Origin of the sequence: Nibrella viscosa, from assembly GCF_039541875.1 — a bacterium.
In the GTDB taxonomy this organism is placed as follows: Bacteria; Bacteroidota; Bacteroidia; order Cytophagales; family Spirosomataceae; genus Nibrella; species Nibrella viscosa.
Map to the genome: position 1 here is coordinate 115,344 of NZ_BAABHB010000015.1, position 57,671 is coordinate 173,014.

The 57,671-nt window shown below is 54.7% G+C and carries 39 protein-coding genes and 1 tRNA gene (2 of these 40 cut by a window edge); 22 read left to right on the forward strand and 18 right to left on the reverse strand.

Features of this window, described 5'->3' with window-relative positions; genetic code table 11:
• A protein-coding gene (locus ABD931_RS25255; protein WP_345270806.1) for a mandelate racemase/muconate lactonizing enzyme family protein crosses the window boundary here: on the reverse strand, positions 1-1,187 show its 5' portion. The gene continues 283 nt to the left of window position 1, outside the view; 1,187 of the gene's 1,470 nt are visible here — the first part of the coding sequence; it begins with the start codon at positions 1,185-1,187; its stop codon lies beyond the left edge, outside the window.
• 164 nt (positions 1,188-1,351) lie between these two features.
• On the opposite strand from ABD931_RS25255, the gene ABD931_RS25260 reads away from it, so the two are divergent.
• The 4 genes from ABD931_RS25260 to ABD931_RS25275 all read left to right on the forward strand — a co-directional run bounded on the left by ABD931_RS25260 (position 1,352) and on the right by ABD931_RS25275 (position 4,994).
• Positions 1,352-2,284 carry an RraA family protein gene (locus tag ABD931_RS25260; protein ID WP_345270807.1) on the forward strand — a complete coding sequence of 311 codons (933 nt, stop codon included), beginning with the start codon at positions 1,352-1,354 and terminating at the stop codon, positions 2,282-2,284.
• Between the two features lie 112 nt (positions 2,285-2,396).
• On the forward strand, positions 2,397-3,323 hold the full coding sequence (locus ABD931_RS25265; protein ID WP_345270808.1) for an RraA family protein: 927 nt from the start codon (positions 2,397-2,399) through the stop codon (positions 3,321-3,323).
• Positions 3,324-3,328: 5 nt separating this feature from the next.
• Positions 3,329-3,787 (forward strand): regulatory protein RecX, encoded by a 459-nt coding sequence (locus ABD931_RS25270; RefSeq protein ID WP_345270845.1) that lies wholly within the window; start codon positions 3,329-3,331, stop codon positions 3,785-3,787.
• 13 nt (positions 3,788-3,800) lie between these two features.
• Positions 3,801-4,994 (forward strand): Gfo/Idh/MocA family protein, encoded by a 1,194-nt coding sequence (locus ABD931_RS25275; RefSeq protein ID WP_345270809.1) that lies wholly within the window; start codon positions 3,801-3,803, stop codon positions 4,992-4,994.
• 38 nt (positions 4,995-5,032) lie between these two features.
• On the opposite strand, the gene ABD931_RS25280 is transcribed toward ABD931_RS25275, so the two are convergent.
• Positions 5,033-7,000, reverse strand: coding sequence for a M1 family metallopeptidase (locus ABD931_RS25280; protein ID WP_345270810.1), 1,968 nt, complete (start codon positions 6,998-7,000; stop codon positions 5,033-5,035).
• A gap of 91 nt (positions 7,001-7,091) precedes the next feature.
• The gene (locus ABD931_RS25285) at positions 7,092-10,052 is read right to left on the reverse strand and encodes an FAD-binding and (Fe-S)-binding domain-containing protein (RefSeq protein ID WP_345270811.1); all 2,961 of its coding nucleotides are present in this window, start codon (positions 10,050-10,052) and stop codon (positions 7,092-7,094) included.
• Positions 10,053-10,705: 653 nt separating this feature from the next.
• Between ABD931_RS25285 and ABD931_RS25290 the strand changes: the two genes are divergently transcribed.
• The 8 genes from ABD931_RS25290 (at position 10,706) to ABD931_RS25325 (ending at position 27,762) form a co-directional block, all read left to right on the forward strand.
• Entirely contained in the window at positions 10,706-13,678 is a 2,973-nt protein-coding gene (locus ABD931_RS25290) for a SusC/RagA family TonB-linked outer membrane protein (protein ID WP_345270812.1), read from the forward strand.
• Positions 13,679-13,783: 105 nt separating this feature from the next.
• Positions 13,784-15,256 carry a RagB/SusD family nutrient uptake outer membrane protein gene (locus ABD931_RS25295; protein WP_345270813.1) on the forward strand — a complete coding sequence of 491 codons (1,473 nt, stop codon included), beginning with the start codon at positions 13,784-13,786 and terminating at the stop codon, positions 15,254-15,256.
• A gap of 227 nt (positions 15,257-15,483) precedes the next feature.
• Positions 15,484-18,927: a VCBS repeat-containing protein gene (locus tag ABD931_RS25300; protein ID WP_345270814.1), complete on the forward strand. Its 3,444-nt coding sequence runs from the start codon at positions 15,484-15,486 to the stop codon at positions 18,925-18,927.
• A 6-nt stretch (positions 18,928-18,933) separates the two neighbouring features.
• Entirely contained in the window at positions 18,934-22,344 is a 3,411-nt protein-coding gene (locus tag ABD931_RS25305) for a VCBS repeat-containing protein (protein ID WP_345270846.1), read from the forward strand.
• A gap of 98 nt (positions 22,345-22,442) precedes the next feature.
• A complete protein-coding gene (locus ABD931_RS25310; RefSeq protein WP_345270847.1) occupies positions 22,443-23,801 on the forward strand; it encodes a vanadium-dependent haloperoxidase in 1,359 nt (452 codons plus the stop codon).
• A gap of 73 nt (positions 23,802-23,874) precedes the next feature.
• Positions 23,875-24,525, forward strand: a complete 651-nt coding sequence (locus ABD931_RS25315) for an ABC transporter ATP-binding protein (RefSeq protein WP_345270815.1) — start codon at positions 23,875-23,877, stop codon at positions 24,523-24,525.
• A gap of 3 nt (positions 24,526-24,528) precedes the next feature.
• A complete protein-coding gene (locus ABD931_RS25320) occupies positions 24,529-25,626 on the forward strand; it encodes a hypothetical protein (protein ID WP_345270816.1) in 1,098 nt (365 codons plus the stop codon).
• Between the two features lie 96 nt (positions 25,627-25,722).
• Complete coding sequence (locus ABD931_RS25325; protein ID WP_345270817.1) at positions 25,723-27,762, forward strand: kojibiose hydrolase; 2,040 nt, start codon at positions 25,723-25,725, stop codon at positions 27,760-27,762.
• An 82-nt stretch (positions 27,763-27,844) separates the two neighbouring features.
• On the opposite strand, the gene ABD931_RS25330 is transcribed toward ABD931_RS25325, so the two are convergent.
• The 4 genes from ABD931_RS25330 to ABD931_RS25345 all read right to left on the reverse strand — a co-directional run bounded on the left by ABD931_RS25330 (position 27,845) and on the right by ABD931_RS25345 (position 30,446).
• Positions 27,845-28,513 (reverse strand): TetR/AcrR family transcriptional regulator, encoded by a 669-nt coding sequence (locus ABD931_RS25330; protein ID WP_345270818.1) that lies wholly within the window; start codon positions 28,511-28,513, stop codon positions 27,845-27,847.
• Positions 28,514-28,921: 408 nt separating this feature from the next.
• Positions 28,922-28,992 (reverse strand) — tRNA-Gln (locus ABD931_RS25335).
• 139 nt (positions 28,993-29,131) lie between these two features.
• Positions 29,132-30,007 carry an ACP S-malonyltransferase gene (gene fabD / locus ABD931_RS25340; protein WP_345270819.1) on the reverse strand — a complete coding sequence of 292 codons (876 nt, stop codon included), beginning with the start codon at positions 30,005-30,007 and terminating at the stop codon, positions 29,132-29,134.
• A gap of 49 nt (positions 30,008-30,056) precedes the next feature.
• The gene (locus ABD931_RS25345; protein ID WP_345270820.1) at positions 30,057-30,446 is read right to left on the reverse strand and encodes a thiol-disulfide oxidoreductase DCC family protein; all 390 of its coding nucleotides are present in this window, start codon (positions 30,444-30,446) and stop codon (positions 30,057-30,059) included.
• Between the two features lie 301 nt (positions 30,447-30,747).
• Here ABD931_RS25345 and ABD931_RS25350 point away from each other — a divergent pair, with 301 nt between their 5' ends.
• The 3 genes from ABD931_RS25350 (at position 30,748) to ABD931_RS25360 (ending at position 34,374) form a co-directional block, all read left to right on the forward strand.
• On the forward strand, positions 30,748-31,443 hold the full coding sequence (locus ABD931_RS25350) for a succinate dehydrogenase cytochrome b subunit (RefSeq protein ID WP_345270821.1): 696 nt from the start codon (positions 30,748-30,750) through the stop codon (positions 31,441-31,443).
• A 94-nt stretch (positions 31,444-31,537) separates the two neighbouring features.
• Positions 31,538-33,475, forward strand: a complete 1,938-nt coding sequence (locus ABD931_RS25355; RefSeq protein ID WP_345270822.1) for a fumarate reductase/succinate dehydrogenase flavoprotein subunit — start codon at positions 31,538-31,540, stop codon at positions 33,473-33,475.
• Positions 33,476-33,621: 146 nt separating this feature from the next.
• Positions 33,622-34,374, forward strand: coding sequence for a succinate dehydrogenase/fumarate reductase iron-sulfur subunit (locus ABD931_RS25360; RefSeq protein ID WP_345270823.1), 753 nt, complete (start codon positions 33,622-33,624; stop codon positions 34,372-34,374).
• A gap of 93 nt (positions 34,375-34,467) precedes the next feature.
• On the opposite strand, the gene ABD931_RS25365 is transcribed toward ABD931_RS25360, so the two are convergent.
• From ABD931_RS25365 to ABD931_RS25380, 4 genes are all read right to left on the reverse strand, one after another.
• On the reverse strand, positions 34,468-35,718 hold the full coding sequence (locus ABD931_RS25365; protein ID WP_345270824.1) for an ABC transporter permease: 1,251 nt from the start codon (positions 35,716-35,718) through the stop codon (positions 34,468-34,470).
• Between the two features lie 10 nt (positions 35,719-35,728).
• Positions 35,729-36,151, reverse strand: coding sequence for a GNAT family N-acetyltransferase (locus ABD931_RS25370; protein WP_345270825.1), 423 nt, complete (start codon positions 36,149-36,151; stop codon positions 35,729-35,731).
• A 3-nt stretch (positions 36,152-36,154) separates the two neighbouring features.
• Positions 36,155-37,078, reverse strand: coding sequence for a hydroxymethylbilane synthase (gene hemC, locus ABD931_RS25375; RefSeq protein WP_345270826.1), 924 nt, complete (start codon positions 37,076-37,078; stop codon positions 36,155-36,157).
• A 109-nt stretch (positions 37,079-37,187) separates the two neighbouring features.
• Entirely contained in the window at positions 37,188-37,985 is a 798-nt protein-coding gene (locus ABD931_RS25380) for a polysaccharide deacetylase family protein (RefSeq protein ID WP_345270827.1), read from the reverse strand.
• A gap of 171 nt (positions 37,986-38,156) precedes the next feature.
• Here ABD931_RS25380 and ABD931_RS25385 point away from each other — a divergent pair, with 171 nt between their 5' ends.
• Entirely contained in the window at positions 38,157-38,549 is a 393-nt protein-coding gene (locus ABD931_RS25385) for an Hsp20/alpha crystallin family protein (RefSeq protein ID WP_345270828.1), read from the forward strand.
• Positions 38,550-38,758: 209 nt separating this feature from the next.
• Here ABD931_RS25385 and ABD931_RS25390 read toward each other — a convergent pair whose 3' ends face one another.
• Entirely contained in the window at positions 38,759-39,481 is a 723-nt protein-coding gene (locus tag ABD931_RS25390; RefSeq protein WP_345270829.1) for a glycosyltransferase family 2 protein, read from the reverse strand.
• A gap of 382 nt (positions 39,482-39,863) precedes the next feature.
• Between ABD931_RS25390 and ABD931_RS25395 the strand changes: the two genes are divergently transcribed.
• On the forward strand, positions 39,864-40,853 hold the full coding sequence (locus tag ABD931_RS25395; RefSeq protein WP_345270830.1) for a ribonucleoside-diphosphate reductase small subunit: 990 nt from the start codon (positions 39,864-39,866) through the stop codon (positions 40,851-40,853).
• A 135-nt stretch (positions 40,854-40,988) separates the two neighbouring features.
• Here ABD931_RS25395 and ABD931_RS25400 read toward each other — a convergent pair whose 3' ends face one another.
• From ABD931_RS25400 to secA, 6 genes are all read right to left on the reverse strand, one after another.
• Positions 40,989-41,927 carry a 3-oxoacyl-ACP synthase III family protein gene (locus ABD931_RS25400; RefSeq protein ID WP_345270831.1) on the reverse strand — a complete coding sequence of 313 codons (939 nt, stop codon included), beginning with the start codon at positions 41,925-41,927 and terminating at the stop codon, positions 40,989-40,991.
• Between the two features lie 159 nt (positions 41,928-42,086).
• A complete protein-coding gene (locus ABD931_RS25405) occupies positions 42,087-44,399 on the reverse strand; it encodes a M20/M25/M40 family metallo-hydrolase (protein ID WP_345270832.1) in 2,313 nt (770 codons plus the stop codon).
• Between the two features lie 39 nt (positions 44,400-44,438).
• Positions 44,439-45,554, reverse strand: a complete 1,116-nt coding sequence (locus tag ABD931_RS25410) for a glycosyltransferase (protein WP_345270833.1) — start codon at positions 45,552-45,554, stop codon at positions 44,439-44,441.
• Positions 45,551-46,204 (reverse strand): deoxyribose-phosphate aldolase, encoded by a 654-nt coding sequence (deoC, locus tag ABD931_RS25415; protein WP_345270834.1) that lies wholly within the window; start codon positions 46,202-46,204, stop codon positions 45,551-45,553. Before deoC ends, ABD931_RS25410 begins: the two co-directional genes overlap by 4 nt.
• An 84-nt stretch (positions 46,205-46,288) precedes the next feature.
• Entirely contained in the window at positions 46,289-47,359 is a 1,071-nt protein-coding gene (locus ABD931_RS25420) for a hypothetical protein (protein ID WP_345270835.1), read from the reverse strand.
• 64 nt (positions 47,360-47,423) lie between these two features.
• Entirely contained in the window at positions 47,424-50,807 is a 3,384-nt protein-coding gene (secA, locus tag ABD931_RS25425; protein WP_345270836.1) for a preprotein translocase subunit SecA, read from the reverse strand.
• A gap of 420 nt (positions 50,808-51,227) precedes the next feature.
• On the opposite strand from secA, the gene ABD931_RS25430 reads away from it, so the two are divergent.
• The 5 genes from ABD931_RS25430 to ABD931_RS25450 form a co-directional block, all read left to right on the forward strand.
• Positions 51,228-52,340: a redoxin domain-containing protein gene (locus tag ABD931_RS25430; protein WP_345270837.1), complete on the forward strand. Its 1,113-nt coding sequence runs from the start codon at positions 51,228-51,230 to the stop codon at positions 52,338-52,340.
• 57 nt (positions 52,341-52,397) lie between these two features.
• Positions 52,398-54,863, forward strand: coding sequence for a DUF5686 and carboxypeptidase-like regulatory domain-containing protein (locus tag ABD931_RS25435; RefSeq protein ID WP_345270838.1), 2,466 nt, complete (start codon positions 52,398-52,400; stop codon positions 54,861-54,863).
• 138 nt (positions 54,864-55,001) lie between these two features.
• The gene (locus ABD931_RS25440) at positions 55,002-56,930 is read left to right on the forward strand and encodes a helix-turn-helix domain-containing protein (protein WP_345270839.1); all 1,929 of its coding nucleotides are present in this window, start codon (positions 55,002-55,004) and stop codon (positions 56,928-56,930) included.
• Positions 56,931-57,093: 163 nt separating this feature from the next.
• Positions 57,094-57,423: a hypothetical protein gene (locus ABD931_RS25445; protein ID WP_345270840.1), complete on the forward strand. Its 330-nt coding sequence runs from the start codon at positions 57,094-57,096 to the stop codon at positions 57,421-57,423.
• Positions 57,424-57,482: 59 nt separating this feature from the next.
• A protein-coding gene (locus ABD931_RS25450) for a hypothetical protein (protein ID WP_345270841.1) crosses the window boundary here: on the forward strand, positions 57,483-57,671 show its 5' portion. It continues 123 nt past the right edge of the window; only the first 189 of its 312 coding nucleotides appear in the window; the start codon lies at positions 57,483-57,485; its stop codon lies beyond the right edge, outside the window.

Genomic DNA, 57,671 nt, shown 5'->3' on the forward strand with positions numbered 1-57,671 from the left:
GCAAAGTGCATCGCCATCGGAATTCCTTTTTCCTCGGCATAATCGCCGATTTTTTTAGTCTCCAGAATTCCCCCCGACGATGCCAGATCGGGGTGGATCATATCGATGGCTCTGGCATCAATCAGCTTGATAAATTCCTCTTTCAGGTAAATATCCTCACCGGTTAGCGTGGGGGTTGTAATGGCATCCGAGATTTGCTTCCACTGGTCGGTGTAGAACCAGGGTACCATGTCTTCCAGCCACGCCAGCCGGAACGGCTCCATTGCCTGACCGATCTGAATGGCCGTGTTAACGTCGAAGTGGCCGAAGTGGTCGGCGGCCAGGGGTGTTTCGTAACCGACGATCTCGCGTACTCTGCCGACGTGCTCCACCAACTGATCCAGGCCCTTCTTGGTTACCTGAATGCGGGTAAATGGGTGCTTGGTATTGGCATAATTACCGAATTTACCGGGCTCGCGGTCATTCCACTGCTGGCGAACGCTCCACTGTTTGGCCCCCACCAGGGCATCTTTCTGGTCGGCGAGCATTCCAATACCAAAGTCCATTTTCAGGAACGTATAGCCCTGGTCCCGGCGCTTGGCCATATTCTGAGCAAACTCCTCATACGTTTTTCCTTCGGGGGTATCGGCGTAGAGCCGCACAAAATCGCGGTACTTACCGCCGAGCATCTGGTAAACCGGAACGCCGTATGCTTTGCCGGCCAGATCCCACAGCGCCATTTCAACGCCACAGACACCACCGGCGGCCCGGCTGTGGTTACCAAACTGTTTGATCTCTTTAAAGACTTTCTCGACATTACAGGGATTTTTGCCCAGCAGCCGGCTCTTCAGCATCAGCGCATAGTTGGGGCTGGCCCCATCGCGTACTTCACCCCAGCCGACGAGTCCCTGGTTGGTATCGATGCGGATGATTGGGCTGCCGAAGGGCACACCCACCAGATGGGCAACCCGCAGGTCGGTAATTTTCAGGTCCGAAGGTTTGGAAGCTTTCTGTACTTTCTGGGTCAGAAACTCCATTTCCTGCTCTACCTTACCATCCAACAGCATACCCATCGACAAACCCCCTAAGGCCGAATTGCGCAGGAAGCTACGGCGATCGCCCGCCGGCAGATCCGTTGGTTGTTTGGGGGAGATACTCGGTTCCGGCCGGTCTTTGAGCAACTGAAACAGATGCTTAAACTTGTTCATAAGAAGAAAGGGTTTTTAGGGAAATAAGACTACACCAACAAAAAAGCGGAAAAATATCGAGATATAATTCTATTAATCGTGAAATTTATACTTTTACCTGCTTTACTCAAAATAGAAACAAGTCTGTTTAAAAACAGGTAAACATCCTTAAACCTTTAACTTTTATGAACAAGAAAGCACTACTGGTGCTGGCCTTGCTGGCTGGTGGATTCTGTGCGAATGCCCAGCGGGTGGGCTCTGCGCCTGAGTATGTTCAGGCACTAACGGCCAAATGGCAGGGCGAACGCTTCCCCGACGGCCGTCCTAAAGTACCCGATATTGTAATTGACCGGCTGAAAAACTGTACGCTGGAACAGGTCTGGGGTTATATGGAGCGGAGAGGATACCGCAACCAGGTGGAACGCGACTGGATTATCCTGAAGCCCGGCGAAACCATGACCGGCCGCGTGGTAACCGCCCAGTTTATGCCGACCCGACCCGACCTCGACAGCCTCGTACGGGCGCAGGGCAAAGCAGAAGGCCGGTCCCAGAAAGGAGGTATCAATATCTGGCCTATCGATATTCTGGCTAAGGGCGATGTGTATGTAGCCGACGGCTACGGCAAGATCAAAGATGGTACGCTGATCGGTTCCAGCCTGGGCAACGCCATTTATGGCAAAACCGGCAATGGGGTTATTTTTTACGGCTCCATTCGGGATATGCAGGAGCTCAAGGATACCAAAGGTTTCAACGCCTGGGTAAAAGGCCATCATCCCTCGTACATAAGGGACATGACGCCGACGTCCATCAACGCGCCCATTCGTATTGGTGAAGTGACCGTGTTGCCGGGCGATGTGGTCTTTGCCAATGAATATGGGGTCGCGTTTATTCCGGCTCACCTGGTGGAGGGGCTGGTGTCGGCTTCGGAGATGACCGCGCTGCGCGACGAGTTTGAACGGTATCTGCTCCAGCAGAGTAAGTACCCCTCCGGCGAGATCCACGGCGACTGGTCCGACAAAATCAAGAATGAATTCAGAGCCTGGGTGGCCAAATACCCCAAAAAGCTGGCGGTTTCCCAAAAAGAAATTGAAGCATATCTGGCCAAAGAAGGGCATTAATGAGGTAGTAGTCAATAGTGGTTAGTCGATTGTTGTTAGTGGCTGACGCCTGTTTTACCAACGACTAACCACTATTGACTATCGACTATTGACTAACGACTAACGTTTACCTATGAATAAAATCATATTGCTGTTTGTTTTCCTGTGCTTTTGTGGGGTTTCGTCACTGTTTGCCCAGACCATTTCTAAAGATGAACTGGTTTTTCTGACTTCGGAGTGGAAAGGCGAACGCTTCCCCGACGGACGCCCCAAAGTGCCCGACAACCTGCTGGAGCGGGCCAAAGCGATTGGGATCGCCGATGCCTGGACGGTACTGAAGAACGAAGGCTACCTGAACCAGTACGAAGGCAACTGGAAAATGGTATGGGACGATGTGCCGGTGGTTGGGCGGGCCGTAACGGCCATGTTTATGCCCAGCCGGCCAGATGTGGAGAAGAACATCAAGGAGCGGGGTATCAGCAAACAGGGCCGCAAAGGCAACACTAACTCCTGGCCCATCGATGTGCTGACCAAAGGCGATGTATATGTAGCCGACGGCTTTGGCAAGATCGGTGGGGGGACGCTAATTGGGGCTACGCTGGCGAATTCTATCTTCAGCAAATCGGGTAACGGCGTAGTTTTCAACGGCGCTGCCCGCGACCTGGCCGAAATTCAAACCATCAAAGGGTTCAACGCGTTTGTCCGGGATTTTCACCCGTCGTTTCTGGAAGAAATGGTGCTGATGGGTCTGAACACACCTATCCGCATCGGCAACGCCATGGTGCTGCCGGGCGATCTGGTGATGGCTCAGCGCGAGGGCGTTTTGTTTATCCCGGCTCACCTGGCTGAGCAGGTCATCGGCACCTGCGAGTTTGTAACCCGCAAAGACAAGTTTGGCTTCGAGATGGTCCGGTCCGGCCGCTACACCGCCGGCCAGATCGACAGCCAGTGGAATGACGAACTAAAAAACGAATTCCTCAAATGGCTTGCCCAGCACCCCGAACTCGGCAGCATGAACCGGGCGGAGGTGGACAAAGTGATGAGTAAGAGAACGTGGTGATAATGATGAATGATCGTTTGAAAGATGCGTTGCGGAAGGCGGCTTTGTTCTGCGCCTATCAGGAGCGGACACAGCAGGAGGTGCGCGAACGACTGGATGAGTGGGGTGTTTATGGTGATGACGCCGACGAGGTAATTGCCGAATTGATCACCCTGAACTATTTGAATGAGGAGCGGTTTGCCCGGACGTTTGCGGGAGGAAAGTTTCGGGTGAAGCAGTGGGGTAAACGAAAGATCCGGCAGCATTTGCAGCAGCGCGGCATTACCGGCTATAACCTGGAGCAGGCGATGACCGAGATTGGGGGAGACGACTACCGGGAAGCGCTGGTGGCCCTGCTCGACAAAAAACGCCGAAGCCTGCGCGACGATAATCCGCTGGTGATTAAGCAGAAATTAGCCCGCTATGCCATGAGCAAAGGCTACGAGCCCGACCTGATCTGGCAGGTACTGGGCGAGACAGAATAAATTATACACTCTCATGAAATCGCCTAAGCCCATTAGTCGGTCCGAGTTCCTCAGCCGGGTAGGAGCATTCGGCACGGTAGCCGCCATGGCTACACCTCTCTCTCAGGCCCAGGCCGCTACCGGTACTGCGCCCGTCGCCGTTGACAAAAAAATACGGGTAGCTGTCATCGGCTGCGGCAGCGTATCCAACATGTACCTGCCGCACCTGGCCAAATCGCCGTATGTGGAGCTGGTCAGTACCTGTGATATTATTCCCGAACGTGCCCGGCAGGCAGCCGGTAAGTACAACATTCCCCACCACTACCCGCACATCGATCAATTGCTGGCCGGTGCGCCGTTCGACCTGCTGGTCAACCTGACCAATATGCAGGAGCACGGCCGGCTCAACAAACAGGCGCTGCTGGCGGGCAAACACGTCTGGAGTGAAAAGCCCATGGCCAACACCTACCGCGAGGGCCGTGACCTGCTCAATCTGGCGCAGAAGAAACAACTCCGCATCTGGGGGGCTCCGGCGGTGGTCATGAGCCCGCAATTCAGGTTTATGGCCGAGGCCATCCGCGACGGTAAACTGGGTAAGGTCTCGGCCGCACATGCGCACTACGGTCACCTGGGACCGACCTGGTCGGCATTTTTCTACGAGAAAGGCGGAGGTAGCCTGCCCGATCTGGGGGTATACAATCTGGCTACGCTCACCGGACTGCTCGGCCCGGCCCGGTCGGTGATGGCTATGATCAGCATTGTAACGCCCACCCGCAAAACCGATAACAAAGGCGAGATTCCGGTGGCGGCTGAAGATAACGCCATGGTGTTGCTCGATCACGGCAACGGTACGCTGTCGCACGTACAGTGCGGGTTCAACTACTTCGACCCCTACGGCCACGAAGGTACCGGGCAGGAGAAGCCAACCATTACCGTCTGGGGCACCCACGGTAATCTGGCCCTGATCGGCTACGACTGGGCACCTTTCGGTGTCGATCTGGCTACGCACGCCGACGAGAAAGGCCGGCTCTACGTGACCGACCCGGCCGACTACCGCTGGGAGATGGGGGCCTCGGTCATTGCCGGGCACCTGGCGCAGGGCAAAGAGCCCCTCATACAGGCCGAACATGCGCTGCACGTACTGGAAATCATTGAAGCCGCCCGGACCTCCGGGCAGACGGGCAAACGGGTTACGCTGCAATCCACTTTCCGCTGGCCAGTGGTATAGGTATGCTCCTTCAGCCGGGCGGCTAAAATCTGAAACCGTTAATTCGCTTCACTTCGCCACACGTTGTTCTTCGGGTTTATATCGGGTAAAACTTTGTCCGGATCCACGATGACAGACCGTAGGGGAGAGGTAGTCTCCGCTTTGAAGGTCCAGGTGCCGCCCCGCTGCCAGACTTCGACCGGCAGGTTCACCCGTGACTTCTTGCCGTTGCTCTCCTGAATTTCTACCGTCAGGGGCATAGCCATTTTCTCCAGGTTTTCGATGGTGATCAGCGACCCTTTCTGCGGGCTTTGCTCCACGTACTTGACTTCCTTTACACCCTGATCGAGCTTCCAGGTTTCGTAAAAGTAGCCGCGCCAGAACCAGCCGAGATCTTCGCCGGCAGCATCTTCGATCGTCCGGAAGAAATCATAGGGTGTCGGGTGCTTAAAGGCCCAGCGTCTCATATACTCCCGAAAGGCAAAATCGAACCGCTGAGGCCCCAGAATCACCTCGCGCAGCAGTTTCAGGCCCATACCCGGCTTATAATACGCCAGAATACCCAGGTTACGTGGCTGCTGCACATCCGGTATAGACATGATCGGCTCAACGGGGCCGAACAACGCCGGCGCTACGTCGTGCATGGTCGCCCGCTCGTTATAGTACTCGCCGTTGTTGAAATTGGCGGTAGAAAGCATGTTAATGAACGTATTGAAGCCCTCGTCCATCCACGCAAATTTACGCTCGTTATTACCGACGATCATCGGGAACCAGTTATGGCCGAATTCGTGGTCCGTAACGCCCCATAGCGAACTTTTTTTGTCCCGGTGATCGCAAAAGATGATACCGGGGTATTCCATACCGCCCACAACGCCGGCCACGTTGGTAGCCACCGGATAGGTGTACTCGTAGAGGTATCTGGAGTAGAATTCCACAGCACCTTTTACGTACTCCGTTGAACGGCCCCACGAATCAGGCGTTGCACTCTCTATGGGGTATACCGACTGGGCCAGCGCCGTTTTGCCGCTGGGCAACTGTATACGGGCCGCATCCCACACAAACGCTTTTGAGGTAGCCCAGGCCACATCACGGGCGTTCTGGCAACGGAACCGCCAGGTAAGCCGTCCCGATTGTTTTGGCCGGGAGGTCATGTCGTTTACTTCATCTTTGGCGCGAATCATTACGGTCCTATCGCTCTGCCGGGCCTGTGCCAGTCGCCTGATCTGCTCGCCGGTTAGCACCTCATTCGGGTTCAGCAGCTCACCGGAGCCGACCACGATATGGTTCCAGGGCACCTCAATGGCGTATTCGTAATCGCCGTAGTTCAGGTAAAACTCGCCTGCGCCCAGGTATGGCAGCACGTTCCAGCCTTCTATATCATCAAACACGCACATGCGCGGGTACCACTGCGCTATTTCGTAGATGGTGCCGTTGCGGGTGCGCTGCTGACCCATGCGATCGGAGCCGTATTCCGGAATCCTGAAAGAGTAAGCGATACGGATCTTCAGGTTATCGCCCCCTTTTTTCAACGGCTCCGTCAGCCGTAGTTGCATGCGGGTATCGGTAACGGTGTATGAAGCGGCTACGGGTTTGTTTTTGCCGTGTTCGACCGTAACTGAGGCAATTGTTACGCCACCGGAGAAATTAGCGTTGCCAAACCGACCGCCGGAGATAGGGGTCGTTTTAGCCGCCCGCGAGGTGTCGGCAAAGGCATTCTGGTCAATCTGCAACCACAGGAACGGAAGATCTTCGGGTGAGTTGTTTGTATAGGTAATTTCAACGTCGCCCGTCAGCACGTTCTGTACATCGTCCAGGCTGGCGTTAATTTTATAGTCGGCCCGATTCTGCCAATAGTTGGGACCGGGTGATCCGCCACTGGTGCGGTAAACATTACCCGGCTGCATATTGAACAAGGGGTGAAAGAGTTCTTTCGGATCGTATTTGGAGGTGGATGCGCCGGACTGTGCCCAGGCTCCGATACTGAGGCAGAGACAAAAAAGCCCCACCCAGATACCTGCTTTTCTCATGAAGTGGTAGTTTGAAGTTTGTAGTTTGTAGTTTGAACGATGCCGTCTGGAGATCGAAAGGTACCTTGGCGGAGCAACTTCAAACCTTAAACTAAATCATTAATGCTTCGTATAAAATTTCGGCCGGATGCTTCGCCCTGCGCCCGGTGCCGTCTTTGATCTGATGCCGGCAGCTGGTTCCCGGCGCGGCAATAATCACGTCGTCCGGCTGCTGCCGTACCGTCGGGAAGAGCACCAGTTCGCCAATCTTCATCGATACCTCGTAGTGCTCGGCCTCATAGCCGAAGGAGCCCGCCATGCCGCAGCAACCCGACGGAATCAGGTGTACCGTGAAGTTCTCCGGCAGCGACAGCATTTTCTTGGCCGGCACCAGCGACGATACCGCTTTCTGCTGGCAGTGCCCGTGCAGTTTGATAAGCCGCTTCTCCGACGTAAACTGTTGTTTGGTAATAGTACCTTTGTCGATCTCTCTCGCTATAAACTCCTCAAATGTCAGAGAGTTTTCGGCCAGCCGCCGGGCGTCGGGTAGCAGCGACTCATCGACCAGGTCGGGGTACTCATCCCGGAAGGTCAGAATGGCCGACGGCTCCAGGCCCACCAATGGCGTTTCAACGGTGATCAGGTCCTTTAAATTGCGTACGTTTCGTTCCGCCAGTGTTTTGGCGTAACGTATCAGCCCTTTCGAGATAGGTGCCCGGCCACTCTCTCCATGCTCGGGGATAATTACGTTGTACCCTAACTTCTCCAGCAGCATTACCGCCTTCTGCCCAATCTCCACGTCATTGTAGTTGGTAAACTCATCGCAGAAGAGGTAAATGGTGCGAGGGGCCTGGGGCGAGGAGCTTGGGGTATGAGGCTGTTTTACCCCCTGCTCCCTGCCCCACGCCCCACGCTTTTCAAACCACTTCCGCAGCGTGGTCTTGTGCAGCAGCGGCATGGTGCGATCAGGGTGGAAACCGACAATGCGGTTGGCTATGCGCCGGAGCGGCTCAGTATCAAACACGGCATTGTAGGCCCAGGGTACCAGCGAGGCCAGGTTGGTCAGCCGGGCAAAGTTGGCAATCAGTCGGGAGCGGACCGGCACGCCCTTGGCATCGTAGTAGTGCTGGAGAAATTCGGCTTTCAGCTTCGCCATATCCACGCCCGACGGACACTCCGACTTACAGCCTTTGCAGGAGATGCAGAGGTCCATCACGTCTTTGATCTCCTCATGGTCGAAACGATTCTCCTTGGGCGAGCGGGTCAGCATCTCACGCAGTATGTTGGCGCGGGCGCGGGTGGTATCCCGTTCGTTGCGGGTAGCCATGTAGCTGGGGCACATGGTTCCGCCGGAGAGGTGGGTTTTACGGCAGTCGCCGGAGCCGTTGCACTGCTCGGCATGTTGCAGCACCGTCTGATCGTGGTAGCGAAATACGGTGTTGAAATCTGGTGACGACTGCCCTGCTTCGTAGCGCAGAAAGCTATCCATCGGGGGCGTATCCACAATCTTGCCGGGATTGAAGATGTTCTGCGGGTCCCAGGTATACTTTAGCTGGCGCATCAGCTCGTAGTTCTTCGGCCCCACCATCTGCGGAATAAATTCGCCCCGCAGCCGGCCGTCGCCGTGTTCGCCCGAGAGAGAGCCGTCGTATTTCTTGACCAGGGCAGCAATTTCTTCGGCAATCATCCGGTATTGCCGGTGGCCCTCTTCGGTTTTCAGGTTGATGATCGGCCGCAGGTGCAGTTCGCCGGAGCCGGCATGGGCGTAATGTACCGCGTACATGCCGTGCTTAGCCAGAATGGCGTTGAAGTCGCGGATGTAGTCGGGCAGGTCCCGTACGTCTACGGCAGTATCTTCAATTACGGCCACCGCTTTTTCGTCGCCGGGCAGGTTACCGAGCAAACCAAGTCCGGCCTTCCGCAGTGTCCACACTTTCTTGACATCCTCGCCAAAGAGCAGCGGGAAATGATACCCGAGTCCGGCTTCGCGCATCTCGGCTTCCAGCAGAGCCGCTTTGCGTTCAATCTCGGCCCGGTCGTCGCTCGATAGATCGACCACCAGAATGGCACCGGGATCTCCCTGAACGAAGAAGCGGTTCCTGCGCTGCTCGATATTATCTTTGGTACACTCCAGAATGTAATGATCGATAAGCTCTACCGCCTGCGGCTGGTACTTCAGCGCAATCAGATTGGCCCGCAGCGATTCGTCGATGGTGTTGAAGTGAATACACACCACGCCACCCTCTTTCGGCGGCAGCGGCACCACCTTCAGGGTTAATTCGGTCAGAAAGCAGAGCGTACCCTCCGATCCTGCAATGAGCTTACAGAAGTTGAACGGCTCTCCACCGGGCGTAAAGGGCTCGCAGCCCAGCAGCATATCCAGGGCATACCCGGTATTCCGACGCTCGATGCTGGGCTTGGGAAAATTCCGCCGAATCTCTTCCTGTATAGTCGGTGCCGACAGTGCTGTCACCACCTGCCGGTAAATTTCCCCTTCCAGCGTCTCCTCCAAACTCTTAACTCTTAATTCTTCATTCTTAATTCGCCTAAACGCTACGTCGCTTCCATCCGCCAGTATCGCCTTCACTTCCAGCAGATGTTCCCGCGTAGAGCCGTACACCACCGAGTTGGAGCCGCATGAGTTGTTGCCCACCATCCCGCCAATCATGGCCCGGTTGGCGGTTGAGGTTTCGGGGCCGAAATAAAGACCGTACGGCTTCAGGAACATATTCAGTTCATCCCGAATCACGCCCGGCTGCACCCGGATCCAGCCTTCGGTCTGGTTCAGCTCCAGAATTTGGGTAAAATGCACCGAGAGATCGACCACAATGCCGTTGCCGACCACCTGCCCCGCCAGCGAGGTGCCGCCGGTGCGGGGTATCAGCGAAGTTTTGTGCCGACTGGTAAAGGCGATAAGTGTTTTGAGATCATTGGTCGATTTGGGCACCACCACGGCCAGGGGCATTTCGCGGTAAGCCGACGCGTCGGTGGCGTACAGCGTTCGCATGGTGGAATCGTCGTATAATGTGCCTTCCAATTGTCCGGCCAATTGCCGGAGCGCATCTGATGTCATAGGCGTAGTACCTGACAGGAGGATAGAACGTAAACCGGCGGGACTATGCCGTTAATTGAGCCCTAAAAATACAAAATTATTGGCACTCCGGGCATATTCTCCCGAGGTGGCGGGGTTCTTGTTCACTGATTACTGCGCCTGAATTTCCTGTTTGCTGCTGTTATTCTACCTGAAAACCAGAGCAACTCTGGTATAGACTGCCAGAAAGGCAGATATACCCGGTTCATACTGACACTATTTAACCGTTTCCTAGTTAAATTTTTGCCAAAAGGCATTTGTATTATACACTTTAATTATTGTAATTTGCCGACTGGGTTCAGGTTTATGTACTATAATTTCCTGTTTCGACACCATACAAAAGGCCTGATTGTCAGGCATATACTCCTTCGCGCTTACTATACGTTGCCCAAAATTAAGTATGGATGTCTTCAGCCAGGAACACTTATAAAACACATAAGCTTTCCCAGCTTAATTGCTTTTTATTAACCATTTAATCGAATCCTATGATGAACAAATCCTACAGAATGTCTCGCGTGTGCGATCAAGTAGGTCAGGCCAGAGTTCCCTGGCGTAGTCAAACTGGTCAGAAAGGCCTCTTTTCCGGCCTTTTACTGGCGTTTACGTTGTTTTTGCTACTGGGAAGCCAGTTTGCTATGGCGCAGGAAAGAACGGTAACGGGCAAAGTTACCTCTGCTGAGGATAACACCAGCCTGCCGGGTGTTACGGTGCAGATCAAAGGTACCAATCGGGGTACCACATCAAACGGCGAGGGGGTATATACCCTGACTAATGTTCCTGATAATGCGACCCTGATCTTCAGCTTTATTGGTTTGGCAACTCAGGAGGTAGCCGTAGGGAACCGCTCTACCGTAGATGTCGCCCTGACCTCCGATACCAAAGCGCTGGAAGAAGTAGTAGTGGTGGGTTACGGTACTGCCAAACGGAAAGATGTAACGGGTTCTGTAGTCCAGGTAAGTGCGAAAGACTTTAACCCTGGTATCAACCCGAATCCGCTGCAGGCGATTCAGGGTAAAGTAGCCGGTCTGGTTATTACCCGGCCTTCGGGTGATCCTAACCAGAACCCAACCGTGCGTCTGCGGGGCTATACCTCGCTAGCGGGTGGTTCCGATCCGTTGTACGTGGTCGACGGTATGATTGGTGTACCCATTAACACCATTGCACCGGAAGACATCGAGTCGATGGATGTATTGAAAGATGCCTCGGCAGCTGCGATCTACGGTTCCCGGGCGGCTAATGGTGTGATTATCGTCACCACCAAACGAGGTAAGTCAGGCCGGACGCAGGTATCATTCAACAACTACGTAGGGGTTGAGACCATCGCAAGACGGCTCGATCTGCTGGATGGTCCTGGCTACCGCGAAGCGGTGCGAGCTATCAAAGGGGATGCATCGCTCTCCGACCAGCAGCGGTTCCCAACCGGTAACTTCGATACCGACTGGATTAAGGAAATTACCCGGACGGCCATCACGAACAACCACGACCTGTCTGTAGCAGGCGGTTCGCAGGGATTCAGTTACCGGGGATCACTGAACTACATCAACCAACAGGGAACGGTAAAAAACACTGGTTTCAACCGATTGACCGGCCGGATCAACCTCGACCAGAAAGCGCTGGACAACCGGTTGAACATTGCCTATAACCTATCGGTACAGAGCCGCGAAAGCAAGCTGGCCGACTGGGGGATCATCGGCCGTGCCGTTACCTTCCTGCCGACGCTGCCGGTACGTAACGCCGATGGTTCGTATTATGAAATTCCTGGCAGTTTTGATTTATTCAACCCGGTAGCGATGCTGGAGAATCAGAACTTCGATCAAACCAACCGGCAAATCATTGGCGGGATGAACGTGCGGTACGAAGTACTGGACGGCCTGACGCTGGGCGTGAACGGCCAGTACCGGAACGAGAACAACGTAACAAGCCGCTTTCGGGCGAGGGACATCAAGGCATATGCCGGTGAGATTCGCGGTGCCGAGCGCAACCTGAACACCACCAACGACCGCCTGCTCGAACTAACGGCTAACTATACCCGTGGCTTTGGTGAGAACAACAGCAACTTTACTGTACTGGGTGGCTATTCGTATCAGCAGGTTGATTTTGATGGCTTCGGGGCGTACAATTCGCAGTTCCTGACCAATGCCATCAGCTACAATAACCTGGGTTTGGGTGCCGGTTCACTGACCAGTCCGCGTTCTGACTATGCCAACTCGTACCGCAATCAGCTTAAACTGGCCTCTTTCTTCGGAAGAGCTACCGTTAATTTAGGCGATAAGTACAATTTTACGGCTACCCTCCGCCGGGATGGCAGTTCGAAACTGGGTGCCAACAACAAGTGGGGTCTGTTCCCGTCTCTGGCTGCCGGCTGGACACTGACCAACGAGTCATTCTTCCCCAAAGGCAACGTGCTGAACTTCCTGAAGTTACGCGCCGGCTGGGGCCAAACGGGTAACACCGAAGGGATCAGCCCGTACCAGTCACTGCAGTTGTATGGCCCGCGGGGTACGTACTACAATGGTAGCATTGGCGACTTCCTGCCTGGCTACGGTATCATCCAGAACGCCAACCCGAACCTGAAGTGGGAGGTGGTAGAGCAGACTAACATCGGTCTGGACTTCCAACTGTTCAACAGCCGCCTGACGGGTACGCTGGAGGTGTATAACAAGCTGACCCGCGACATGTTGTACAATTATACGGTACCGGCCGATGGGGTTCGCTACTTTACCGACCGGATTGCTGCTAACGTAGGATCGATGCGCAACCAGGGTATCGAGCTCTCGATTGGTGGTGATGTCATTGCCAGTGAGAACTTTGTCTGGACCTCACGGCTTGTAGGTTCGTTGAACCGCAACGAGATTGTGACGCTGCGGAACGACGACTTTGATTCCGGTATCGTTCGGTTCAACGCCTTTGGTGGCCGTGGTCTGTCCGACGTATTTGCCTCGATTATTTATCCGGGCAGTCCGCTGGGCACGTTCAACAACGTACCGACCTTCGTAGGCTTCTCATCAGACGGCAAGGTGTTGCTGGCTCCGGGTAGTGGCGACCAGCCGGTAACGGAGGTAAGCCGAGCCGACGCAGCCGCACGTTTTGCTGCCGGTAACCCGCTGAACCAGGGTAACCCCCAGCCGTTCCTGACGGGTGCGTTGATCAACAGCTTCCGGTACGGCAACTTCGACCTGAACTTCCAGATCCGGGGTGTATTCGGTAACAAAATCCTGAACAACCTGCGTTCAAACCTGATGATCCCAGGTTCAATTCTGGAAACCAACATGCTGCGTGACGTAAGAACGCTGCCGACTAACTACAGCACCAACGTATTGTCGACGTACTGGCTGGAAAGCGGCTCGTTTGCCCGTCTGGATAACTGGCAGATCGGCTACAATCTGCCGGTGCGGGGTAGCAAGTACTTCACCAACGCCCGTGTATATGCCGGTGGTAACAACCTGTTTATCCTGACCGCTTATAAGGGTGTTGATCCTGAGCTGCAGGTACGGGGTAACCTTGGCGAAGGTGGCCGTGGTCGGGCACCGGAAAGCATTGGAATGGATGCCGGTGGTATCTACCCGAGAACCCGGGCATTCCAGTTAGGTCTTAACCTGAGCTTCTAAACGGTACGGCCTGCTTTTTCGCGAAAAAGCAGGCCCGGCTAAAAACCGCTTACTGCAACATTGCGTTAGTATTGCTGTAACTCACTGTTTATTAAACAAAAAAATATGTTTCGCTTTAACATACTAGTCTTTGCCGGATGTACGGCCCTGCTCATAGCCAGCCAGGCCTGTACAGACTTGAGTGAACGGACATTCGACGTTATTCCAACCGATCAGTTCGGAAATACGCCTGCCCAGCAGGCTGCGTTAATAGGCCCGTTGTATAACAGTTTAGGTGATTATTTTGGTAATTACAATGAATTGAACACCGTTACGGACGAGCAGGTAGTGCCGACCCGCGGTGGTGACTGGAAAGACGGCGATAACTGGAAGCGCCTGCACGAGCATACCTGGAGTCCGGTACAGGACAACGGGCAGTTCAACGGCCGCTGGAACTGGATCTACAACAGTATCACGTCGATCAACCAGCAGTTGGGCACGATCACCGACGAAAACACCCGCGCTGAGCTACGGGCACTTCGGGCATTCTTCCACTACATTGCTATGGATCTTTTCGGCAACGTAATCATCGCCGAAAAGGTCGGTAATGCTACCCCGGAGCAGAAAACCCGCACCGAGGTATTCAATTGGGTGGAAAAAGAACTGCTGGAGGTATATCCTCGCATGAGCGAGACGGTAGGTGGCGCTTACTACGGTCGTTTCAATAAGTATGTGGTGGATATGATCCTGGCCAAGATGTACCTGAACGCGCAGGTGTATACCGGTACGCCCCAGTGGCAGAAGGCCATCGACCGCCTGAACACCATCATCAACTCGGGTAAATTCTCACTGGCCGGCAATTTCTTCGACAACTTCCGCGTGCAGAACCAGGGTTCACCGGAGATTATTCTGGCTACGCCGTTTGATAATTCGAAGCGGGGTGGTATGAATATCCAGATGCGGACGCTGCATTATGACCATAAGCTAACTTACAATCTACCTGCAAACCCTTGGAATGGTTACGCAACGCTGGCTGAGTTCTATAACACCTTCTCCGACCAGGATGCCCGTAAAAATATGTGGATTGTTGGGCAGCAGTTCGATGCGGCAGGAAATCCGTTAAAGGATGGGGATTTGCCATTGGTGATTACCCCGGAAATTCCGGCATTTGAAATGCCTGCTGGTCCAGTGGCCCGCTTGGCGGGTGCCCGCAGCCAGAAATACGAGATTCAGCGCAACAACCCGACCAACGACCAGAGTAACGACTTCGTGATCTATCGTCTGGCCGATGCGTATCTGATGCGGGGTGAAGCTTATTTCCGACTGGGTCAAACCGCCAACGCCCTGGCCGACATCAACCGGATTCGGACCCGTGCCGGTGTGCCGGCCTTTACGGCGCTGACGCTGGACAATATTCTGGCTGAGCGGGGCCGCGAACTGGCGTGGGAATATCACCGCCGTCAGGACCTGATCCGGTTCGATCAGTTCACCAGAGCCTGGCGCTTTAAGCCGGCTTCGCAAAAGTTCCGCGAGCTGTTCCCGATTCCGCAGGATCAGCTTTCGCTGAACCCGAGGCTAAAACAAAATCCTGGCTACTAATCAGCAGACCTGGTGCCGAAATAAAAAGCCCTCCGCCCGTCGGAGGGCTTTTTACTTCATACGGACAGCGTCGCTGCCCACCATTAAGATGTGGTTAGCACTCACTATCTCTAGGCTTCTAACGTTATAAATTATAAGAGTGAGCGATGCTGATTGTCAGCGGGAAGACTTATTTACCCGCTACTATTTCGTAAATTTGAATCTTGTTTTACCCTATAGAGCTATTCATGCGCTACTGGCTTGTCTTTTTCCTTCTGGTTGTGGCGGCAGGTTGCCGATTCGGGCAAACCTCCTCTGAAAACCAGCTTTTTAAACAGCTTCCGGCTGACCAGACGAATATTTACTTCACCAACACCGTCACCGACGATAAGGACTTCAACATCTTCAACTACCGCAACTTCTACAATGGCGGGGGAGTAGCCATCGGCGATGTGAATAACGACGGGTTGCCCGACGTGTTTCTGATCGCTAATATGGGCGACAACAAACTCTACCTCAACAAGGGCAATCTACAGTTTGAGGATATTACCGCTAAAGCCGGTGTAGCCGGCAAACACGCCTGGAGTACCGGCGCGACCTTCGCCGATGTCAACGGCGACGGTCTGCTGGACCTCTACGTTTGCAATGCCGGTATCCGCCCCGGCGACGAACGCGGCAATGAACTCTACATCAACAATGGAAACGGTACCTTCACCGAAAAAGCCGCCGACTATGGCCTGGACGATCACGGCTTCTCGACCCATGCGGCTTTCTTCGACTACGACCGCGATGGTGACCTGGATATGTACCTGCTCAACAACAGCTTTATGCCTGTTGGTCGGCTCGCCTACGCCAACCTGCGGGCCGAGCGGGATTCGCTGGGGGGCGATAAGCTATTCCGCAACGATGGCGAGCGGTTTACGGATGTCAGCGAAAAAGCCGGTATCTATGGCAGCCTCATCGGCTTTGGACTGGGCATCACCATTGGCGATGTAAACGAAGATAACTGGCCCGACATTTTTATCTCCAACGACTTTTACGAGCGCGATTATCTGTACATCAACAACCAGGACGGCACGTTTCGGGAGTCGATCAACGAGGCCATGAACCACATCAGCCTGTCGTCGATGGGTGCCGATGTGGCCGATGTCAATAACGATGGCCTGCTCGATATTTTTGTGACCGATATGCTGCCCGGCAACGACCGCCGGCTGAAAAAGGTCTCTACGTTTGAAAGCTACGAGCTTGTTCAGATTAAACTCGACCGGGATTTTCACCATCAGTACATGCAGAATATGCTGCACCTGAACCGGGGGAGTGTTCCGCAGGGGGCAGGGGGCTTGGGGCTTGGGGGAAAAGCGCAAAATAGCGGAGCTAACAATCCCCTGTCCCACGCCCCACGCTCCTTGCCCCTTTTCAGCGATGTGGCGCGTTTTGCGGGCGTTCAGGCTACTGACTGGAGCTGGGGAGCCTTGATTTTTGACATGGACAACGACGGCCTGAAAGATATTTTTGTGGCCAACGGCATTGCCAGAGACGTAACCAACCAGGATTTTGTCAACTTCCTGGCCGACCGCGAGAACATGGCGCAGATTGCCCGGCAGCGGAAGTTCAACTTCAAGGAGTTTCTGGACAAAGCCCCCTCGGAACCTATCCCAAATTATGCGTTCCGAAATGAAGGCAATCTGACGTTTGTGAACAAAGCCGCCGACTGGGGGCTGGGTGATCCCGGCTTTTCCAATGGTGCCGCTTACGGCGACCTCGACAACGACGGCGACCTGGAGCTGATCGTCAACAATGTCAATGCGCCTGTCTCCATCTTCCAGAACCTGAGCGAGCAGCAGGGTAAAGCCAATTACCTGAAGGTGAAGCTGGTTGGTACTGCCCAAAACCTCAATGCCATCGGGGCAAAAGTCTATGTGTACCAGACCGGCCAAACGCAGATGTTGCAGCAAATGCCGAACCGGGGCTTTCAGTCGTCGGTGGATCTGAACCTGGTGTTCGGGCTGGGCGGCAACAGCCGGATCGATTCTGTACGGGTGATCTGGCCCGACGACCGGATGCAGGTGCTGCGCCAGCCGCAGGCCAATCAGCAGCTAACCCTCCGCCATCAGGATGCTACCGCTACCTGGCACCCGGCTGTGCCGTCGGCTGAAGGGCCTTTCCGGGATATTTCGGCGCAGAGCGGTCTTTCGTTCGTGCATCAGGAGAGCAACTTTGTCGATTATAACCGCGACCCCCTGCTCAAGCAGATGATTTCTACCCAGGGACCGGCCCTGGCAACGGGCGACGTCAACGGCGACGGCCTGGAGGATGTTTTCTTCGGCGGAGCCAGCGGCAAACCCAGCCGCCTGTACCTGCAACAGCCGGGCGGCCTGTTTGCGGAGAAAACACCGGCGGCCATCCGGCAGGATACCACGTCGGAAGCCGTAGACGCGGTATTCTTTGACGCCGACGGCGACAACGACCTGGACCTGTACGTGGTAACGGGCAGCAACGAATTTGATCCCGAAGCTGATGCGCTGCTCGACCGGCTGTACCTCAACGATGGGAAGGGCAACTTCACCCTGGATACCCGTTTGCCGAGCCTGAAAGCCAGCGGCTCCTGCGTAGCCGCTGCCGATTTCGACGGTGACGGTGATATTGATCTATTCATCGGCTCCCGGCTGATACCGGGGCAATACGGTTATAACCCACCCAGTTACCTGCTCATCAACGACGGCACGGGTAATTTCAAAAACTATACCAAACGCTACCTGCCCGAAGTCGAGCAGTTGGGCATGGTAACGGCCGCCACCTGGGCTGACCTCAACGGCGACCGCTACCCTGAGCTGATCGTCGTAGGCGACTGGATGCCTATTCAGGTGTTCGAAAACAAGCGGGGTAAGCTGAGCCTGAACCCCTCCTTAGCTCCCAGAACCCCCGCCGGTGAAGTGCTGAAAACAAACGGCTGGTGGAACTGCGTGAAAGCCGGCGATATCGACGGTGATGGCGACATCGACCTCGTGGTGGGCAACCTGGGCCTCAACTCGCGCATCAGAGCCACCCAATCGGTGCCGGCCGAGCTGTACGTCAACGATTTCGACGGCAATGGCGTGTACGAACAGGTTATCAACTGCGCCGACGAAACGGGAGAACTCTTTCCGATGGTGTTGAAACAGGATCTGCAAAAGACCATGCCCGCCATCAAGAAGAAATACATCAAGTATGCCGATTACTCGGGTAAAAAACTGAAAGACCTTGTGGATGAGAACGCCCTGAACAAGGCGGTAGTCCGGCAGGTGTTTACGGCCGAATCGGCAATCCTGATCAACAACGGCAAAGGTCAGCTCACATTCTCGCCCCTGCCGGCCGAGGTACAGTTCTCGCCCGTGTGCGGGATCGAGCTGCTGGATTATGACGGCGACGGCCGCACCGACCTGCTGCTGGCCGGTAACTTTTACGATGTTTTACCCGAATTAGGCCGCTACGACGCCAGTTACGGCCTGCTGCTGCGTGGCACCGGAAGCCGGGGTACGCCCTCATTTGAGGTAGTGCCCTCCACAACGTCCGGCCTGATGATTCGGGGGCAGGTGCGCCACCTGAAGCGACTGGCCCAGGGACAACTGATTATTGCAAAAAACAACGACCGGGTGCAGGTGCTTACCCTGCGCAGCAACGAAAAGCTGCTGGCCACCCGTACCGCCAACTAACCTATGATGAACCGTTTTATATTGGTGGCAGCCGCCGGAGCTATGTTGCTCAGCGGATGCCAGAAGCTGACATCCCTCTCCGAAAAGCCGCTTTTTGTGACGATGGACTCGACCCAGACCGGCATTGGTTTTGTGAACCGGCTGCAGGAAACCGAAAAACTGAACCTGCTGGATTACCTGTACTTCTATAACGGGGCCGGGGTAGCTGCCGGCGACATCAACAACGACGGCCTCACCGACCTGTACTTTGTTTCCAACCAGGGCAAAAACAAGCTGTACCTGAACAAGGGCAACTTCAAATTTGAAGATATTACCGAAAAAGCCGGCCTGGAGGGCTTCTCCGACTGGCAGACGGGCGTTACCATGGCCGACATCAACGGCGATGGCCTGCTGGACATTTATGTTTCGGCGGTGGGTAACTTCCGGGGGCTGGAAGGGGCCAACGAACTTTACATCAACAATGGCGACTTGACTTTTACCGAAAAAGCCGCCGACTATGGCTTAGACTTCACGGGCTTTTCGACCCAGGCCGTTTTCTTCGATTATGACCACGACGGTGATCTGGATTGTTACCTGCTCAACCATGCCGTACACACCTCCCGCAGCTACGACCGCGTTTCGGCGCGTCACCTGCGGCATAACGAGTCGGGCGACCGCCTGTACGAGAACCCCATAAAAGGCAAGGGGCAGGGAGCAGAAGGGAGCGACCCGAAGCCACCGGTTAAGTTTGTGGATGTGAGTGAAAAAGCCGGCATATTCGGTGCGGCTATGGGCTACGGCCTGGGCATTTCCGTGGCCGACATCAATAACGACGGTTGGGAGGATATTTACGTTTCGAATGACTTTCACGAAGACGACTACTACTACCTCAACAACGGCAGCCGCAACGGCGGACCGGTCACCTTTACCGAAAGCAGCCGGCAGGCTTTTGCGCACGTCAGCCGCTTCTCGATGGGGAATGATATTGCTGATATCAACAACGATGGCTATCCGGACATTGTGACCCTGGATATGTACCCCGAAGATGAAACAGTTGAGAAATCATCGATGGGCGAAGATCCGCTGGACATCTACCAGTACAAGCTGGCGTATGGCTACATGAACCAGTACAGCCGGAACTGCCTGCAGCTTAGCCTGTCGGGTCGGAAATTCATGGAGGTGGGCGCTATGGCCGGCATTGCCGCTACCGACTGGAGCTGGTCGCCCCTGCTGGCCGATTACGACAACGACGGCCATAAAGACCTGTTTGTTTCCAACGGTATTGTTCGCCGGCCCAATAACCTCGACTACACCAAGTTTGCCTCCGACGACTCGCTGCGCTACGCCATCGAAACCTCCAGCTCACTCGATCAGCGGGCAATGGCCATGATGCCGGAAGGAAAAGTGCATAACTACCTCTACCGGGGTACGCCCAGCCTCCGCTTCGAGGATAAATCGCTGGTCTGGGGTTTCGATACGCCGACGTATTCCAACGGAGCCGTGTACGCCGACCTGGACAACGACGGCGACCTGGACCTGGTAACCAACAACATCAACGACCCCGCCAGTCTGCACCAGAATCAGGCGAATACCCTGTTTCCGGACAACCACTTCCTGAAAATCCGCCTGACCGGCGACGCCCCCAATACCTTCGGTATCGGTGCCAAGGTGGTTATCAAGACGAAAACCGGCATGCAGGTGCAGCAGTTGATGACGACCCGTGGCTTTGAATCGTCGGTAGAGCCGGTACTGAATTTTGGGCTGGGCGAGACGGGAACCATTGACTCACTCATTGTAATCTGGTCCAACCAGCGGATGGAAGTCCGGACCAACGTAAAAACCAACCAGACGCTGGCCCTGAAACAGGCGGATGCGCAGCAGGATGCCAAAACCTTCCGCTACACGGCTCCGACACAGCCACCGCTGTTTGCCGATATTTCCGGTCAGGTAGGCATCAGCTATACCCATAAAGAAAACAACACGTTCTACGACATGGTGCGGGAGTCGCTGATGCCGTTCAAGGTGTCGACCGAAGGGCCGAAACTGGCTATCGGCGACGTCAACGGCGATGGTCTGGAGGACTTCTACGCCGGCGGAGCCAAATGGCAGGCCGGAAGCCTGATGCTGCAGCAGCCCAACGGGCGTTTTGTGGCCGCTCCCCAGCCGGTATTTGCCGCCGATTCGGTGTATGAGGATGTGGATGCCGTCTTTTTCGACGCCGATGGCGATAATGACCTCGATCTGTACGTGGTATCGGGCGGCAATGAATTTTACGACAAGATGCCGGAGCAGTTCGACCGGCTGTACCTCAACGACGGCAAGGGTAACTTCAGTCGATCCAACAATCTGCCGGCTATGTATGGGCAGAAAAGCTGTGTACGTCCGGTTGATATTGACGGTGACGGCGACCTGGACCTGTTTGTAGGTGGGCGGGTTATTGCCTTCCAGTACGGCCGCATTCCGGACTCGTACCTGCTGATTAACGACGGCAAGGGGCACTTTACCGACCAGACCGACAAAGTAGCGCCCGGCCTGCGCAAAGCCGGCATGATTACCGACGCCATCTGGGCCGATTACGACGGCGATAAAGACCTGGATCTGATTCTGGCCGGCGACTGGATGCCCATCCGCATCTTTGCCAACCAGGGCGGCAAACTGACCGCAGTCGAATCCATTGTCGATGACAAAACACCCCTGAATGGTTTCTGGCAGTGCCTGGTGGCCGCCGATTTCGACAAAGACGGCGATATAGACCTGGTAGCCGGTAATCTGGGTACCAATACCAAGTTCCGCAAGCGGCCCGACTCTCAACTGCGGATGTGGGTTAAAGACATTGACAACAACCAGAGTCTGGAACAGATTCTGGCGTATAACAACGAGGGCAAATGGTATCCGGTAGCGTTCAAAGACGAGCTGGGCAAGCAGATGCCGGGTATTATCAACAAGCGGTTTACCGATTACAAATCCATTGCCGGTAAACCCATCGATGATATTTTTAAGAGCGACGAACTGGCCGGTGCCGAAGAATACCGGGTCAATCAGTTTGCCTCGGTCTATCTCGAAAACCAGGGTGGGCGGTTTGTTGCCCACGAACTTCCGTTGCTGGCCCAGGTCTCCAAACTGTTTGCCCTGCGCGCTGCGGATGTGGATGGTGACGGCTACCCCGACGTGCTGGCCGGTGGTAACTTTTACGGCGTCAGCACCTACCAGGGCCGGTACGATGCGGGCTATGGGCTTGTCCTGCGCAACGATGGCAAGGGAGGCTTCGCAGCCCTGTCCCCGGCCGATTCCGGGTTCTGGCTCGATGGCGAAATCCGGGACATTAAACCGGTGAAAACAGCCGGCGGCCCGTACTGGCTGATAGCCCGAAATGGAGCGCCCTTGCAGGTGTACCAAAGTCCTGGCAGTAGCGGTATATTGGCGGCCCGCCGACCATAAACAGCGCTTAAGCTGATTTTAATCAGTATCCTACCGATACTATATAGTTTTTTTGGGGTAAATTTGTATTCCTCTTTAGGACAACTTGTATGATGAAGATGAGACCGTACCTAAAATTTAGTTGGTTGCTCCTTGTTCTCTTATGGAACGCGACCGGCTGTCAGAAAAAGGCTGCTCCCGACGAGTATAACGCCAAAGCCGCCAACCCGGAGCGCTATAATCAGTGCCTGAACAAGCTGACGGAAGTTGTCATCCACGACATTTTTTCGCCACCCGTAGCCAGCCGGATCTATTCTTACGCCAACCTGGCGGGTTACGAAGCCATGCTACCGGGTCAGCCGACGTACGAATCTATGGCTGGTAAGCTGAAGAAGTACGAAGCCACTCCCAAACCGGAAGCCGGACAGGAGTACTGTTTTCCGCTGGCCAGTACCCGCGCGTTTCTGGTAGTAGGCCGGGCGCTGACGTTCTCCGCTAACTTCTTCGACGATTTTGAGAAGACGTTTTACGAGCAGTACAAGCAGGATGGTATACCTGATGAGGTTTACGAGCGTTCCGTCGCGTACGGGGATGCCGTAGCCAAACACATACTCGACTTTGCCAGTAAAGACACCTATAAGCAGACGCGGGGCTTTAAGCATACCGTCACCAACGAGGAAGGTACCTGGGTGCCGACCCCACCGGCGTACATGGATGCCGCCGAGCCGCAGTGGGCCAAAATCCGCTGCTGGGTTATGGATACCTGCTCGCAGTTTATGCCGCCCCCGCCCGCTCAATACAATGTGGCTAAGGGCAGTCCCTTCTTTAAACTGACCGAGGAGGTTTACGAGATTGGTAAGAATATGACGGAAGAGCAGAAAAAGATTGCGTACTTCTGGGATGACAACGCATTTGTGATGAACGTAGCGGGCCACGTGTCCTACGCGTCTAAAAAAATGACGCCCGGTGGGCACTGGCTGGCGATTGCCCAGACGGTGGCCCGGCAGAAAAAAGCGGATTTTGCGCAGACTGTCGAAGCCTATGCCCTGACCTCGTTTGCCCTGTCGGACGGATTTATCAGTTGCTGGGATGAGAAATACCGCACCAACCGCGTCCGGCCGGAGACAGTCATCAACAAATACATCGACCCGAAGTGGACGCCCTACCTGCAAACGCCGGCTTTTCCCGAATATACCAGCGGGCACAGCGTTATTTCGGCCGCGGCTGCCGAGGTGCTCACTAATCTGTTCGGTGATAATGTTGCGTTTACCGATTCAACCGAGCATTCGTATGGTCATGGAGTCCGTTCTTTCAAATCGCTGCGCGAGGCTGCGGTTGAGGCCTCATACAGCCGGCTCTACGGCGGTATTCACTTCCGCGATGCGCTGGAAGTTGGTAACCTACAGGGTCGCCGGGTGGGCGAGTATGTATTCCATAAGCTGAAAGCGAATAAAGATGGTACTATTGCATCTAAATAATCTGCGTTGATGTACATTTATGAGCCGGGAGAGAATTCTTCCGGCTTTTTTGTGTGAATTCCTCAACCCGAGTATGCCCGCGATCCTTACCCTTCAAAATCTGACCAAGTCATACAGCGGTCGGTTAGTGCTGTCGGTGCCGGCGGTAGACATTGCTCCCGGTATTCACTGGCTCAAAGGCCAGAACGGCTTCGGCAAAACCACTTTGTTTAAGGTTATTGCCGGCTTGCTGCCGTATGCCGGCACCGTGCTGCTGGATGGCCAATTCGATTTGCGCCGGCACCCGGTAGCCTACCGACTCCGGGTCAATTACGGCGAAGCCGAGCCGGTGTATCCGGAATTCCTGACCGGCTGGGAACTGATACACTGGGTGGCCACCGCCAAACAGGCACCCCAACACCAGGTCGATGCCCTGATTGACCGGTTTGCCGTAGCCGATTTTCTGAAGACTCCCGTTGGCACCTACTCCAGCGGCATGCTGAAAAAAGTATCCATAATTATGGCGTTTCTGGGTAATCCCCGGCTGATTCTGCTGGACGAACCGCTCATTACGCTGGATCAGCAGGCTACCCATCTTGTTGCTGAGTTGATTCAAACCGGCCGGGAGCAGGGCATCAGCTTTCTGCTCTCCTCCCACCAGGATTTCAGCTTATCGGGTCTGCCGGTCGAATCGGTCTGGCAGGTAGCGCAGCAAACCCTCACCCTCGTACCGCATACGGTCTGACCCATGAAAGCCACGCTGACCGTTCTCCGGAAAACGATTGTGCAGGCGTTCTACCGCCAGAACGCCGGTTTGCTGCTGCTGCTGCTGTTTGTAGCCGGAAGTTTTATGCGTGCGGCCGAGCATATTGCGCTGGCTACCTACGCCATTCACGCACCGGCTATGCTGCTGGGATACATCGGACTCTGGGGGTTATATACCGTACATGCCAGCCGTTTCATGGTGCAGGTATTCCGCGCTAATGAATTTCTGCTGCTGCTGCGTCTGCAACCTGTAACGGGCCGGCTGGGTAGTCTCTGGGTAATTCAGGTATTGCTGCTGACGCCCGTTATCGCTTACGCCGGCTTTGTGTTAACGCTTAGTCTTCTGGCGCATACACGAATAGCCACGGGTATGATTGTTGGTAGCCTGCTTTTGCTTACCACTACTCCGCTGGTCTGGGTTGAATACACGCTCCTCCACCCCAATCCTGACCGACGGTTGAGTAGCCTCCGAATTATACTACTAGGCCGGTTTACAACCCCATACAGCCTGTTTTTCATCCGGCATCTATTCCACCGGCAACCGGTGCTGCTGTTGCTGACCAAAGGCGGTAGCTGTCTGCTGCTGGTGGGATTACTTTGGCTATACCCGACCGACGAGTACGACATTCGGTTGCCGGCGCTGGGTGCCCTGCTGACGGGAGCCTTTCATGCCGCTATCATTTATGAGCTGTATCGGTTTGAACTAACCCAACTGCTGCTCGTTCGCAATTTGCCGGTTTCGTTAAGCACCCGCTTTGTCCGCTATGCAATCATACTGGCGCTTATGCTGCTACCGGAGTTGGTGGTGCTGCTGCGTAATAATCCTGTAGATATCGACCTAAGCGCTATCGTTGGCGTGTGGGTATTCGCCCATAGTCTGCTGATGCTGCACTATGGGCTGCTATTAACGCGTCATCGTTCCCTGGATCGCTTTATGCCCCTGGTGTTCTGGCTGGTCATTGGTGGCTTCTTCCTGATTATGTATAAACTACCAATCTGGGGGCTGGCGGGAATTTGCGATACGGGCGCGGCTATGTACTTCCTCCGCTGTTACTATCAGGCGTCCTGGTCAGCTTTATGATTCCCTACGCACTCCAGTAACAAAATAGGGAGGGCAGGTGGCAGTTATCGGCAAAAAGTCTAATTTTAAGCCTGATTTTTCCTATGATGTATCTCTATGAAAAAAAGGCTGATTACGCTCCTGTGCCTGGCCGGTAATTTCCCCCTACTGGCGCAACAGGACTTAACCAACTCGCCCTGGCATATTGTCGGGCAAAACATCAACCCTGCCAATTACTATGGCATCACCGTTGCCAATGGCATTATTGGCCTGGTATCGTCGCCGGAGCCGATGAAGGTGCGGGACGTGGTGCTTAACGGCGCGTTCGACACCTACGGCCGTGGTCGCGTCTCCAACATCCTGAAGGTGTTCAACTTTGCCAACATGAACCTGGATGTGGACGGGCAGCGGCTCGGCCCCCGCGACATCACGAATTACCGCCAGACCCTCGACATGCAGAAGGCGGCTCTGACCACCACCTTCGACTTCCGGGATAAGGTTAGCGTTCGCCAGACCATGATGGCCCTGCGCCACCTGCCTTACAGCGCCCTGTCGATCGTCGAGATTACGGCGAAGAAAGACTGCGAAATCATTCCGATGAGCGTTATTGAGTCACCGGAAAACCTGAAAGAGGTGAAGAACTTCTATTCGGAAATCGACCGGCCGCACGCCACCATCCGGCTGCTGACGTCCGTAGCCAAAAGCCCCACCGGCCGGCTCACGGTAGCCGCTTCCAACAGCTTTATTTTTGAGGAACCCCACGGTCAGGAGCCCCAGGTCATCCACGAAGACTGGGATTACAACATGCACCTGGCCAAATTTAAAAAGCGCCTGCGGGCCGGACAGACCTACCGTTTCAGCGTGGTGGGCTCGGTAACCTCTACCGCCAGTACGCCCGACCCCCACAACGAAGCCGAGCGGCTCACCATTTTTGCCGCGCTGGAACGTACTCCGCGCCTGCTCCAGCGCCACGAGGCTGAGTGGAATAAGCTGTGGCAGAGTGACATTGTAATCGAGGGTGATCCGGAGTCGCAGAAGGCCGTCCGGTCGGCGCTGTACCATCTATACTCGTTTGCCCGCGAAGGCACCGCCTATAGCCTCTCGCCGATGGGCTTATCGGGCTTAGGTTACAACGGACACGTATTCTGGGATACGGAACTCTGGATGTACCCCGCCCTGCTGGTGCTGAAACCGGAGATGGCGAAATCTATGCTGGAATATCGTTTTGAGCGAATGCCTATGGCCCGGCAGAACGCCTTCAGCCACGGCTATGCCGGCGTCATGTTCCCCTGGGAGTCAGATGCCGACGGTCAGGAAGCCACGCCGGTCTGGGCCCTGACGGGACCGTTCCAGCACCACATCACGGGCTGTGTCGGCTGGGCGTTCTGGAAATATTACCAGGTCACGAAAGACAAGGAGTGGCTCCGGACGCGGGGATACCCCATGCTCAAAGAAGTGGCCGATTTCTGGACGAGTCGGGTAGAACGCAAAGGTCCCGGTCAGTACGACATCAACAACGTGATTGGTGCCAACGAATGGCAGGAGAACATCGATAACAACGCCTTTACCAACGGCATGGCCAAAACGGTACTGAACTTTGCCACCCAGGCAGCGCAGGAACTGGGTATCACGCCCGACCCCGACTGGAAACAGGTTGCCGACAACATTCCGATCCTGAAGTTTCCGGATGGCGTAACAAAAGAAAACCGCACCTACGATGGTGTCGAGATCAAGCAGGCCGATGCCAACCTGCTGGCGTACCCGCTTCGGCTGGTCACCGAAGAAGCCCAGATCCGGAAAGACCTGAGGTACTACGAACCCCGCATGTCGAAAGATGGCCCGGCTATGGGTCATGCGGTGCTGGCGACGTTGTATGCCCGTATGGGTGAACCGGAGAAAGCCTATGAGTTGTTCGTGAAGAGCTACAAACCCAACGAAGTGCCCCCCTTTGGCGTGCTGGCCGAAACGGCCGGCGGTACTAATCCCTATTTTGCCACGGGGGCGGGCGGTATGCTGCAGACGCTGCTGAACGGCTTCGGCGGTATTGATATTACCGACAATGGTATTGTTCAGCTGAAGACCCGCCTGCCGAAGAAATGGAAATCGCTAACGATCAAAGGCGTTGGAACTCAGCAGAAGACGGTACAGGTGCAGTAAACGGGAACAATATATGCCGAAATAGAAAAGCCCCCGGATGCTACCCGGAGGCTTTTCTGTTTTAGAGACGTAAGCAATAGGTCTACCAATAGCCCGTAGGCAGTCCCGATGACTGTAGTTCCAGGGTAGTATCTTTCGATTGCACCACAATTTTGTTGAGGGCAATATAAATGGTCTTAACTGCACTTTCGATTCGATTCCAGCCTTCTTCACTCCGCAAGTCAATCCCAATCATGGTCCGATTGTTCTGAGCCAGCAGCGTCAGGTACGACATGGCACCAATCATTACGGCTGACACGGCCTGCACATCGGCCCCTTTTACAAAAGACAATTGCTCTACCAGTCGGGTCAGCTCTTCGTCCTGAGCCCTGCTGGTTGCTTCGGCCGTGGTGTCATTTTCAATAATATTAGCCTTCAGGATCTCGCGGGCAGCCTTGAAGGTACGGAAAAAACGAAACGTCTGGATAACCTGCCGGTACCAGACCCTGGCCAGATCCGACTCATGGAGCGGCCGAATCTGGTCAAGCACCGCCGGGGTAAACATAGGAAAAAGCTTTCCCATTTTTACATAATATTCAAGCAAGCCGTCCAGCCCACCGAAATAACGGTAAATCAATACTTTGCTAACACCTGCTTTCTCCGCTATCCGGTTCACACCAATCCCTTCTAACCCACGTTCAGCAATTACTTCTTCAAGTGCATCAATTATTCGTTGGGTGGTCTTTGCTCGATTTCTTCTTATTTTCTCCATATTTATTATGTGCTATAACGGTGTAAGTATTTGACGGATTTGCCTCCAAATAGTCACTTCAGTTAGCCCTAAGTAATTAGAAAAACGAAAAAAAGATATGGATAATTACCTAAAGACGCTGAAAAGCAAATATTCAGTTCAGGCGCCAGGCATTAGGTTACATCTGGATAGTCCAATTCTATCTTGATAAAACAACTACAAGGTAGATAGGAATAAATTACTATCCAAATGCACGTTACCTCTGAGTAACTTATTTCCCTGAGATTATCGGAATAATAGGCGCTGTATTTACTAAACGGTATAAATAAGAGACGAGAACGCATTGGACGGGCAACACAATCCGGTATGCCGACTACGTAGGAGCATAAACAAAAAGCCAGCCTCTGTAAAGAAGCTGGCTTTAAACAGTTGCCGGAGAAGGATTCGAACCCTCACAAACAGAACCAAAATCTGTCGTCCTACCCTTAGACGATCCGGCAATTGCGAGTGCAAAGATAGCTGATCCGGTAGCACTACGCAAGAGTCTTTTTGAAATCTTTTGTCGATTTGCCCGTGCCTAGCCAGCAAATCGCTTATTCTCAGCCTGAAAAAAAGACAAAATCTTTTTCATTTCCCAGGCTACACCCCTGATGTTTCTACCGATGGTGCAATTTTCTTTACCAGGCCCTGCAGCACTTTGCCTGGTCCGCACTCGATAAACTGCGTAGCGCCATCGGCTACCATCGCTTCGACCGATTGCGTCCAGCGTACCGGAGCGGTCAACTGCGCAATCAGGTTGGTTTTAATGGTGGCCACATCAGTCGACGGTAGAGCATTCACATTCTGGTAGATCGGGCAATTGGGCTCGCGGAACGGTGTGTTCTCAATGGCCAGGGCGAGTTCTTCGCGGGCCGGCTTCATCAGGGGCGAGTGGAACGCACCACCCACCGGCAGCGGCAGCGCCCGCTTGGCACCAGCCTCTTTCAGGCGCTCACAGGCAATCCGGACACCCTCATTGCTGCCTGAAATTACGACCTGACCCGGACAGTTATAGTTGGCTGGTACTATTACTTCACCCTCTATCTCGGCGCAGATTCGCTCAATGGTAGCGTCGTCGAGGCCCAGAATGGCGGCCATCGTGGAGGGGTTCAGTTCGCAGGCCCGCTGCATGGCCGAGGCTCGCTGTGATACCAGTTTCAGCCCGTCGTCAAATGAGAGCGCTCCAGCCGCTACCAGCGCCGAAAACTCACCCAGCGAGTGCCCGGCTACCATATCGGGAGCAAAGGGTTCTGTGGTCAGCGCCAGGGCTACGGAATGGAGAAAAATGGCGGGCTGGGTCACGTTGGTTTGTTTCAGCTCTTCGTCGGTGCCGTTAAACATGACGCTGGTCAGGCTAAAGCCCAGAATCTCATCGGCCTGATCGAACAAGGCGCGGGCTTTGTCGGACTGCTGATACAGGTCCTGGCCCATTCCCTTGAACTGGGAGCCCTGACCGGGAAATACGTATGCCTTCATACTTCGTAGGTTAAAATAAAGTGGGCGCAAAATAACCGGGCCGGGCCGATTATTCCAAAAACAGGCTTTGAAGTTCAGGTGCCGGCAGGCGGCAGGTATCAGTGCGGCCAAACAGCCGGTATCGGTTTCGGGCCACCCAATCGTAGGCAGCATCGCGCAGAAACCGGGGCAGTATCCGAAACACAGCCAGCCAGCGCCAGGGTATGGACAGTTGACCGGCAATCTGCAAAACGGCATCTGACTTTACCCAGACCTGCTCACCCGACAGTAGCACAATACTATCTGTTGCGGCCAGTGCTGGTCGCTGCGTCAGCAGCCGGCGACCCGTTTCAGACTGCAGCGAGGCATACCGGAACCGACGTTGCCGGTCATGGTCGATGAGGAAGTTGACCGCGCCATTGCAGAGATTACATACACCGTCGAAAAGTACAATATCCATCGTTCCGGAATTTACAAATGCGTTCAGTTAACAGATTGTTAATCAAATGATTAGTCAATAAGACAGGCGGCTAAAATATTTAAGTATATACGACAAACAAAAAATAAAAACACTCTGTTAGCTAATAAACGGTTTGTTCTGATTAGCAGTTACGCCAAATTAGGCCGGCTAATCTGAAAAAAGAAAGTACTTAGTTGTTTGCCTCAGGTTTGTGGTTTAGTTTTGGCCCTCGGGCTGAAAGCCACGGCCTAAACGGCTGTTTACTTAACATTTATTCTTAAAATTTCGTGCAATAGACCGTATGTCTTGGGTAACTCAAACACTGTCCAGCTCCCTCGGCCGCAAGGTAATCATGGCGGCAACGGGGCTGTTTCTGTGTACGTTTCTGGTAGTTCATTTGGCCGGTAATCTCCAGCTGTTTAAAGGGGATAACGGTCGGGCGTTTAATGAGTACAGCTACTTCATGACGCATAATCCGCTGATTATGACTGTTTCGTACCTGCTGTACACGTCCATTCTGGCTCACGCGCTGATGTCGATTATCCTGACGCGCCATAACCAGGCGTCGCGGCCTGTCAAGTATGCGTTTGCCCGTCCGGAGGCTAACAGCCCCTGGTCGTCGCGCAACATGGGTATTCTGGGCACCGTTCTGTTTATCTTTATCGTCATCCATATGCGGACGTTCTGGTATACGATGCATTTTGGGCCAATTCCAATGGCGGAGTACGATGGGCAGCAGTACAAGGATTTGTACAAAGTAGTTATTGAAGCCTTCTCGCACTGGTGGTATGTGTTGTTTTACGTGCTGGCAATGGTAGCGCTGGGCTATCACCTGGTGCATGGTTTTAAGAGCGGTTTCCAGTCGCTGGGCGTCCGGCATAAGAAGTACACGCCCATCATTGAAACGCTTGGTCTGTATGTATTTGCCATTCTGATTCCGGCATTATTTGCGGCCATGCCTATTTATATGTTTTTGAAAGTTAACGGTATTATTTAAAGAGTGAATGAGCAAAACCGGGCCGCCGGTACTGAGTAACCAGGCTCTCGCTCTATCACCCTTTCACTCCATCACTCTTTCGCTGTTTAGCTTTATGAAGTTGGATTCAAAGATTCCTGAAGGCCCGCTCGCTGAGAAGTGGCCGCGGCATAAGTTCAGCTTGAAGCTGGTAAACCCGGCCAACAAGCGCAAGTATGATATTATTATCGTCGGCACGGGTCTGGCCGGTGCCTCAGCCGCTGCGTCGCTGGCCGAACTGGGCTATAACGTTAAAGCATTTACCTTCCACGACAGTCCCCGCCGGGCACACAGTATTGCGGCTCAGGGAGGGATCAACGCGGCCAAGAACTACCAGAACGACGGTGATAGTGTGTTTCGGCTGTTCTACGATACCATTAAAGGGGGTGACTACCGTGCCCGCGAAGCCAATGTGTATCGCCTGGCCGAAGTCAGCGTCAACATCATCGATCAGTGCGTGGCGCAGGGGGTTCCCTTTGCCCGTGAATACGGCGGATTGCTGGCCAACCGGTCTTTCGGTGGGGCACAGGTATCGCGTACGTTTTACGCCCGTGGTCAGACCGGTCAGCAATTGCTGCTGGGTGCTTACCACGCCATGAGCCGGCAGGTAGCCAATGGTAAAGTAAAGCTCTACCCGCGTACCGAAATGCTGGACGTGGTGATTGAGGGTGGCAAAGCCCGCGGTATCATTACCCGTAACCTGATTACGGGTAAGATTGAGTCGCACTCCGGTCATGCGGTGCTGCTGTGTACGGGTGGCTACGGTAACGTGTTTTACCTGTCGACCAACGCCATGAACTCCAATGTAACGGCGGCCTGGCGGGCGCACCGGAAAGGGGCCCTGTTTGCAAACCCCTGCTATACGCAGATTCACCCGACCTGTATCCCCGTAAAAGGTAACTACCAGTCGAAGCTGACGCTGATGTCGGAGTCGCTGCGGAACGACGGCCGGGTATGGGTGCCAAAGACTAAAGAAATGGCCGAGCGCGTGCGGAAGGGCGACCTGAAGCCGACCGACATTAAAGAAGAAGACCGCGATTACTTCCTGGAGCGCCGGTATCCGTCGTTTGGCAACCTGGTGCCCCGAGACGTAGCCTCCCGCAATGCCAAGTACGTTTGCGATGAAGGCCGTGGGGTAGCGCCGACGGGTCTGGCCGTTTATCTCGATTTTGCCGATGCCATCAAACGCGACGGCCAGAAGACCATCGAGGCCAAATACGGTAACCTCTTCGAGATGTACGAAAAGATTGTCGACGACAATCCGTACGAAACTCCAATGATGATTTACCCGGCGGTACACTATACCATGGGAGGTCTTTGGGTGGATTACAACCTGATGACCAATATTCCGGGCCTGTACGCCCTGGGCGAGGCCAACTTCTCCGACCACGGTGCCAACCGCCTGGGGGCCAGTGCGCTGATGCAGGGTCTGGCCGACGGGTACTTTGTGATCCCGTACACCATCGGTGATTACCTGGCTACTATTGGCCCCGCTGATAAGATTTCGGTTGACCACCCGGCCTTTAAAGAGTCGGAGCAGAGTGTAAAAGATATGATCGACCGGCTGCTGGCTATCAACGGCGAGAAAACCACGGATGAGTTCCACCGCGAGCTGGGTCATATCATGTGGGAGTACTGCGGTATGTCGCGGAGCGCCGAAGGTCTGCAGAAAGCGAAGAAGATGATTCAGGAGCTGCGCCGGGAGTTCTGGATGAACGTACGGGTGATGGGCGAAAACGAAGAGTTGAACCAGTCGCTCGAACATGCCGGACGCGTAGCCGACTTCCTGGAGCTTGGCGAGCTGATGGTGGACGATGCCCTGCATCGGAAGGAATCCTGCGGAGGTCACTTCCGCGAGGAGTACCAGACGGAAGAAGGGGAAGCCATGCGCGACGACGCAAACTTTACCTACGTGGCCGCGTGGGAATACAAAGGTGAAAACCAGCAGTCGGAACTGCACAAAGAAGATTTAGTATTCGAAAACGTGAAGCTAACCCAGCGTAGCTATAAATAGTAGTTTGAAGTTTAAGGTTTGAGGTTTGAGGATTAAACGGGGCCGCCCGGCGGTCTGAGGTTTGAAGTTAATACTCGCGTAGCAACTACAAACTACAGACTACAAACTTCAAACTTCAGACTACAGACTTCGAACTCCAAACGACCATGAAATTTACACTGAAAGTCTGGAGACAGAAAAACAATCAGACACCGGGCAAACTGGTGGAATATAAGCTGGACAATATCTCGCCTGATATGTCCTTCCTGGAGATGTTCGACGTCCTGAACGCCGAACTGACCCACCGGGGCGAAGAACCGGTAGCGTTTGACCATGACTGCCGCGAAGGTATCTGTGGTCAGTGCTCGATGTACATCAACGGCCGGGCGCACGGTCCGCAAACCGGTGCCACGACCTGTCAGTTGCACATGCGCTCATTCAGCGACGGCGATACCATTGTGGTAGAACCCTGGCGGGCGCGGGCCTTCCCGGTCATCAAAGACCTGGTGACCGACCGGACCTCATTTGACCGGATCACCCAGGCCGGTGGCTTTATCTCGGTCAATACCGGCTCGGCTCCCGATGCCAACGAAATTCCGATTCCGCGGGAGTTGCAGGAAGAAGCCATGGACGCTGCCGCTTGTATTGCCTGCGGGGCCTGCGTAGCGGCCTGCAAGAATGCCTCGGCCATGCTGTTTGTGGCGGCTAAGGTATCGCACTTCGCCCTGTTACCGCAAGGCCAGCCGGAGCGCAAGATGCGGGCCGAGAAAATGGTGGCGCAGATGGACGACGAAGGCTTTGGTGCCTGCTCGTTTACCGGTGCCTGCTCCGTTGAGTGTCCGAAGTCGATTTCCCTCGACCACATCGCCCGCCTGAACCGCGAGTACCTGGGCGCGAAGCTGACATCGACGAATGTATAGGTTTTCGTTTAACGTTTAAGGTTTGAGGATTAACAGTTGAAGGACTACGTTAGTAGTAACGTCAAACGTTAAACCTCAAACCTCAAACGTTTATTACTCCTCCGCCAGCGTTCGGGAGATGTTCATGCGGTAGACGCCGATGGCCGGCAGGGCGGCTGCGAGTAAACCGATCAGGACGGCGACGCCGAGTAAGGCCCACTCTTCGGGCAGGATGGCGAACGAGGACAGGCTGTAGTGGTATTGATGCTGCACACCCGCCGAAAAGAGCAGCAGCCCGATGCGGCTGAAGAGCAGCCCCAGCACAAAGCCGATCAGGGCCAGTACCAGTCCTTCCAGCAAGAGCATTCCAAATAGTTGTGTTCGGGTGGCACCCATCGAAAGCATTAAGGCCATTTCGTAACGGCGCTCTTTCAGGGAGTTGTACAGGGAGACAAAGACGCTGATGCCGGAAATGAGCATAATCACAATGGCCAGTCCCCGGAGCGTGTCTACACCTACACCCAGCAGTGAAAACAGGCGATTGATTTCAATGGACGGCAGGGCCGCCTGTAGCTTCGAGTTATTATTGATGCCCCGCGCCAGCATCATCCCCAGCGGATTGCGAAACTGAATAAGCATACTGGTGATCTCACGGTTTTCGTCGGCGGCCGCTTCATGGTCGTGATCGTCGCCGTATTCGTCCGCGTGCCCTTCTTCGGTTCCGGCGGGGGTAGTGGCACCTTCCTCGTGGTGGTCGTGAATGGCCCAGACGCTGGAGATGTTCGTCAGAATAAGCTGGTCGGTTACGGTATTACTGCGGTTCAGGATACCCACTACCTTATATTGTGCTTCTTCGTGGGCTTCGCCGGCTTCGTCCAGGCCGTGCGAACCGGCAAAGGTATCCCCAATTTTCAGCCCTGTTACCTCCGCCACCCGTGGCCCGATAACCACCTCCATATCCTCCGCAAACAGCTTACCCTCGCCGACTGTAGCTTCGTAATGATCCAGGTACTTTTTGTTGGTACCTAAAATGCGAAAAGAGCGGTAATTATCGCCAATGGCCAGCGGAATAGCCGTTTTTATCATCGGGTTGCGGGTCAGTCGCTCGGCCTCGGCCAATGGAATATTACCCGTTGGCGCGTCGATCTGGTACACACTGGACAGGATCAGTTGGAGCGGACTTCCCTTTGCTCCCAGCACCATATCGATGCCTTTGATGTTTTTGGCAAACTGCTCATCCAACTGCTTGTTCAGCAGCAGCAGCAGCGAGATAATGGTAATTCCCAGCGTCATCAGCAGTCCGCTCAGAAAGCTGCTTAGCGGTTTATCCTTCAGGTTACTCCAGCTAATTCGGAATAGATTCATGGTGGGTCGTTTATAGCTTCAACGCAAAATGATGGCTGACAATATTGAACCGCTTGTTCAGGTACAGCCGGTGCGCATCGTACCGCTGCGGACTGTGGCCGGAATCCAGCGTAACATGGGTACAACCGGCCTGCCGGGCCTGCTCAATCACAAAATCCAGCAGCATCCCGGCATAGCCCTTTCCGCGTGCTTCCGGCAAGGTCGATAGATCATCGATGTACAGGGTTTTGCCGGTATGGAGCAGGTGTATGATGCGGTAGCCCACCACTGCCGGAACGGGCTCACCGGCATCGACAAAGGCCAGCGTGTATCCTTCCCGCTGCTGTACCGGAATCTGAATCAGGGCCTGTTCTTCAGATAAATGCGGTCGTAGCGCCAGTATGGCCGGCAAACAGCGCCGGATATCGGCTTCGGTGGTGGCTATCTTTACCATACGTTATAGTTTTTCGCGGATGGTCTGCAGGATCTCGTCTCCGCCCTGCGCCAGAATACTCTCGGCCAGTTGGTAACCCAACTGTTCGGCTTCGGCGGGTGTACCCGTAAAGGTCTCGCGCAGCATCTGATTACCGTCCAGGTTGATGATTCCGCCGGTCAGGCTAATCTCCGCACCAGCCCAGGTTGCCAGACCAAATACCGGAATACTACACCCTCCTTCTAACCGGCGCAGAAACGCCCGTTCGGCTTTCAGGCAGGTTTCCGTAGCCTCATGGTTCGTCAATTGCCGAATCGTTTGCAGCTTCTCATTGGTCAGACTCATGGCCGCTTCAATAGCTACACTACCCTGACCGACGGCGGGGGTAAACTCCTGTACGGGCAGATACTCCACAATCAGGTCATCGTACTGCATCCGGTGCACGCCCGCGTAGGCCAGCAGCAGGGCGTCACACTGCGCTTCGTCCAGCTTGCGCAGCCGGGTCTGTAAGTTGCCCCGCATATCAACGGTGGTCACGTGCGGGCAGAAGTGCTTCAGCATGGCCACCCGCCGGGTCGACGACGTGCCGATAACAAACGGCTGTCCGCTGGTGAGCGAAACCGTCTTGTTGCGGCTCACCAGCACATCGTTCACCTGTTCCCGCTCCGTAAAGGCAATGATGCCCAGATCGGCGGGCAGCGAAGATTGCAGGTCCTTGGCGCTGTGGACCGCAATATCAATGGTGCCGGCCCGGAGCTGATCTTCCAGTTCCTGGGTAAAGATGCCTTTGCTGCCGATCTTGGCAATGGACCGGTCCTGTATTTTATCGCCTTTGGTTTCAATCAAAACTAATTCGGAACTCACTCCGCCGTTGCCCAGCAGCTCCTGAATGTATTCGGCCTGCCAGAGCGCCAGCCGGCTGCTCCGCGTTCCTATTTTTATATGCATACTCGTCTTTAGTCTGTAGGTTGGTACGCCGGCTATGGGTAAGCCGGTGCAAACTTCCGTTGATATTGGCAAAAAAAGAAACTACGGATGCGCGTTTTCGGGGCCCCGCTCACAGTAGACGTCCCCAGCGCACTTTCCGTTTAAACAGGGCAAAGGAGTCGGTGCCCCGCACATCAATCCGGTTTATTTCCAGCGGCTTCCGGAGCGGCAATGAATTGATCCGGTTGCCAATGCGAAACGCCAGCCTAATCCCGCCTTCTTTCATGGCGGCCTCCATACCCCGGTAGGTAGCCAAATCTTTGGGCCTCCCTCCGTATGGGTAAGCGAAGGCCGGCAGCAATGGCAGATCAAGCTGCCGGGCAGCCGCCAGATTGGCGAGCAGGTCTTCTCCGATCTGGTCGGCCGATAACCCTTTGTAATTCAGATGCCGATGCGAGTGGTACGCTAATTCCACACCGTGGCGGCTGAGGTGTCGCAATTCGTCCACACTCATCAGCGGATCGGTACCGCCATCCCAGACATTGGTTTTTCCGATGTAGGCGGTGGGCACAAAAACCACAGCAGGGGAAGCAAAGGACTGCAATACCGGAAGGGCATAGGTCAGGTTATTCCGATAGCCATCATCAAAGGTCAGCAGGACAGACCTGGGCGGCAAAGCAGGACCCGTTCCGGTAAAATCGGCCAGAACAGCCTGCAACGACACAAAATGGTAGCCGGCCGACTGAAGATAGCGCAGTTGCTGCCGCAGTTGAGGTACCGAAACGGTAAGCATATCCATCCGCTCCGGATCCACTTTATGGTACATCAAAATCCGCAATCTGTTGACTTGCCTGTGGAAGTTGAGCCACACATAAGCCACAGAAAGCAACAGAATACCCAGCCCTACCGGAAAAAGTAAAATTCCCATTATACGACAAAATTGGCAATAAAATTAAACTTTTTGAAAAAAATTCGGTCAAACCGACAGGTTTGCACAGTTTTTGGCCTATTTCTACTGACAGCCTGGCTTACCTATCTCATTTTCTAAAGTAGGCACAGGATTTGTAAAACTTAAGTTGAACAGTAAACAACAGGTATTATGAGAGCGATAGAGAATGTATTCAGTGGAACGGGAGGTCAGATAGATCTGTTGAACACGCTTTATGGTGGTTCCAGCATGACAACTATGGATGTTCAGCGTGAAGATGATCGTTTAGTCATTACACTATCTGCCCCAGGCGTAGACGCCAATGCGTTTAATGTCCTGATTGAAGGAAACAAGCTTGTACTCTATACATTATTAGTACAGGATAACGATACAGTAGGTCAGCGTTTGGCTGTACCCATGTTTTTACGGGTGTTGGATATTCCGACGTTTGTCGACGCCGAACAGATTGAAGCCGTTCACGAACACGGCCGGGTATTGGTATCGTTGCCTTTCAAGAATGAAGAGCACCTGAACCGCCGGATCGATATTGAGGGTTTATTCTGAATTTAGGAGTTTGTGAAAATGCCATGTAGTTAAGCTTTATCCAACTGAAGAGTTTATTCTCCTGAATTCTTTCTTCCCGTATCCGGAGCCGTTCTCTGGCTCTGTCAACATATATCGAAGGCCTGCTTCTACGGAATCAGGCCTTTTTTCATTGTAACCCGGATTGTAATTCTGGTTCTTAACAACGAAACCCAGGATTACATTCCGGGTTACACCTCCTCCATCTCCCTTAGCTTCGCGTACTTCACGACCGGGTACATGGCGGAGAAGAGCGACCAGAGAAAGCCGGGGTAGCCGTTCAGGAAGTTTAGTTTCAGAATGTATTCTTTCAGGAAGGTAAGCGGCAGCCGGAACAAGACCTGGAAAAGCGAACCTTTCTTTTGCCGCGTGACCAGGTCCCGCGCACCGGCGGTGGTGTAGCGGTTGAACTTCTCGAAGTATTCGTGCAGGGAGCCGTAGCTATAGTGCAGCATATGGTGGTGCAGGCGGGCTACCGGGCCGCTCAGCACCACGTCTTCATGGACGCGGTTGGTGTTGTAATTCCCGTATTGCCGGTTAAACAGCCGGAGGTGCGGCATTTTGTACTCTCCGCCGTAGCGCATTAATTTCCCCAGAAAGACGAGCGAGATAGGGACCTCATAACCGACCGCTTTCTCCTGCCCAATGCGCTGTTGGATCTCGTCACGCAGCTCGGGTGTTACCACCTCATCGGCATCCACTACCAGCACCCAATCGTGGTGGGCCTGACTCACGGCAAAGCCTTTCTGGGTACCAAAGCCATCGAAATCGCGGTGTAGAACGCGGCAACCAAAGCGGTCGGCAATCGCCAGAGTACGATCCGTACTGCCGGAGTCGACGATCACCGTTTCGTCGCACCACGAAAGGGCCTGTAGTACCTCAGGTAACACCCGCTCGGAGTTGAGCGTGATCATAACAGCGGATAACCGAACAGTCAAGATGGAATGCAGTGAATTGTCAGGGAAACAGGCAAAAGTACGCACGAATCAGGAAAACAAAGAAGCCCTGGCTAATAATGCCTTAATTTTAGTGTCGAAAGCTTACGTATAAGGGTGCTGATTATCAAAGCCTTGTATTTTTTGGTACTAATCAAAGAACTTGCTGTGGCCCAGGGCAGCCAACTCACTGATATAGTTAACATTACCCGTTGAGCAAGTTTACACCTTATCCATTGGTCTGTCAAACACCTTGACTATCCTGCTGAATCGCCTATTTTTGTTGAATAGTCAGCAAGTCTCCCGCCTGACCATCTACAGTTTTCGAAAGCTGTACAGCACGATTTATAAACGGACGATTATGATACATACAAATGCAATTGAGCCAATCCTGGAAGAGGATAAAGGCCGGTTTGTGCTGTTTCCTATCCAGCACAGCGACATCTGGCAGATGTACAAGAAGCACGAGGCTTCGTTCTGGACTGCCGAAGAAATTGATCTCTCGCAGGACCTGAAAGACTGGGAGAACCTGAGCGACGGCGAGCGCCACTTTATCTCTCATGTACTGGCGTTCTTTGCGGCCAGCGACGGTATTGTGAACGAGAACCTGGCCGTAAACTTCCTGTCGCAGGTGCAGTATGCCGAAGCGAAGTGCTTCTACGGCTTCCAGGTGATGATGGAAAATATTCACTCGGAGACCTACTCGCTGCTGATCGATACCTATATCAAAGATCCGGTTGAGAAAGATAAGATGCTCAACGCCATCGACACCATTCCCTGCGTGCAGAAGAAAGCCGAATGGGCGCTCCGCTGGATCGACAACGGCTCGTTTGTGGAGCGGCTGCTGGCGTTTGCCGCCGTGGAAGGTATCTTCTTCTCGGGTTCTTTCTGCTCTATTTTCTGGCTGAAGAAGCGCGGCCTGATGCCGGGCCTGTCATTCTCCAACGAACTTATCTCCCGCGACGAAGGGCTGCACCGCGATTTTGCCTGCCTGCTTTACACGGATCATATCAAGCACAAATTACCGGAAGCGGATGTGTACAAACTCATCAAAGATGCCGTTGATATCGAGCAGGAATTTGTGAGTGATGCCCTGCCGGTGTCGCTGATCGGGATGAATGCCGATCTGATGAAACAGTATATTGAATTTGTGGCCGATCACCTGCTGGTGTCGCTGGGTCTCCAGAAAATATACAACGTCACCAACCCGTTCGATTTCATGGATATGATTTCGCTACAGGGCAAGACCAACTTCTTTGAAAAGCGCGTCGGCGAATACCAGAAAGCCGGGGTGATGTCGAATCTGAACGAGCGTGATGCCGTGAAGTTTACGCTGGAAGAAGATTTTTAATAGCTGTCGTCTGCCGCCTGAAAAAAGCCTCCGAACACCCGGAGGCTTTTTTCGTCAGTAACCTTTAGGCGACGAGGCTATTCTATTACCTGGTGCGCCACTAATAACCGCCGGGCGGCCCTGTAGCGACTAATTTCAAACTTCTACGAGCATTGCCCCGTACGAGTACCCCCCGCCGAAGACGGTGACAATGATGCGCTGGCCTTTCTGGAATGTGTCCCAGTTTTCGGAGAGGCCGATGGCGCAGCCGGCACAACCGGTATTACCCAGCCGATGAATATTGGAGATGAGTTTTTCTTCCGGCAGGCCAAGCGTTTGCATCACGTTGCGACTGATGCGCAGGTTGGCCTGGTGGGGCAGAATATAGTCGACATCGTGGAGCGTCAGGCCGCAGCGGTACAGCACCTGCTGGCTCACCTTGGGCATGTACTGGCAGGCGTTGCTGAAAACATCGCGGCCGTGGGGCATAATAACGCCCCGTTCCAGCGGCTTCAGGACAACGGCGGTGGTGGCCTTCCCGCTGGTGGCGGCTCCGCCGGTAATGACGCAGTGGATGGTCATATCGTCCGGACTCTGACGCTCTTTAGTCAGCAGCAGGGCCGCTGAGCCATCGCCCCAGAGGTGGCCCGATACCGTATCCTCCTCGTTGTAGTAAGCCGTATTATGCTCCGAGACTACAACCAGCGCCCGACGCGCTTTTTTCAGGGCAAAATACCCTTCCACAATCTCAATGGCGTTCAGTAGCGAGGAGCAGGCGGAGGAGATGGAAACCACCGGAATATCCGGAATATGCAGATGGTGCTGAACAACGTGGGCCAGCGTTACGATGGTATCGTGAGGGGTATAGGTAGCCCCGACAATCAGATCAACTTCCGATAAATCGGCTTTTTCCTGTAATGCCCGGACGGCTTCGACAGCCAGTGTATTGGCGTTTTCGTCGGGGCCGGCTTTGCGCCGTTCCTCAATGCCGGTGCGCTCGATAATCCATTCGCTGGCGAGGCCGTTTAGTTGAGTGAAGTGTTCATTACCAACTACCTGCGTAGGCAAATAGTGGCTGACCGCGTGAATATACATTGTGCCAACGGTTAAGGCTGGTAGCGGGAAACCGCAATTTCAGGCCGCAAAGGTACTTATTTTTTAGGCCATTCGGATGGGTTAGCCGGAATAATTCAAATACGACTTTGGAAAGTTAAGTTTTTGGTGTGGATACTTAGGCTGAATTGACGGTCAGGTTTAAAACCGATACTCTTTCCGGACTACCGTAATATTACTGGTTCTGCCCTGCTCCGGGATTACATGGGCGGGCATAGGGATGTTGACCAGTTGTGGGGGTAAGCCGATGGATTGGTCGTATAGCAGCAGCCGCAGGGGACTCCCGTTTTTTACCCGTGCCGATAGCGTTACTTCTTTCGAAATGGGCAATCCGTAAAACCGGATATACAAGGCCGGGCCTTCGGCGGTGGTGGTAAACGCAGGGGGCACGGGTTCGCCGTTCAGCGTTACGGCGGAGAGGTTGCTTTCCTGCCGGGATAACAGCACAAGCTGCAGGTGGGCGGCCTGCCGGGGGGAGCGCAGGCGGATACGTAAAACCCGTTCGGTGCCGGCTGCCGAATCAGCTATCAGTTCAGCAACGGGAGGCTGGACGGTAATCGGAGTTGCTTTGTCTTTCAGATATACCGCAGAGGCTATCGGGTTGAACTCAGCGAGCGTGCCGGTGGTGGGGTTAGGAAAAAATTGGTTGTTCCAGTCGTCAGTGATCTGGTACTCCGATGCCCACCAGGCCTGCGCGCTGTCGGCATTAAGGTAATAGCCGACGTGGCTGTGCAGGGGGTGTTCCGGGCTGGGTTGTTCGTTTCGGATGGCAAAGGCCGTTTGCAGGATACCCGCCAGCAAAAGGAGCAAGGGGAGTACGGGTATGCGTCGTAGGCTTGTCTGTTGTTCGGCTACCGTCAGCAAAGGCAGTGCCAGTCCCAGTACCAGACTGAGCATGGTTACGGTAGCTACCGGCAGTTGCAGGGCAAACGTTACGCTCAACAGCCGGACAATGGGCATCAGCATAAAAATGGCGGGCAGCAGCGCAACCAGCAGAATGCCCACATAAGGAAGGGTTACCTCCTGCCGGTGCCCGTTCTGTGCAAACACGACCAGAGTGCCAATCAGGCAAAACAGCAGGGGGAACATAAAAACAAACGTGGCCGACGGGACGAGGATAAACAGGGTAAGCGTCAGCCCATACATCAGCAGATACACGCCTGTTGTAAACGAAAACAGGCGCAGCCAACGTAAGACTACCCGGCTTATGAGCAGAAACAGGCCTGTTGCCAGCAAGATATATCCTGCCAAAAAAAGGTCGGGACCATACACACCGTTGAAGGGATGCAAATAGGGCAGCAGGCGCAGCACGAGCCAATTGGTCGGAATAGAAAGGCCGGCCACTATCGCCAGCATGAGCAGGTACAGAAAAAAGCCGCCAAGTGCCTGCGATAGCGTAAGGGCTTCCCTACGCATACCGACAACGATCACGGTGATTAACAAGCCTGTTAGTAAGGTAAACCACAGCCAGTTTAGCGCCATTGGGTATTGAACCAGCCAGCTACCGGCCGGATTGAAAAATACTTTATCGGGCGCTTTGGTTTGACTAAGCGAAATGGTACCGAAATGCCGCGCCAAGGTCAGCATGTTGGCACCGTGGTGTTGCAGACTGTTCGGGTTCAGGTTTTCGGGAGAGTCGGTCCGTTTATGGTAGTGGATAAATCCATCAATAAATGCCGAGTTGACGCCGGTATAGCCCGCTTTCCGGAACACCGAAAAATCCGTGTCGTTGGGTAAGGCGCGGTACACTTCGTACATCAGCGAACTGGCTAACGGATACGGGGCAGCTTTAACGAACTCCTCAACCACCCAGCCATTTTCGGGGCTTATTTCAAAGGTCATGCTCGGGCCGCTGTTTCCTCTGGCTTCCAGGTTGATGACAACCCCAACATTTTTGGCAAGCGGATGGTGGAGAAAGGCACTCGCACCAAAAAGACCGTATTCTTCGCCGTCGGTGAGCAAAAAAATCACGTCGTTTTGCAAGGGTGGTCCCTGCCGGAGGGCGCGGGCGGTTTCCAGGATGGCGGCTACACCGGCCCCATCGTCGCCGGCACCGGGGGTGTTTGGCTGGGAGTCGTAGTGAGCCATCAGGAGCACCGCTTTACCACTGGTTTGTCCCGGTAAGCGTCCGATGATGTTGTAAACATGCCCTGTCAGGCTGGAACTCCAGGCCTGGGCACTTACGGTGAGGTCCTGCACCTCAGGTTGTAAGCCGAGCCGGCGCATCTCGTTTATCAGATACGCCCGTACCTGCTCGTGCGCCGGGGTGCCCATCGCGTGGGGGGCAGCAGCAATCCGGCGAACATAGGACATAGCCCGCTCCGCCGAAAATTCTGTGACCGGGGCCGTGGCGGGCAGTGCCTCGGGTGGTCGGATCAGCCAGATACTCCAGCCGGAAAAACCGGTTAGGGCAAGCAGAATACATATGGCCAGGAGGAGACGGGACGGTAGCATGAGGTAGGTGGGTAGCGGGTTAACGTCGGCACTGGTAAATTAACGTAAAGACGCGTAGATTTCCAGCAACTTCTCGGCTTCGGTAGCCCAACTGTATTCCCGCTGCACAGCTTCGTACCCGCGCCGGCCCATCGCTTCGGCTTCGTCGCGGTGCTCGATCAGCCAGATCAGCCGGTCGGCTACGGCGGCCGTGTCGGTGGGGTCGACGCAGAAGCCGCACCGATGCCGTTCGACTACGTCCTGGTACAGGGGAAAATCGGAGGTGAGGACCGGCAGGCCGAGAGCCATGTACTCAAACATTTTGGTGGTGTAGGAGTCGGGGTAGTCACCTACGGGTTTCAGCAGCGCAATACCGGCAACGGCGTTGATGGCGTAGGGGAGGGCCTCCGGCTGGTTGGTGTAGCCGTAAAAAACAAGGTTTTCTTTCACCACCTGGTAGGCAGGAATGCATTCCAGATCGTACTGGCTGAAGGTTTGGCGACCGAACAGATGCACCGTGAAAGAAGGATACCGCTTTTTCAGTTGCACAAAGGCCTCCAGCATGGCGTCGAACGCCCGCTCGAAGGTGAGCCAGCCGATGTAGAAAAACGTGATGGGGTCCTGCGGCCGGCGGTACGGTCGACGGTAGGGCAGTATGTCCTGGAGCAGGGGATAGTTGTAAACAACGGCGTAGGGTTTTGCCAGATCCGTATAGGTATCCAGATAGCCGTGTTCGGTAAAGATCAGGGTAAACTGCTGCCGGGCCAGCTTATCAAAATACCGGAAGGCCCGCTCCAGCAGCCAGCCCCGGTTAAAGGTCTTCAGGTGCATTTTCTTATACAGATTCTCCTGCACCTCATAAATCACTGCCGAACCCGTCCACTTGAACAGAAACGCAAACGGTATGAATTCCGGTACGTAAACATGAACCACGCGGGGCCGCAGCCAGAGGCAGCGCAGCACAATGAGCGGGCAGGTGATGAGGGTACGCCAGATCACCCGTTTGAAATACGGCAGCCGGATAAACCGGATCTCCGGCGCTACACCCGGTACGGCATTGGGGATGGCGCAGTAGACCTCATAGACCTGCGCCAATGTGCGGCATTGTTTGTACACGACCCGGGGGTCGGTGGGTTGGTGAGCGGTGCTGATGTGCAGGATACGCTCTTTTTTCATACTGCCGGCTGCACAATAGCGACGCCCGAGGAAGTACCAATTCGTGTGGCACCGGCTTCAATAAAGGCCAGGGCTTGCTCATAGGTTTTGATGCCGCCGGAAGCTTTTACCTGAAGGCTTTCGGGCAGCAGCGACCGGATGAGTTTTACCTGCTCGATCTCGGCACCGGCGGGGGCAAAGCCGGTGGAGGTTTTGACAAAATCAGCTTTGGCTTCGGTGCATAATTCGCAGGCAATCCGGATTTCATTATCGTCCAGGTAAGCGGTTTCAATAATGACCTTCAGCAACGCCCCCTGACTCTGAGCCAGCCCGGCCAGCGTACTGATCTCCTCGCGTACACTCAGGTAGGCCATCGACTTAAACCGGGCCAGGTTCATCACCACATCCAGTTCGGTAGCGCCGTCTTCCAGCGCCTTCTCCGCTTCTGTTACTTTTACGGCCAGACTGGTGTACCCCATCGGAAACCCGATAACCGTGCAAACCTTAACCGGCGAGCCGGCCAGGATGTCACTGGCGTACAGTACGTAGGAGGGAGGCACGCAAACCGTCCGGAACCGGTGCCTATAGGCTTCTGCGCAGAGTTGCCGGATGTCGGTCTCTGTAGCGGTGGGTTTCAGGTTGGTGTGGTCGATATACGTTTCAAGTTTCATGTTTCAGGGTTTCAGGTTGGTGTGGTCGATATACGTTTCATGTTTCAGGGTTTCGGGTTGGGAGAACGGAAGGACCTGGCGTTACTACTTGATGCCGTACTTCCGCAAATCGGCGTCGATGCGCTGGTTCCAGCGTTCCTGGGCGGCCTGGTTGATGCCGTGGTTGGTTTCGCCGTCGTACTGCTCCTGGAGCCGGTTCATTTCACGGAACGCTTCCAGGTACTGATATTGGATAATGCTGTTGTAATCGTCAATGCTCAGGCTGTCGGCGGGCACCCGCTGCTTAAACCGTTCGGCTACGATCCTGACAATGTCGAAATGCCGCTGCTCGTGGTTGAGGGCGTAGTCGTTGCGGGCTATTTCTTTTACCCAGGATGAGCTTTTCAGCACGTAGACCTTCAGGGTCAGCTTGATGTTCAGCACGCCGTTCACCGTTTCGCTGCCACCTTCGTACGCAAAACTAGGAAACACGGCGGCCGCGTACCGGCTGATGGCCGACGGTTTGGCCCGGAAGTCATTCCAGGTAAGCGGGCGATTGACGGAGTAAAAGACGGAATCCGTTTCGACCGGGTTACTATAATCGGTAAACATCACCTTCAGTTCTTTTGCCAGCTTTTCGTTCTGGTTCGCCTGCTGGTTCATCCACGTATTCAGAAACCGCAGCGCATCGGACAGCGACTGCCGCAGCGTCGGCTCAACGGATGTAAGCTGGCCGGCGGGCCGGTTGTAGCGGGCTCCGCCCTGGTACTCCACCAACCGGACCGATTCGCCATCGCGGAGAATATCGAACGCCAGCGACAGCACAATCCGGCCTTCCACCCGGTTGCCGGTGGCGGGCGCTTCGGTGATTTTACATTGTTTGACGCGAATGGCAATGGGCCGCAGCAACTGATTCTGCCGGAGGCTCTGCCGCACAAACTGCCGGAGCGCCGGTAGGGTGCCCCCCTGCAAATCCACCCGCTCCGCCGGGCGGCCGGGGGTAGTGATCAGGTGACCTATAGCGCCACGTTCCGGCCGCTCGTCGGTAATTTCAGCAATATAAAACTCTTTGGGCGTAAAGGGCAGCGGTTCAGCTTTCAGAGCAATGGGATCGGCCGCTTGCTTCAGGCCCACAAACAGGTACACCACTAAAAAGGCCGAAAGCCAGACGGCCATACGTTGACTTCGCTTCGTATGACGACCTGACTTCCGGCTTTTAATGATTGGTTTTGTCAAATCCCTATTCAATTAACACGGCCCGACCGCTCATGACGTCGTTCTCGACGGTTTTGTACTTTACATCCCGCTTCACGGTACCATCGGCATACTGCACGTTCACCCGTTCGTTGCGGTTGGCAATCTTGGCAACCCGTACCGGCACCTGGCGCTCAGGCGGCCGGTTGCTGGCGGCCATCCGGCGGGCATACTCTTCGGGACCGCCCGATACCGGCTCTTCGTGGTCTTCCTTGTTGGTATGCAGTTCGGGCTGTGGTTCCGGACGACGGGCCGGGGCCTGCATCACTTCCTGACGCACCTCCTGGGGCTCCTGCGCCGGAATATCGGCTTTGCTCAGAAAGCTGATCGTGTCGAAATTTACTTTGTTCAGGAAACGCTTGAACAGTTCCACCGACTCAAATTTGTACACCAGCAAGGGGTCTTTCTGCTCGAATACGGCGTTCTGTACCGACTGCTTCAGATCGTCCATCTCGCGTAGGTGCTCTTTCCACTCCTGGTCGATCACCGCCAGCGTAACGGCCTTTTCCATTTCGGTCACCAGTACGCGTCCCTGCGTATCTACCGATTGTTGCAGGTCGCAGACGACGGTCAGCTCGTGCATACCGTCGGTAAACGGCACCACAATGTTCTTGATAACGGCCCCCTGTTCGTGCAGTACCTGCTGCAGTACCGGCAGGGCTTTCTCGGCAATAGCCAGGTTTTTCTCATGGTATTTTTTCTCAGCCTCTTCGTACAGGCGCTGAATCTGATCCGGCTTCTTCAGCTTGACAAATTCTTCGCGGCTGATGGATACGCTCACGCCCATGGCGGTCAGCATCTGCAGCGCCACCTCGTCGTAATTGCCTTCGGTATTGGTAACGATTTCGTCGCAGACATCGTACATGGTGTTGGCGATGTCAAGCGGCAGACGATCCCCGAAGAGGGCGTTCCGGCGACGCTTGTAGATGGCTTCGCGCTGGTAGTTCATCACGTCGTCGTACTCCAGGAGTCGCTTCCGGATGCCGAAGTTGTTTTCTTCGACTTTCTTCTGCGCCCGCTCGATGGATTTGGTGATCATCGAGTGCTGAATTACTTCGCCTTCTTCCAGACCCATGCGGTCCATAACCCGCGCAATCCGGTCGGAGCCGAACAGACGCATCAAACTATCTTCCAGCGACACAAAGAACTGCGTGGTACCGGGGTCGCCCTGGCGACCCGAACGACCGCGCAACTGCCGGTCGACCCGGCGCGATTCGTGGCGCTCCGTACCGATGATGGCCAGACCACCGGCCTCCCGTGAGTCGGGCGTCAGCTTAATGTCGGTACCCCGACCGGCCATGTTGGTAGCGATTGTAACCGTACCCGGCTTACCGGCTTCGGAAACGATTTCGGCTTCGCGCTGGTGGTACTTGGCGTTCAGGACCTGGTGCTGAATCTTCCGCAGGGTCAGCAGGCGGCTGAGCAGTTCGGAGTTTTCGACCGAAGTGGTACCCACCAGAACCGGGCGGCCTTTCTCGACCAGGCTCACAATCTCATCGACTACGGCATTGTATTTCTCCCGCACCGAACGGTAGACTTTATCTTCTTCATCTTTCCGGATGATTGACTTATTGGTCGGGATAACCACCACATCCAGTTTGTAGATCTGCCAGAATTCAGAGGCTTCCGTTTCGGCCGTACCGGTCATACCGGCCAGCTTGTGGTACATCCGGAAATAGTTTTGCAGCGTCACGGTGGCGTAGGTCTGGGTAGCATCTTCGACCTTTACACCTTCCTTGGCTTCTACGGCCTGGTGCAGACCATCCGACCAGCGACGACCTTCCATGATCCGGCCCGTCTGCTCGTCAACGATCTTTACCTTTCCGTCCATAATCACGTAATCCACATCCTTCTCAAAGAGGCTGAAGGCTTTCAGCAACTGGTTTACGGTATTAATGCGCTGCGTTTTAACGGAGTAGTCGCGGATAACGGCTTCTTTGTGCAGAATTTTCTCCTGCTCCGACAGCTCGCTGTTCTTCTCGACGGCATTGAGTTCGATAGACAGGTCGGGAAGAATAAAGAAGTTCGGGTCTTCGCCGGAGCCCGTAATGTAGTCAATTCCTTTTTCGGTCAGCTCGATGCTGTTGTGCCGCTCGTCGATGGTGAAGTAGAGCGGAGCATCGGCTTCCGGCATCAGCTTCTGGTTTTCGGCCAGGTAGATCGATTCCGTTTTCTGGAGGATCTGCTTCATACCGGTTTCGCTGAGGTATTTAATCAGCGGCTTGTATTTGGGGAAACCCCGGTGCGCCCGGAACAGGGCCACACCGCCTTCTTTCTCGTCGCCGGCGGCAATCTTTTTCTTGGCTTCGTTCAGCAGGTCCATCACCAGCTTACGCTGGGCCTCAACCACCCGCGATACACGAGGCTTCAGTTCAATAAAATCCTGCTCATCGCCACGCGGTACCGGACCTGAGATAATCAGGGGCGTCCGGGCATCGTCGATCAGCACGGAGTCAACCTCATCGACCATGGCGTAGTGGTGTTTCCGCTGCACGAGTTCTTCCGGGCTGCGGGCCATGTTGTCGCGGAGGTAGTCGAAACCAAATTCGTTGTTGGTGCCGTAGGTGATGTCGGCGAGGTACGCGTTCTTGCGGGCTTCGGAGTTGGGCTGGTGCTTGTCGATGCAGTCGACGCGCATGCCGTGGAACTCAAACAGCGGAGCCATCCACTCCGAGTCACGCTTGGCGAGGTAGTCGTTCACCGTCACGATGTGTACCCCCCGGCCGGCCAGCGCGTTCAGGAAAGCCGGGAAGGTAGCCACCAGCGTCTTTCCTTCACCCGTTGCCATTTCGGAAATTTTGCCCTGGTGCAGCACCACGCCACCAATGATCTGCACATCGTAGTGGACCATATCCCACTTAATAAGTGTGCCGGCGGCATCCCACTGGTTGGCCCAGTAGGCCTTGTCGCCGTCGATGGTAATGTGTTTTTTGCGGAAGGCGAACTCGCGGTCGAGCGGAGTGGCCGTTACCTCAAGCTGCTCATTCTCCTTGAAACGGCGGGCGGTTTCTTTAACCACCGCAAACGCTTTGGGCAGAATGTCCAGCAGCACGCGCTCCAGTTCCTTGTTGCGGTCGGCTTCCAGCTTATCAATCTGGTTGAAGATCTGTTCTTTCTGGTTGACATCCATATCGGGCTGGCTACTCACCTGATGATTCAGGTCGGCCACTTTGGTGTCGATGTCCTGCAATTCACGGGCGATCTGTTGCTTCAGCTCGGCGGATGTATTGCGCAGTTCGTCGTTGGAAAGGTCTTTCAACCGGTTGAATTCGGTATTCACCTTCTCCACATACGGGTACAGGTCGCGCAGGTCCCGTTGTGACTTGGTGCCGAAAAACTTGGTTATGCCTTTGGTGATGAGATTAATCATTTTCTCGAAAAATAGTCGACAGTCAGTGGTCGATAGCCGATAGTCGTTAGTGGCTCCGCGGATTTTACTAACGACCGCCGGGCGGCCCCGTATTGACTAACGGCTATCGACTATATGAATTACGTAATTTTGCACAAAATTAGTTCATTACGGCGGTCCTGCAACAAGCCCGCTGATTGATTTATAATTCCTCGTTAATACGCGCTTTAGCCGGCAGGCTTACCTGAATCGTCAACTATCGGGCCAGGCGCGGGTTGTGGGGCTTTTTACGCCATAATGGCAGATAATTAGCGGTAGCGCAGCCGGGTGCCGGTTGAGTGTCCCGGTTGCGGCAGATAAAGTTTGGCGTCGATCAGCCGCATTACCCATTCTGTTTTGTATCTTTCTGCTACGTGTTTACGCCATAACCCTGCTTTTGCTATGAAATGTCTGTTCCTGCTTCTGATTACCGGATGGCTGGTTACTACCGGCCGGGCTGAAGACCCGAAAACCCTCGAGATTGGGGCCAAAGCACCTGATTTTAACCTGACCGGTGTGGATAACAAACCGTACAGCCTGCGCAGTTTCGCCAAAGCCGATGTGCTGGTCGTAGTCTTCACCTGCAACCATTGCCCCACTGCCCAGGCCTACGAAGACCGCCTGATCCGGTTTACGGCCGATTACAAAAACAAGAGCGTGCAGGTTGTGGCCATCTCGCCCAATGATCCGGAGGCCGTCAGCCTCGACGAACTCGGTTACAGTGACCTCAGCGACAGCTTCGACGAGATGAAGATCCGGGCCAGCGAAAAAGGCTATACCTTTCCGTATCTCTACGACGGCGCTACCCAGACCACCGCCCGCGCCTACGGGGCCGTGGCTACCCCGCACGTGTTTGTGTTCGACAAAAACAGGACGTTACGGTACGTGGGCCGGTTTGATGATGTAGAGAAGCCGACGGGCAAACCCAACCACAACGATGCCCGCGACGCCGTAGACGCCCTGCTGGCCGGAAAACCAGTGACCAACCCAACCACGAAAACCTTTGGCTGTTCGGTGAAATGGAAAGAAAAGACCGACTGGATTCAGAAAACCAGAGAGCGGTGGGCAAAGGAAGCCGTAACGCTGGAAAGCCTGAACGAAGCGGCCGCCCGGAAGCTGCTGAAAAACGATACCGATAAACTGCGGGTGGTCAACGTCTGGGCCACCTGGTGCGGCCCCTGCGTGGTGGAGTTTCCGGATCTGGTGGATACTTACCGGATGTATCGCGGCCGCGATTTCGAGTTTGTGAGCATCACCACCGACAAGCCCGAAGCGCGGGAAAAGGCGCTCAAGTTCCTGAAAAGTAAACAGGCCTCGAACCCCAATTATATTCTGGACGGTGTAGACATCTATACCTTCATCGAAATCGTAGATCCCAAGTGGCAGGGTGCCCTGCCCTACACGCTGGTGATTGAGCCGGGCGGCAAGGTGGTGTACCGCAAGCAGGGACCCGTTGACCTGCGGGAATTCCGACGGGCTATTGTGGATAATCCGATTGTGGGCCGGTATTATTGAGGCCGTATACGAAACCCGTGGCCAGTGCGTATTAGGTTGTAGTAACACAACATACGAATGAATCGATTTGGGCTTTTCCTGGGCCTGCTGGTGGGTCTGCTGACGCAGGGATACGCTCAGCAACGCTATAAAGGCGTGGTGCGCGACGCCCGCACCCGCGAGCCGCTGGCGTTTGTGAGCCTGGCCGTGCGGGGCACGAAGCAGGGCACGCTGACCGACCTCGACGGGCGATTTCAGCTTCAGGCCGCTCCGGGGCAAAGTCTGCTGGTGAGCTATGTAGGCTACCGGGCGCAGGCGGTGCGGCTGCCTGCTGAGGCTGAAGTCCTGACAATTAGTCTGGAGCCGGCCGTGACGCAGTTAAGCGAGGTAGTGGTGCGGCCGGGAGAGAACCCCGCCTGGGCCATTATCCGCAACGTGCTGAAGAACCGCTCCCGCAACGATCCGGAGAGCTATTCCACCTACACCTGTAAGACCTACAACAAGTCGTATTACACCATCGAAAACTTTGTTACCGATACCACCACGGAAGCTTACCGCAACCAGCTCCGACGGCGGCCAGACAGTCCGATGATGATGGACGCCTTTACCAAACAGATGCATATCTGGCTGAAAGAGTCTGTTACCGAGATCCGCTACCAGCGCCCCCACCAGCGCAAAGAAATTATTCTGGCCACAAAATCGTCGTTTCCCGGTGACTTTTCAATGGGGATCACACCGACTGATTTTCAGCCGTTCGGATTTTATCAGGAGGTCATTTCCCTGCCGGTGATGGAGCGCAATTACCTCAATCCCATTGCCGACGGTACCTTTTCCCGCTACGATTTTGCCATTGAAGATACGCTGTTCCACGAGCGCGACAGCACCTATGTGTTGTCTTTCCAGCCGTTTCCGCACAAGCGTTTCGAAGGGTTACGCGGGGTGGTGTATATCAATACCGACGGCTATGCCATTGAAAACATCATTGCCATGCCGGCGGATACCAACCAGAAGGTCTGGTTTCGGGTGCAGCAGCAATACCAGCGCATTGGTGGCCGCTGGTTTCCCGACTGGCTGCAGACCGACCTGAAGATGCCGCTGGCCAAAAACACCACCAAACTGGATGTGCTGGTTCGCAACCGCAGCCAGGTGACCGATGGGCAGATCAACCCGGTCCTGCCCATGAAAAGCTTCGACCACCTGACCCGCGAGCAGCGCCCCGGTGCCGCGGCAGTTCCCGATTCGGTCTGGCAGCGGCTGCGGGCCGACTCGCTCGACACGCGGGAACGGGCCTCATACGCTATGTGGGATTCCCTGCCCCAACTGCGCCGGCTCGGCCGGTTCCTGAACGGCTTTAGCGGTATGATGCAGGTGCTGACCACGGGTACCATCGAAGGCGGTGCCGTAGACCTGGTAGTGGCCGACCTGCTCCGCTGGAATCAGTACGAAGGCACCCGACTGGGTTTGGGGGTGCAGGTGACACCCCCGCCCCTGCCCTGGGCAAAGCTGTATGCCTATGGGGCCTTTGGTACCCTGGATAAAGCCTTTAAGTACGGCGGAAGTCTGGAGGCCAACCTGCTGCCGCGCCGGGATCTGCGGCTGGGCGTCAGCTACCGGCAGGACATTGCCGAACCGGGGCAGTTAACATCACTGAGTCAGTCGCTGACCGTGCTGGGCCGGCCGCAACCCCGCAACTGGCTCCGCAGCCGCATGGATAGCGTGCAGACGTGGCGGGTCGACGGGTATTTCCGTCCCTTGCCCCATGTGCAGCTCAACCTGTACGGCTGGCGCGAATACCGGCAGGTAACGGCGTACCCTTACCAGTTTTCGGTAGAATCGGTGTATCCGCGCCGGTTTTACAACAGTGAGCTGGGGTTAAACGTCCGGATTGCCCCCCGCGAGCAGATGCAGAAGACAGGCAAGCTGGAGAGCATTCTGGCGGGCTCGTTCCCGGTGGTGGATGTGCAGGTCGCTCTTGGTATGCCGGCACTGGGCGGCCAGTTTACCTACACTAAAACGGTGGTTCAGGTCGATGACGAGGTGGTGAGCAAGGCCTTAGGCACGTCGCGGTTCCGGCTGCTGGGCGGCTGGCTCAACGGCACGGTGCCCTACCCATACCTGTTTGGAGGCCCCGGCAGCAGCGCGGGCGGCAACGGCTTCTATTACTACTCACCCAATACCTTTCAGACGATGGGCCTGTACGAGTTTGCCTCCGACCGCTTTGCGTACCTGTTCTGGGAACATAACTTCGGACGACTGCTGTTCCGGCTGAAAACCCGATATAGTCAGCCGGAAGTCAGCCTGTCGCAGCATATCGGCTTCGGGCAGTTAAGCGATCGCAAACCCCACGAGCCGCTGGCATTTAAAACCCTGGAAAACGGTTATTACGAAAGCGGCCTTTCACTCTATAACCTGCTGCGGTTTCCCTTCATGCAATCGCTGTACATGGGCCTGGGGGGCAGCGTCTTCCGGCGCTGGGGGCCAAACCAGCTCCCGCTCGCCCGTGATAACTACGCCTACCGGCTTACCGTGACGCTGTCGATCTGAGGTTGGCCAGCACAGCCAGGGTATCAGCCTATACCGCAGGGCTGGGCTTTTCGGGGGAAAAAGTGTAAATTTGCTTAGGTACTTCAGGCAGAAACGAACGCAGTATATACGTCCGAAGGGGTGCCGCTGTCGCTGTTTATGACTACAACCGAACAGAGGGTCATGGACCGGGTTAATCAGTTCATTGATGATAACCTGGCTGACCCCGAACTCTCGATAGATGTTATTTGTCAGGCTATTGGCATAAGCCGGTCCAATTTGTACCGGCTTATCCGCGACCAGAGTCAGTTATCGACAACACTCTATATCCGGCAGCGCAGGCTCGAAAAAGCCCGGCAACTGCTGGGTACCACCGACCTGCGCGTTGTAGAAATTTCGGAACGGGTAGGCATTGCTAATCCGCAGAATTTCACCAAGTATTTTACGGAAGCCTTCGGTGTAAACCCTACCGAATTTCGTCGTCGGCTCAGCACTGAGCCCATCGAAGCTTTATCGGCCGAGCCGGCGGAACCCGTTGTGTATGGCCCCGACGAGTCAACCGCCGACATTTCTGAACCTGAAGCGCACAAACAGGCGACCAACAGATGGCCGGGCAGGCGGCTTTTGCAACTCCGCGTCGGCTGGTTGGTAGCGGCCGTTCTTTTGCTGATTTCGGCCGTATGGGGGAGCTGGTACTGGCTGGCCCGCAGAGACGCCGAACACGCTATTGCCGTGCTGCCTTTCCGGAACATGGGTCCGGCCGGAAACGCTTATTTCGGCGACGGTATGGTTGAACAGATTCATTCGGCGCTGACGCTTATTGAATCCCTTAAAGTGATTTCCCGTACCTCCACGGAGGGATATGCGCAAAGCAGGCAGCCGTCCCCAAAAATTGGTAAGGAACTGGGCGTCGATTACCTGCTCGACGGGCAGGTAAGGCAGCAGGGTAACCGGGTTAAAATCTTTGTGGAACTTATCCGGGCCGACGAAAACCGAACCATCTGGTCGCAAACCTACGAAGGCGAGACTAAAGAAGCCGTGAGCTTCACCCGCGCCATAGTCCGGCAGGTAGCTGACCAACTTGGGGAGCGGCTTTCGACGGTGACCCGGCAGCGAATTGACCAGGCACCTACGCATAACCCACAGGCGTTCACCGAGTTCCTCAAAGGACAATACCTGATGCGTAACCGGACCAAAGAAGGGCTGGATGCCAGCCTGGTTAATTTTGACCGGGCGCTGGCGCTGGATACTACATTCAGCGATGCTTTCGCTTACAAAGGACTGGCTTACATGCTGATGGGGTCTGAAGGTTACCGAAATCCGGATTCCTGCTCCCGATTGGCAGAAACCAATGTGCTCTCGGCGGTGCGGCTTGATCCGCAAAACGCACTGGCCTATGCTACGTTGGCCCAGTTGTATCAGGAGCGGAACAAATGGGAGCAGGCCGGCACCTTCTACCAGATTGCCCTGCGGTACCGCCCCAACGAAGCCATCATCAACTACTGGTACAGTCTGTGGCTCCGCTCGGTCGGGCAGATGGACCGGGCGATCGAGTACAGCACCAAAGCGGTGAATCTGGACCCATTGTTTCCGGTGATTCTGATTGGTCACATTGGCAACCTGTCGTATGCCGGCCGATTCGCTGACGCTAAAAAAGCAATTGACGAAGGGCAGCCATTACACGGTAATCTGTATTCCTGGTACTGGGCGGTAGGCTATTATTATATTATCCGGCAGCAGCCGGAACTGGCCTTGCGGGCTTTTGAGCAGGGGCTGCGTCTTAATCCCAGTTCAACACATATTCAGGGACGGATTGCTTACATAAAAGCCCTGTTAGGCCAGCCGGAGATGGCCCGGGGGCTGCTCAATTCCATGCCCGACGTTCCGAGTAATTATCCGGACCGGGCGATTCTGTACGCCGGCCTGGGTGATCGCGAACGATGCCTGCAGTACCTTGAAAAAGGCGTTGAAACCGGTTGGTTGCCTAATTACGTGAAAGTATCTCCTCACTTTGTGTCGTACCGGAACGAGCCCCGCTTTCAGGCCGTACTCCGGAAAGCCGGCCTGGCTACGTCGGCTGTGCAGTAGTAAACGCAACGGGCAAAATGGCACTATAACGCCATTGTTGACCGAATAGACTAAGGGCTGAATCAATAGACTAAGTTTTTGACCGATTAGACGAAGCCGTTTTTGCCGTCGGGGGCGAGGTTTGTATCAACCTTATCGCGCTACCAAACCGTCGCCCGACTCCATGAAAACACGTCTCTATTACTCGTTTTTACGCTTGTTCTTACTGGCTTACCTGCCCAGGATTTCAGCGCAGTCCATCACGTCGGTTCAGCCCGGCAACGAGGCCGACAAGTATGCCTTTTATAAACCAGGTATCTCTGGCCGGAACCAGGCGGTAATGCCGGACGGCATTATCGTTGCCGCCCGGTCGGCCAAATCACCAAGAGTTGCAAAGAAAACCTGGGAAGAGCAGCTTGCCGAATTCATTGGCTACCCGGCCGTTCTGAAGCAGGGGCAGCCCTACGATACCGATCTGCTTCATACGGTCCGCTTACGCTTCCAACTCGATTAATAGGGCTTTAATCCTACCGAAACTATTCTCCTCTCTTCTTACCTGATCTGATACCTACCATGATACGTACGCTTTCTGTTCTTTTGATTAGCCTGGCCGGACTGCTCAGTTTACCAGGCCCGGCCAAGTCCGGTACTCCTCTGCTCCTCACTACGGACCGGGAAGCAGACATACGTACCGACCGGGCCATTGCCGGCAAATTGCGGGTCGACGTAACCTACTCCATCCGAAACTATAAGCACCCCAAC

Excerpts from the sequence above, each read along its gene's own strand:
- ABD931_RS25260 (WP_345270807.1), top strand. The coding sequence starts at position 1,352 with ATGAACAAGAAAGCACTACTGGTGCTGGCCTTGCTGGCTGGTGGATTC.
- ABD931_RS25265 (WP_345270808.1), top strand. The coding sequence starts at position 2,397 with ATGAATAAAATCATATTGCTGTTTGTTTTCCTGTGCTTTTGTGGGGTT.
- ABD931_RS25270 (WP_345270845.1), top strand. The coding sequence starts at position 3,329 with ATGAATGATCGTTTGAAAGATGCGTTGCGGAAGGCGGCTTTGTTCTGC.
- ABD931_RS25275 (WP_345270809.1), top strand. The coding sequence starts at position 3,801 with ATGAAATCGCCTAAGCCCATTAGTCGGTCCGAGTTCCTCAGCCGGGTA.
- ABD931_RS25280 (WP_345270810.1), bottom strand. The coding sequence starts at position 7,000 with ATGAGAAAAGCAGGTATCTGGGTGGGGCTTTTTTGTCTCTGCCTCAGT.
- ABD931_RS25285 (WP_345270811.1), bottom strand. The coding sequence starts at position 10,052 with ATGACATCAGATGCGCTCCGGCAATTGGCCGGACAATTGGAAGGCACA.
- ABD931_RS25290 (WP_345270812.1), top strand. The coding sequence starts at position 10,706 with ATGGCGCAGGAAAGAACGGTAACGGGCAAAGTTACCTCTGCTGAGGAT.
- ABD931_RS25295 (WP_345270813.1), top strand. The coding sequence starts at position 13,784 with ATGTTTCGCTTTAACATACTAGTCTTTGCCGGATGTACGGCCCTGCTC.
- ABD931_RS25300 (WP_345270814.1), top strand. The coding sequence starts at position 15,484 with ATGCGCTACTGGCTTGTCTTTTTCCTTCTGGTTGTGGCGGCAGGTTGC.
- ABD931_RS25305 (WP_345270846.1), top strand. The coding sequence starts at position 18,934 with ATGAACCGTTTTATATTGGTGGCAGCCGCCGGAGCTATGTTGCTCAGC.
- ABD931_RS25310 (WP_345270847.1), top strand. The coding sequence starts at position 22,443 with ATGAGACCGTACCTAAAATTTAGTTGGTTGCTCCTTGTTCTCTTATGG.
- ABD931_RS25315 (WP_345270815.1), top strand. The coding sequence starts at position 23,875 with ATGCCCGCGATCCTTACCCTTCAAAATCTGACCAAGTCATACAGCGGT.
- ABD931_RS25320 (WP_345270816.1), top strand. The coding sequence starts at position 24,529 with ATGAAAGCCACGCTGACCGTTCTCCGGAAAACGATTGTGCAGGCGTTC.
- ABD931_RS25325 (WP_345270817.1), top strand. The coding sequence starts at position 25,723 with ATGAAAAAAAGGCTGATTACGCTCCTGTGCCTGGCCGGTAATTTCCCC.
- ABD931_RS25330 (WP_345270818.1), bottom strand. The coding sequence starts at position 28,513 with ATGGAGAAAATAAGAAGAAATCGAGCAAAGACCACCCAACGAATAATT.
- fabD (WP_345270819.1), bottom strand. The coding sequence starts at position 30,007 with ATGAAGGCATACGTATTTCCCGGTCAGGGCTCCCAGTTCAAGGGAATG.
- ABD931_RS25345 (WP_345270820.1), bottom strand. The coding sequence starts at position 30,446 with ATGGATATTGTACTTTTCGACGGTGTATGTAATCTCTGCAATGGCGCG.
- ABD931_RS25350 (WP_345270821.1), top strand. The coding sequence starts at position 30,748 with ATGTCTTGGGTAACTCAAACACTGTCCAGCTCCCTCGGCCGCAAGGTA.
- ABD931_RS25355 (WP_345270822.1), top strand. The coding sequence starts at position 31,538 with ATGAAGTTGGATTCAAAGATTCCTGAAGGCCCGCTCGCTGAGAAGTGG.
- ABD931_RS25360 (WP_345270823.1), top strand. The coding sequence starts at position 33,622 with ATGAAATTTACACTGAAAGTCTGGAGACAGAAAAACAATCAGACACCG.
- ABD931_RS25365 (WP_345270824.1), bottom strand. The coding sequence starts at position 35,718 with ATGAATCTATTCCGAATTAGCTGGAGTAACCTGAAGGATAAACCGCTA.
- ABD931_RS25370 (WP_345270825.1), bottom strand. The coding sequence starts at position 36,151 with ATGGTAAAGATAGCCACCACCGAAGCCGATATCCGGCGCTGTTTGCCG.
- hemC (WP_345270826.1), bottom strand. The coding sequence starts at position 37,078 with ATGCATATAAAAATAGGAACGCGGAGCAGCCGGCTGGCGCTCTGGCAG.
- ABD931_RS25380 (WP_345270827.1), bottom strand. The coding sequence starts at position 37,985 with ATGGGAATTTTACTTTTTCCGGTAGGGCTGGGTATTCTGTTGCTTTCT.
- ABD931_RS25385 (WP_345270828.1), top strand. The coding sequence starts at position 38,157 with ATGAGAGCGATAGAGAATGTATTCAGTGGAACGGGAGGTCAGATAGAT.
- ABD931_RS25390 (WP_345270829.1), bottom strand. The coding sequence starts at position 39,481 with ATGATCACGCTCAACTCCGAGCGGGTGTTACCTGAGGTACTACAGGCC.
- ABD931_RS25395 (WP_345270830.1), top strand. The coding sequence starts at position 39,864 with ATGATACATACAAATGCAATTGAGCCAATCCTGGAAGAGGATAAAGGC.
- ABD931_RS25400 (WP_345270831.1), bottom strand. The coding sequence starts at position 41,927 with ATGTATATTCACGCGGTCAGCCACTATTTGCCTACGCAGGTAGTTGGT.
- ABD931_RS25405 (WP_345270832.1), bottom strand. The coding sequence starts at position 44,399 with ATGCTACCGTCCCGTCTCCTCCTGGCCATATGTATTCTGCTTGCCCTA.
- ABD931_RS25410 (WP_345270833.1), bottom strand. The coding sequence starts at position 45,554 with ATGAAAAAAGAGCGTATCCTGCACATCAGCACCGCTCACCAACCCACC.
- deoC (WP_345270834.1), bottom strand. The coding sequence starts at position 46,204 with ATGAAACTTGAAACGTATATCGACCACACCAACCTGAAACCCACCGCT.
- ABD931_RS25420 (WP_345270835.1), bottom strand. The coding sequence starts at position 47,359 with ATGGCCGTCTGGCTTTCGGCCTTTTTAGTGGTGTACCTGTTTGTGGGC.
- secA (WP_345270836.1), bottom strand. The coding sequence starts at position 50,807 with ATGATTAATCTCATCACCAAAGGCATAACCAAGTTTTTCGGCACCAAG.
- ABD931_RS25430 (WP_345270837.1), top strand. The coding sequence starts at position 51,228 with ATGAAATGTCTGTTCCTGCTTCTGATTACCGGATGGCTGGTTACTACC.
- ABD931_RS25435 (WP_345270838.1), top strand. The coding sequence starts at position 52,398 with ATGAATCGATTTGGGCTTTTCCTGGGCCTGCTGGTGGGTCTGCTGACG.
- ABD931_RS25440 (WP_345270839.1), top strand. The coding sequence starts at position 55,002 with ATGACTACAACCGAACAGAGGGTCATGGACCGGGTTAATCAGTTCATT.
- ABD931_RS25445 (WP_345270840.1), top strand. The coding sequence starts at position 57,094 with ATGAAAACACGTCTCTATTACTCGTTTTTACGCTTGTTCTTACTGGCT.